Origin of the sequence: Pseudomonas sp. BF-RE-22 (assembly GCF_019956155.1) — a bacterium.
Taxonomy (GTDB): domain Bacteria; phylum Pseudomonadota; class Gammaproteobacteria; order Pseudomonadales; family Pseudomonadaceae; genus Aquipseudomonas; species Aquipseudomonas migulae.
The window spans coordinates 1-55434 of record NZ_JAHBDD010000087.1 but is presented as its reverse complement, the minus strand read 5'-3'; the positions used below and the strand labels follow the sequence as shown (position 1 = coordinate 55434).

The 55434-nt window shown below is 56.4% G+C and carries 62 protein-coding genes, 4 tRNA genes and 1 rRNA gene (1 of these 67 only partly in view); 12 read left to right on the top strand and 55 right to left on the bottom strand.

Features of this window, described 5'->3' with window-relative positions:
* Nucleotides 1-928, top strand: the 3' portion of a protein-coding gene (locus KGA82_RS28625) for a lysylphosphatidylglycerol synthase domain-containing protein (protein WP_008044045.1). Its footprint begins 59 nt before the window's first position; the window shows 928 of its 987 coding nt (coding positions 60-987); its start codon lies beyond the left edge, outside the window; the stop codon is at nucleotides 926-928.
* Between the two features lie 103 nt (nucleotides 929-1031).
* On the opposite strand, the gene KGA82_RS28620 is transcribed toward KGA82_RS28625, so the two are convergent.
* The 3 genes from KGA82_RS28620 to KGA82_RS28610 form a co-directional block, all read right to left on the bottom strand.
* On the bottom strand, nucleotides 1032-1790 hold the full coding sequence (locus KGA82_RS28620) for an alpha/beta hydrolase family protein (RefSeq protein WP_008044043.1): 759 nt from the start codon (nucleotides 1788-1790) through the stop codon (nucleotides 1032-1034).
* Nucleotides 1780-2889: a DUF3182 family protein gene (locus KGA82_RS28615; RefSeq protein WP_223453245.1), complete on the bottom strand. Its 1110-nt coding sequence runs from the start codon at nucleotides 2887-2889 to the stop codon at nucleotides 1780-1782. The genes KGA82_RS28620 and KGA82_RS28615 overlap by 11 nt, the downstream gene beginning before the upstream one ends.
* Nucleotides 2890-3192: 303 nt before the next feature.
* Entirely contained in the window at nucleotides 3193-4185 is a 993-nt protein-coding gene (locus tag KGA82_RS28610) for a GlxA family transcriptional regulator (RefSeq protein ID WP_223453244.1), read from the bottom strand.
* Nucleotides 4186-4286: 101 nt separating this feature from the next.
* On the opposite strand from KGA82_RS28610, the gene KGA82_RS28605 reads away from it, so the two are divergent.
* From KGA82_RS28605 to KGA82_RS28560, 10 genes are all read left to right on the top strand, one after another.
* Nucleotides 4287-4835, top strand: coding sequence for a cysteine hydrolase family protein (locus KGA82_RS28605; protein WP_008044039.1), 549 nt, complete (start codon nucleotides 4287-4289; stop codon nucleotides 4833-4835).
* 1126 nt (nucleotides 4836-5961) lie between these two features.
* The gene (locus KGA82_RS28600) at nucleotides 5962-6543 is read left to right on the top strand and encodes a YjfI family protein (protein WP_085988408.1); all 582 of its coding nucleotides are present in this window, start codon (nucleotides 5962-5964) and stop codon (nucleotides 6541-6543) included.
* A gap of 25 nt (nucleotides 6544-6568) precedes the next feature.
* A complete protein-coding gene (locus KGA82_RS28595; protein ID WP_008041320.1) occupies nucleotides 6569-7267 on the top strand; it encodes a PspA/IM30 family protein in 699 nt (232 codons plus the stop codon).
* A gap of 156 nt (nucleotides 7268-7423) precedes the next feature.
* Nucleotides 7424-7987 carry a rhomboid family intramembrane serine protease gene (locus KGA82_RS28590; RefSeq protein WP_008041319.1) on the top strand — a complete coding sequence of 188 codons (564 nt, stop codon included), beginning with the start codon at nucleotides 7424-7426 and terminating at the stop codon, nucleotides 7985-7987.
* A gap of 71 nt (nucleotides 7988-8058) precedes the next feature.
* Nucleotides 8059-9093, top strand: a complete 1035-nt coding sequence (locus tag KGA82_RS28585) for an ion channel (protein WP_192228085.1) — start codon at nucleotides 8059-8061, stop codon at nucleotides 9091-9093.
* Nucleotides 9080-9754, top strand: a complete 675-nt coding sequence (locus KGA82_RS28580; protein WP_192228086.1) for a DUF2491 family protein — start codon at nucleotides 9080-9082, stop codon at nucleotides 9752-9754. The genes KGA82_RS28585 and KGA82_RS28580 overlap by 14 nt, the downstream gene beginning before the upstream one ends.
* A 15-nt stretch (nucleotides 9755-9769) precedes the next feature.
* Nucleotides 9770-10198: a DUF350 domain-containing protein gene (locus KGA82_RS28575; RefSeq protein ID WP_008030949.1), complete on the top strand. Its 429-nt coding sequence runs from the start codon at nucleotides 9770-9772 to the stop codon at nucleotides 10196-10198.
* Between the two features lie 18 nt (nucleotides 10199-10216).
* Entirely contained in the window at nucleotides 10217-10930 is a 714-nt protein-coding gene (locus KGA82_RS28570) for a DUF1190 domain-containing protein (protein WP_008030948.1), read from the top strand.
* Nucleotides 10931-10942: 12 nt separating this feature from the next.
* Nucleotides 10943-12100 (top strand): glutathionylspermidine synthase family protein, encoded by a 1158-nt coding sequence (locus KGA82_RS28565; RefSeq protein WP_223453243.1) that lies wholly within the window; start codon nucleotides 10943-10945, stop codon nucleotides 12098-12100.
* Nucleotides 12101-12256: 156 nt separating this feature from the next.
* On the top strand, nucleotides 12257-14461 hold the full coding sequence (locus KGA82_RS28560) for an OsmC domain/YcaO domain-containing protein (RefSeq protein ID WP_207286520.1): 2205 nt from the start codon (nucleotides 12257-12259) through the stop codon (nucleotides 14459-14461).
* A 184-nt stretch (nucleotides 14462-14645) separates the two neighbouring features.
* Here KGA82_RS28560 and KGA82_RS28555 read toward each other — a convergent pair whose 3' ends face one another.
* The gene (locus KGA82_RS28555) at nucleotides 14646-15170 is read right to left on the bottom strand and encodes a single-stranded DNA-binding protein (protein ID WP_008041307.1); all 525 of its coding nucleotides are present in this window, start codon (nucleotides 15168-15170) and stop codon (nucleotides 14646-14648) included.
* A 9-nt stretch (nucleotides 15171-15179) separates the two neighbouring features.
* Nucleotides 15180-16577, bottom strand: coding sequence for an MFS transporter (locus tag KGA82_RS28550; RefSeq protein WP_008030907.1), 1398 nt, complete (start codon nucleotides 16575-16577; stop codon nucleotides 15180-15182).
* A 191-nt stretch (nucleotides 16578-16768) separates the two neighbouring features.
* Between KGA82_RS28550 and uvrA the strand changes: the two genes are divergently transcribed.
* Entirely contained in the window at nucleotides 16769-19603 is a 2835-nt protein-coding gene (gene uvrA, locus KGA82_RS28545; protein ID WP_223453242.1) for an excinuclease ABC subunit UvrA, read from the top strand.
* A 136-nt stretch (nucleotides 19604-19739) separates the two neighbouring features.
* On the opposite strand, the gene bfr is transcribed toward uvrA, so the two are convergent.
* From bfr to rrf, 50 genes are all read right to left on the bottom strand, one after another.
* The gene (bfr, locus tag KGA82_RS28540) at nucleotides 19740-20204 is read right to left on the bottom strand and encodes a bacterioferritin (protein ID WP_008030905.1); all 465 of its coding nucleotides are present in this window, start codon (nucleotides 20202-20204) and stop codon (nucleotides 19740-19742) included.
* A 149-nt stretch (nucleotides 20205-20353) separates the two neighbouring features.
* Nucleotides 20354-21808, bottom strand: a complete 1455-nt coding sequence (locus KGA82_RS28535) for a catalase (RefSeq protein ID WP_223453241.1) — start codon at nucleotides 21806-21808, stop codon at nucleotides 20354-20356.
* Nucleotides 21809-21997: 189 nt separating this feature from the next.
* Nucleotides 21998-22384, bottom strand: coding sequence for a 50S ribosomal protein L17 (gene rplQ / locus KGA82_RS28530; RefSeq protein ID WP_007943777.1), 387 nt, complete (start codon nucleotides 22382-22384; stop codon nucleotides 21998-22000).
* A gap of 42 nt (nucleotides 22385-22426) precedes the next feature.
* On the bottom strand, nucleotides 22427-23428 hold the full coding sequence (locus KGA82_RS28525) for a DNA-directed RNA polymerase subunit alpha (protein ID WP_003186012.1): 1002 nt from the start codon (nucleotides 23426-23428) through the stop codon (nucleotides 22427-22429).
* Between the two features lie 22 nt (nucleotides 23429-23450).
* Entirely contained in the window at nucleotides 23451-24071 is a 621-nt protein-coding gene (gene rpsD, locus KGA82_RS28520; protein ID WP_003210056.1) for a 30S ribosomal protein S4, read from the bottom strand.
* An 18-nt stretch (nucleotides 24072-24089) separates the two neighbouring features.
* Nucleotides 24090-24479 carry a 30S ribosomal protein S11 gene (gene rpsK / locus KGA82_RS28515; RefSeq protein WP_002555466.1) on the bottom strand — a complete coding sequence of 130 codons (390 nt, stop codon included), beginning with the start codon at nucleotides 24477-24479 and terminating at the stop codon, nucleotides 24090-24092.
* Nucleotides 24480-24509: 30 nt separating this feature from the next.
* Entirely contained in the window at nucleotides 24510-24866 is a 357-nt protein-coding gene (rpsM, locus tag KGA82_RS28510; protein ID WP_003186020.1) for a 30S ribosomal protein S13, read from the bottom strand.
* Between the two features lie 130 nt (nucleotides 24867-24996).
* Complete coding sequence (gene rpmJ, locus KGA82_RS28505) at nucleotides 24997-25113, bottom strand: 50S ribosomal protein L36 (protein WP_002555468.1); 117 nt, start codon at nucleotides 25111-25113, stop codon at nucleotides 24997-24999.
* Between the two features lie 27 nt (nucleotides 25114-25140).
* Complete coding sequence (gene secY / locus KGA82_RS28500) at nucleotides 25141-26469, bottom strand: preprotein translocase subunit SecY (RefSeq protein WP_003228718.1); 1329 nt, start codon at nucleotides 26467-26469, stop codon at nucleotides 25141-25143.
* On the bottom strand, nucleotides 26470-26907 hold the full coding sequence (gene rplO / locus KGA82_RS28495; RefSeq protein ID WP_007896782.1) for a 50S ribosomal protein L15: 438 nt from the start codon (nucleotides 26905-26907) through the stop codon (nucleotides 26470-26472).
* Nucleotides 26908-26910: 3 nt separating this feature from the next.
* The gene (gene rpmD / locus KGA82_RS28490; RefSeq protein WP_003186033.1) at nucleotides 26911-27087 is read right to left on the bottom strand and encodes a 50S ribosomal protein L30; all 177 of its coding nucleotides are present in this window, start codon (nucleotides 27085-27087) and stop codon (nucleotides 26911-26913) included.
* Nucleotides 27088-27089: 2 nt separating this feature from the next.
* A complete protein-coding gene (gene rpsE / locus KGA82_RS28485; RefSeq protein ID WP_007943782.1) occupies nucleotides 27090-27590 on the bottom strand; it encodes a 30S ribosomal protein S5 in 501 nt (166 codons plus the stop codon).
* Between the two features lie 3 nt (nucleotides 27591-27593).
* Complete coding sequence (rplR, locus tag KGA82_RS28480; RefSeq protein WP_003186037.1) at nucleotides 27594-27944, bottom strand: 50S ribosomal protein L18; 351 nt, start codon at nucleotides 27942-27944, stop codon at nucleotides 27594-27596.
* A gap of 10 nt (nucleotides 27945-27954) precedes the next feature.
* Complete coding sequence (rplF, locus tag KGA82_RS28475) at nucleotides 27955-28488, bottom strand: 50S ribosomal protein L6 (RefSeq protein ID WP_003176412.1); 534 nt, start codon at nucleotides 28486-28488, stop codon at nucleotides 27955-27957.
* A 12-nt stretch (nucleotides 28489-28500) separates the two neighbouring features.
* Entirely contained in the window at nucleotides 28501-28893 is a 393-nt protein-coding gene (rpsH, locus tag KGA82_RS28470) for a 30S ribosomal protein S8 (protein ID WP_003186040.1), read from the bottom strand.
* 210 nt (nucleotides 28894-29103) lie between these two features.
* Nucleotides 29104-29409, bottom strand: a complete 306-nt coding sequence (gene rpsN, locus KGA82_RS28465; RefSeq protein WP_003176414.1) for a 30S ribosomal protein S14 — start codon at nucleotides 29407-29409, stop codon at nucleotides 29104-29106.
* A 13-nt stretch (nucleotides 29410-29422) separates the two neighbouring features.
* Nucleotides 29423-29962, bottom strand: a complete 540-nt coding sequence (rplE, locus tag KGA82_RS28460; protein ID WP_003176415.1) for a 50S ribosomal protein L5 — start codon at nucleotides 29960-29962, stop codon at nucleotides 29423-29425.
* Nucleotides 29963-29984: 22 nt separating this feature from the next.
* Nucleotides 29985-30299, bottom strand: coding sequence for a 50S ribosomal protein L24 (gene rplX, locus KGA82_RS28455; RefSeq protein ID WP_003176416.1), 315 nt, complete (start codon nucleotides 30297-30299; stop codon nucleotides 29985-29987).
* Nucleotides 30300-30310: 11 nt separating this feature from the next.
* Nucleotides 30311-30679, bottom strand: coding sequence for a 50S ribosomal protein L14 (gene rplN, locus KGA82_RS28450; protein ID WP_002555479.1), 369 nt, complete (start codon nucleotides 30677-30679; stop codon nucleotides 30311-30313).
* A 23-nt stretch (nucleotides 30680-30702) separates the two neighbouring features.
* A complete protein-coding gene (gene rpsQ, locus KGA82_RS28445; protein WP_003176419.1) occupies nucleotides 30703-30969 on the bottom strand; it encodes a 30S ribosomal protein S17 in 267 nt (88 codons plus the stop codon).
* Nucleotides 30970-30971: 2 nt separating this feature from the next.
* Nucleotides 30972-31163 carry a 50S ribosomal protein L29 gene (gene rpmC, locus KGA82_RS28440; RefSeq protein ID WP_008030901.1) on the bottom strand — a complete coding sequence of 64 codons (192 nt, stop codon included), beginning with the start codon at nucleotides 31161-31163 and terminating at the stop codon, nucleotides 30972-30974.
* Nucleotides 31163-31576, bottom strand: a complete 414-nt coding sequence (gene rplP / locus KGA82_RS28435; protein ID WP_008030899.1) for a 50S ribosomal protein L16 — start codon at nucleotides 31574-31576, stop codon at nucleotides 31163-31165. Before rplP ends, rpmC begins: the two co-directional genes overlap by 1 nt.
* A gap of 12 nt (nucleotides 31577-31588) precedes the next feature.
* Nucleotides 31589-32275 carry a 30S ribosomal protein S3 gene (gene rpsC / locus KGA82_RS28430; protein ID WP_003176422.1) on the bottom strand — a complete coding sequence of 229 codons (687 nt, stop codon included), beginning with the start codon at nucleotides 32273-32275 and terminating at the stop codon, nucleotides 31589-31591.
* Between the two features lie 13 nt (nucleotides 32276-32288).
* Nucleotides 32289-32621 (bottom strand): 50S ribosomal protein L22, encoded by a 333-nt coding sequence (gene rplV, locus KGA82_RS28425; protein WP_003103908.1) that lies wholly within the window; start codon nucleotides 32619-32621, stop codon nucleotides 32289-32291.
* Between the two features lie 11 nt (nucleotides 32622-32632).
* A complete protein-coding gene (gene rpsS, locus KGA82_RS28420; protein ID WP_002555486.1) occupies nucleotides 32633-32908 on the bottom strand; it encodes a 30S ribosomal protein S19 in 276 nt (91 codons plus the stop codon).
* A 16-nt stretch (nucleotides 32909-32924) separates the two neighbouring features.
* Complete coding sequence (gene rplB, locus KGA82_RS28415; protein ID WP_008030897.1) at nucleotides 32925-33749, bottom strand: 50S ribosomal protein L2; 825 nt, start codon at nucleotides 33747-33749, stop codon at nucleotides 32925-32927.
* A 14-nt stretch (nucleotides 33750-33763) separates the two neighbouring features.
* Nucleotides 33764-34063, bottom strand: a complete 300-nt coding sequence (gene rplW, locus KGA82_RS28410) for a 50S ribosomal protein L23 (RefSeq protein WP_002555488.1) — start codon at nucleotides 34061-34063, stop codon at nucleotides 33764-33766.
* Complete coding sequence (gene rplD, locus KGA82_RS28405; RefSeq protein WP_003228735.1) at nucleotides 34060-34662, bottom strand: 50S ribosomal protein L4; 603 nt, start codon at nucleotides 34660-34662, stop codon at nucleotides 34060-34062. The genes rplW and rplD overlap by 4 nt, the downstream gene beginning before the upstream one ends.
* A 12-nt stretch (nucleotides 34663-34674) precedes the next feature.
* Complete coding sequence (gene rplC, locus KGA82_RS28400) at nucleotides 34675-35310, bottom strand: 50S ribosomal protein L3 (RefSeq protein ID WP_003186059.1); 636 nt, start codon at nucleotides 35308-35310, stop codon at nucleotides 34675-34677.
* An 80-nt stretch (nucleotides 35311-35390) separates the two neighbouring features.
* The gene (gene rpsJ / locus KGA82_RS28395; RefSeq protein ID WP_003186070.1) at nucleotides 35391-35702 is read right to left on the bottom strand and encodes a 30S ribosomal protein S10; all 312 of its coding nucleotides are present in this window, start codon (nucleotides 35700-35702) and stop codon (nucleotides 35391-35393) included.
* A gap of 156 nt (nucleotides 35703-35858) precedes the next feature.
* Nucleotides 35859-37052 (bottom strand): elongation factor Tu, encoded by a 1194-nt coding sequence (tuf, locus tag KGA82_RS28390; RefSeq protein ID WP_008030895.1) that lies wholly within the window; start codon nucleotides 37050-37052, stop codon nucleotides 35859-35861.
* A 30-nt stretch (nucleotides 37053-37082) separates the two neighbouring features.
* Complete coding sequence (fusA, locus tag KGA82_RS28385; protein ID WP_008030893.1) at nucleotides 37083-39188, bottom strand: elongation factor G; 2106 nt, start codon at nucleotides 39186-39188, stop codon at nucleotides 37083-37085.
* A 30-nt stretch (nucleotides 39189-39218) separates the two neighbouring features.
* Nucleotides 39219-39689, bottom strand: coding sequence for a 30S ribosomal protein S7 (rpsG, locus tag KGA82_RS28380; RefSeq protein WP_002555493.1), 471 nt, complete (start codon nucleotides 39687-39689; stop codon nucleotides 39219-39221).
* A gap of 119 nt (nucleotides 39690-39808) precedes the next feature.
* Nucleotides 39809-40180, bottom strand: coding sequence for a 30S ribosomal protein S12 (gene rpsL / locus KGA82_RS28375; RefSeq protein WP_002555494.1), 372 nt, complete (start codon nucleotides 40178-40180; stop codon nucleotides 39809-39811).
* 215 nt (nucleotides 40181-40395) lie between these two features.
* Nucleotides 40396-44595, bottom strand: a complete 4200-nt coding sequence (gene rpoC / locus KGA82_RS28370; protein WP_008030891.1) for a DNA-directed RNA polymerase subunit beta' — start codon at nucleotides 44593-44595, stop codon at nucleotides 40396-40398.
* A 64-nt stretch (nucleotides 44596-44659) separates the two neighbouring features.
* Nucleotides 44660-48733 carry a DNA-directed RNA polymerase subunit beta gene (gene rpoB, locus KGA82_RS28365; protein ID WP_008030889.1) on the bottom strand — a complete coding sequence of 1358 codons (4074 nt, stop codon included), beginning with the start codon at nucleotides 48731-48733 and terminating at the stop codon, nucleotides 44660-44662.
* A 220-nt stretch (nucleotides 48734-48953) separates the two neighbouring features.
* Entirely contained in the window at nucleotides 48954-49319 is a 366-nt protein-coding gene (gene rplL, locus KGA82_RS28360; RefSeq protein WP_008030886.1) for a 50S ribosomal protein L7/L12, read from the bottom strand.
* 75 nt (nucleotides 49320-49394) lie between these two features.
* Entirely contained in the window at nucleotides 49395-49895 is a 501-nt protein-coding gene (rplJ, locus tag KGA82_RS28355) for a 50S ribosomal protein L10 (protein ID WP_110755008.1), read from the bottom strand.
* A 198-nt stretch (nucleotides 49896-50093) separates the two neighbouring features.
* Nucleotides 50094-50789 (bottom strand): 50S ribosomal protein L1, encoded by a 696-nt coding sequence (rplA, locus tag KGA82_RS28350; RefSeq protein ID WP_008041297.1) that lies wholly within the window; start codon nucleotides 50787-50789, stop codon nucleotides 50094-50096.
* Nucleotides 50789-51220, bottom strand: a complete 432-nt coding sequence (gene rplK / locus KGA82_RS28345; protein ID WP_008030880.1) for a 50S ribosomal protein L11 — start codon at nucleotides 51218-51220, stop codon at nucleotides 50789-50791. The genes rplA and rplK overlap by 1 nt, the downstream gene beginning before the upstream one ends.
* A 117-nt stretch (nucleotides 51221-51337) precedes the next feature.
* Nucleotides 51338-51871, bottom strand: a complete 534-nt coding sequence (gene nusG / locus KGA82_RS28340; RefSeq protein ID WP_007896622.1) for a transcription termination/antitermination protein NusG — start codon at nucleotides 51869-51871, stop codon at nucleotides 51338-51340.
* Between the two features lie 9 nt (nucleotides 51872-51880).
* Nucleotides 51881-52249: a preprotein translocase subunit SecE gene (gene secE / locus KGA82_RS28335; RefSeq protein WP_007896620.1), complete on the bottom strand. Its 369-nt coding sequence runs from the start codon at nucleotides 52247-52249 to the stop codon at nucleotides 51881-51883.
* A gap of 45 nt (nucleotides 52250-52294) precedes the next feature.
* A tRNA-Trp gene (locus KGA82_RS28330) sits at nucleotides 52295-52370 on the bottom strand.
* Nucleotides 52371-52543: 173 nt separating this feature from the next.
* Nucleotides 52544-52619, bottom strand: a tRNA-Thr gene (locus KGA82_RS28325).
* A 26-nt stretch (nucleotides 52620-52645) separates the two neighbouring features.
* Nucleotides 52646-52719 (bottom strand) — tRNA-Gly (locus tag KGA82_RS28320).
* Nucleotides 52720-52743: 24 nt separating this feature from the next.
* Nucleotides 52744-52828: transfer RNA gene (locus KGA82_RS28315), tRNA-Tyr, on the bottom strand.
* Between the two features lie 142 nt (nucleotides 52829-52970).
* The gene (locus KGA82_RS28310) at nucleotides 52971-53411 is read right to left on the bottom strand and encodes a hypothetical protein (RefSeq protein ID WP_008041291.1); all 441 of its coding nucleotides are present in this window, start codon (nucleotides 53409-53411) and stop codon (nucleotides 52971-52973) included.
* A 7-nt stretch (nucleotides 53412-53418) separates the two neighbouring features.
* Nucleotides 53419-54168 carry a pantothenate kinase gene (locus tag KGA82_RS28305; protein WP_008030876.1) on the bottom strand — a complete coding sequence of 250 codons (750 nt, stop codon included), beginning with the start codon at nucleotides 54166-54168 and terminating at the stop codon, nucleotides 53419-53421.
* The gene (gene birA, locus KGA82_RS28300) at nucleotides 54158-55117 is read right to left on the bottom strand and encodes a bifunctional biotin--[acetyl-CoA-carboxylase] ligase/biotin operon repressor BirA (protein ID WP_223453240.1); all 960 of its coding nucleotides are present in this window, start codon (nucleotides 55115-55117) and stop codon (nucleotides 54158-54160) included. Before birA ends, KGA82_RS28305 begins: the two co-directional genes overlap by 11 nt.
* A gap of 134 nt (nucleotides 55118-55251) precedes the next feature.
* Nucleotides 55252-55367, bottom strand: a 5S ribosomal RNA gene (gene rrf / locus KGA82_RS28295).
* Nucleotides 55368-55434: the final 67 nt, after the last annotated feature.

Here is a 55434-nt window from a genome sequence, read left to right as displayed (position 1 = left end):
GAGTCGCTGGAAAAAACCGCTGACGATGCTGTTTTTCCTGGCGCTGATCGTCCTGTTCACGATGCTGGCCCAACGCATCGAATGGAACGAGGTGTTCGACACCCTCGCCGATTTCAAGGTGCGCACGCTGATCATCGCCTCCGGGCTGACGCTGGTGAGTTTTCTGGTGTACGCCTGTTTCGACCTGATTGGCCGCACCTATATTCGTCAGGACCTGACCTGGAAACAGATCCTGCCAGTGGGGATCATCAGCTACGCCTTCAACCTCAACCTGAGTGCCTGGGTCGGCGGCATTGCCATGCGCTATCGGCTTTACTCGCGGCTCGGCGTGAGCAAAAGCAACATCGCAAAAATCCTCGGCCTGAGCCTGGCGACCAACTGGTTCGGCTACATGGTGATTGCCGGCGCGATGTTCAGCAGCGGGCTGGTGCGCATGCCACCGGGCTGGAAACTCAGCAGTGGTGCGTTGCAGGGCGTGGGGGTTTTGTTGCTGTTGGTGAGTGCGGGTTACCTGGCGGCCTGTCAGTATTCCAAGCGGCGGGAGTGGGCGATTCGCGGCGTCGAAATCAACCTGCCGTCCCTGCGCATGGCGGTGCTGCAACTGGCGCTCGGGGCGCTGAACTGGTCGCTGATGGCGGCGGTGATCTTCACCCTTCTGCCGAGCAAGCTGGATTATCCGCTGGTGCTTGGCGTGTTGTTGATCAGCGCGATTGCCGGGGTGATCACGCACATTCCGGCGGGGCTCGGGGTGTTGGAGGCGGTGTTTGTGGCGTTGCTGCAGCATGAGGCTTCGCGGGGGAGCCTGGTGGCGGGGTTGCTGGCGTATCGGGCGATTTATTTCATCTTGCCGTTGTTGATTACGTTGGTGATGTATTTGATTGTCGAGGCCAAGGCCAAGTCGTTGCGGATTGCGAAGAAACCCAAGTAGTTTGGCGCTTGCAAAGACGCCTTCGCGGGCAAGCCTCGCTCCTACGGGGTTCGCGCGCTTCCTGTAGGAGCGAGGCTTGCCCGCGAAGAATCCACCGCCGCTCTTAGGTCGACTGGATAATGCTCAACCGCTCACCCACCACCATCTCGGTAATCCAGTCCACCAGGATCGACGTATACGCCTGCTGCGAAACCGGCTCGCTCAACGCGTGATCGGCGCCGTCGATGATCCGGTGGGTCAGCGAGTGCGTCTGCTGACACGCCGCCCGGTAACTCATGATGGTCGCGTGGGGCACATAGTCGTCAGTCTCGGACTCCACCAGCAGCACATCCCCGGTAAATTGCGAACAGGCATGCAACGCGCGATTGCTGTCGGCGCGCACCAGCGTGCTGCGGTAATCACGCAAATCGAGCTTGTCCAGTTCACGCTTGGGCGCGTGCCATTGCTCATCGCGATACAACGCCGGCACCCGCAGCGCCAGCCAGCGCACGGGGCGCAATGAGGTCAGAATCGCAGCCAGATAGCCGCCATAACTGGTGCCGACCACGGCGATCGCCGAGGTATCGAGCGCAGGGTGCGCGAGCAATCGGTCGTACGCCGCCAGCAGGTCTCGCAGATTGTCTTCGCGGGAAACCCGCGTCAGTGGAATGCCGGTGCCGCCGGTGTGCCCGCGCAAGTCGAACGTCAGGCACACGCAGCCCAGACCTGCGATGCCTTTGGCCCGTTCAAGATCACGCTCCTGACTGCCGCCCCAACCGTGCACGAAGAGCACGCCGGGGACCTTCGATTTGGGGCTGAGAAAAGTCCCGCTCATCTGTTCATCGTCGATGTCGATCTGAATGGTTTCGCTTCTAGCCGTCATAGGATTTGACCGTTACGTACTTGAGGAGAAATTCACTGTTGTGCGCCGGCCCGCGGTACACCTCGATGGCGTCCGCCGGCAGCGCTTGATCGATGTAGGTTTCCACCGAAGACACACGGATCGCGCTCATCTGCGGGTCGTTGACGAAGCTCTGCAACGCCGCCACTTCGGCGCTGCTGGCACCGCCCATGCGCCAGGACTGTTCAAGCACGCCGCTGCGCTGTATGCCGTTACTGTCCAGGCCTTGTGCGATGTCGTAGTTGCGCCGCGAGGCATAGAAACCGGGATAGGCCTCGTCCGCCGCACGGTCGAACACCTGCGCTTGGCGGATGGCCAGCCGCACGTCGTCGGGCAGTTGCAGTTCGAGCAGTTCGTCGTAACCGCCCTGTACCACGAGCAGATTGGAACCACCATAAACCTGCTCGCCATGACCGTCTGCGGTCAGGTACTGATCACCGCAGTAACTCAGCACTGTGCCGCCGATGAAGCTTTGGCCGACGCTGTGGGTCACCACCTCGGTCAGGTCTTGCTCCAACACCACACCTTCGGTGAATAGCGCCTTGGCATCGGGTCTGCCGAGGATCGCATCGAATTGGTCGAGACTCTGGATAACCTCCTGACCGCGCCCGGCGCAGGCATGGATCGGTTTCAGGCGAATTGGTCCGTTATCGAGCAAATGCTCCGCCGCAGGCCGCGAATCGTCGAGGGAGAACACGCTGAGTCCCTCGAGCACCACGTTGCGCACCCGTTCGCAAAACAACGGCGACCAGCCGTGCGGAGCAAAAGCGTTTTTGTTGCGCAAGCCGTGGCTGATGGCTTTGGTGCAGATGAAATCATGCTCGACATAGCCGCCCCACAAATCCTCCGGGCCTTTGACGCCCAACTGCCGCGCGGCAGCAGCGCCGACAATGGTTTGTGTCGGCAACAGATAAAGATCGCGACCGCTGTGGTGTTCGGGGTCGTAGCTGCCGCCGAATTTAAACCCGAGAACCTGCGCCAGCCAACGGGCCAATGCGTGATTGGTTTCGACTTCGTGCTGTGGTGCGTCGGGCCGCACCGAATGGGCGACCACCAGTTTCTTGCGGTTTGTTGGGGTCATGCGTCCCCCTTCAATCGGCGCTTGATGAGTGTAGTTGTAGGGGTGCAGAGATCAGGCCAACGGCAGCTGATTTGAAATAATCGGCAATTCAATCAGTTGCCGAATCGGTGATGGCACTGAGCCTGTCTCATTCTGCACGACGGCCACTTCGCTCCCGGCATTTTGCACGACCCAAGCCTTGCAAAGATCAAACTGTGGGAGCGAGCCTGCTCGCGAAAGCGACCTTTCAGGCGACATAGATGCTGACCGTCACGGCCTCTTCGCGAGCAGGCTCGCTCCCACAGGGGATTTCTGGCGTTGCGACTATCGGGCTGCGGCGGTCGGCGAAACCCCAAACCGCGTCCGATAATCACTCGGCGCCAGCCCGGTAATTTTCTTGAACGTCGCACGGAAGGCACTCGGGTCCTGATAACCGACGGTCCAGGCAATGTGGTCGATGGTGCCGTTGGTGAACTCCAACATTTCCCGGGCCTTGCCGACCCGCAGGTGCTGGCAGTACTCGGTGGGTTTGAGCCCGGTTGCAGCACGAAATCTGCGCAGGAAGGTGCGTTCTTCCAGCCCTGCCCGTTCAGCCATGGTCGCCAGCGACACATCGGTCGCGCCGGTGCTTTGCAGCCAATGCTGTACCTTGAGAATCGAGGCGTCGCCGTGGCTGAGAATCGGTGAAAAGTTGCTGCCACATTCACTCGCACTGTCGCTGTGTTCCACCACCAGAAACCGTGCAGTGCCGGTGGCGATGCTCGGCCCCAGCAATCGGTCGACCAGACGCAAACCCAGCTCGGACCAGGCCATCAACCCGGCGGTGGTGATCAAGTCGCCGTCATCGACGATCGGCGTATCGGCCTTGAGCTTGATCGCCGGATAACGCTCGGCGAACGCCTTGGCCGACGTCCAGTGGGTGGTGGCGCTGCGACCGTCGAGCAGGCCGCTTTCAGCCAATAAAATCGAGCCCACGCAAACGCCGCCAAGGGTTGCACCTTGTGCGTGCTGCTGACGAATCCAGCGCAGCAAGCCTTGCGGTGCCTGGCCTTCGGAAAAACCGCCAATCGACGGCGGGATCAACACCGCCACCAATGCGCCGTCCGGCGCGGGATGGCTGTCGTAGACGCGTTTGGGCGCCTGTTCGCCATCGACCTGCCAGTGGCTGACCCGCAACAACGGCAACTGCGCCGCCTGATAGTCGGCGGCAATCCGGTTCGCCACCCCGAACAAGTCGGTCAGCCCGTGCACCGCCGCCATCTGCGCGCCGGGATAAATCAGCACGCCCAGCTCGGCGATTGCCCTTTGTGCATCCATTGTCAGTTTTCCCCCTTCTATTGTCGGTGCGGCCAATCCTCGGACGGTCCGCCAGAGCCAATACTTCATTCCACACCCACACACACTTCGAGGAAACAGTCATGGCCAAGCAAGCACTCATCGTAGTTGATATCCAAAACGACTACTTCCCCCAGGGCAAGTGGCCGCTGGTCGGCGCGGACGCGGCTGCGGATAACGCCGTACGCCTGCTCAAAGCCTTTCGCGATGCCGGTGATTCGGTGGTGCACATTCGCCACGAGTTCACTTCCGACGAAGCGCCCTTCTTCACCCCGGGCTCCGAGGGCGCGAAGCTGCATCCCAAAGTCCTGAACCGCGCCGACGAGCCGGTGGTGCTCAAGCACTTCGTCAACTCGTTCCGCGAAACTGAACTGCAGTCAATTCTCGATGAGCAGGGTATCAAGGAGTTGGTGGTGGTTGGCAGCATGAGTCACATGTGCGTCGACGGCATTACCCGTGCGGCCGCCGACATGGGTTACGCCGTCACTGTCATTCATGACGCCTGTGCCTCGCGGGATCTGGAGTTCAACGGACTTACGGTTCCGGCGGCCCATGTTCATGCCGCGTTCATGTCGGCGTTGGGTTTTGCCTATGCTCGTGTGGTGTCTACTGGCGAGTTTCTGGCTGGGTGAGGTGAGTACATATCCGTTGCTGCGGTAACGGCTGCTATTGGTTTCGCTCTTACAGCGAGTCACTTTCGAAAAGCGCGAAAGTAACCAAAGCGCTTCTGCCCCTTTCGTTCGGTGCCTCGCTAAGGCTCGGCATACCCTCGCTCCGGTCCTGCTCCGTGGGCCCGCCGCCATCGGCCATCCCTGGCCGGGGGCGGCTAACCCGGCATCCATGCCGGGTTGCCCACTACGCAGAACCTCCACTCGGCCTCTCGAGGGGGCGACTACCGCCACAGCCGCCGAGGCGGCCTGAAAGCCGACCTGGCTCTTCAGTTGTCCGCGTTGTCCTTCTTTGATGCGTTCACTCATTCCGGACATGTGCACCACTCCCCTGTAGGAGCCGGCTTGCTGGCGATGGCATCCGTCCAGTCAATAAATGTGCCGGCTGACCCACCGCTATCGCCAGCAAGCCGGCTCCTACAATTGATCGTGTGCGTTCCGAATACATACGCATTTCCCCTGTAGGAGCCAGCTTGCTGGCGATAGCGTCTGTCCTGCCAATAGATAAGTTGACTGACCCTCCGCTATCGCCGGCAAGCCGGCTCCTACAGGGGGCCTGCGTACGCTTTTGCTTTTCACCACTCATCAGGCCGAGCGTTAGCTCGCCTTCAGCTTTTGATCTGGACGCACCGCCCCCTCGAGAGGCCGAGCGCAGGTTCTGCGCAGTGGGCAACCCGGCATGGATGCCGGGTTAGCCGCGCACGGCCAGGGATGGCCGATCGCGGCGGGCCCACGGAGCAGGACCGGAGCGAGGGCATGGCGAGCCTTAGCGAGCCACCGAACGAAAGGGGCAAAAGCCCTTGGTTACTTGGGGCTCTTCCAAGTGACTCGCCGTAAGGGCGAAACCAATATCCGCCATCACCCAAACAATGGATATACACCCCACTACCCATAAAAAAATCTCACGCGTGAGCTATTGAGCCCAGCAAAAATTGCCTGTAGTGTTTCTCACGCGTGAGTTTTTCACAACGAGGTCAGCACCATGAACAGCAGCTCTCCATCAGATCCGCCTTCCGGGTCTGTGAACGATTCAGCAAGCCGCAAGGGAGAGCGCTCGAAACCGTCCGCGAAAAAACCGTCGAGCTTCTACATGAAGCAGATGCGCGCGGGCCTGGGTGCCGCCGGTTATGTAAAACACGAGACTTGGGTGCTTCCCGAAAACCGAAGCCTGCTCAAGCAGATGGAGAAACAGCTACGCCAACCGATCCTGGCTGGCTCATTCATGTCGGAGAATTACATGAGCGCAGGTAACAACTGGAACATCGATCGCCTCTACAGCGCCCTTCAAGCCCTGGACGAAGTGGTCTCGAACGACATCACCCTCTCCCTCGTCCAAGGCTCCGAATCCAGCATCAAGCTGGAAATGAACGACTTCGGTGGCTTGCCGATTTACATCGCGGTAGTGGGCGACCAGATCATCGTCGATACCGTGCTGGTCGACGTCGAGTCGATCAAGGACGTGCCGGCCTTCAATGATGCCGTGCTGCGCAGCCGGGAAATGTTCCCGCTGTCGTCGATCGGCATCGAGTCCATGCCCAACGGGCAGGTCGTTTACAACATGTTTGGCGCACTCAGCTCCGACTCGAGCCTGACCAACGTCGTGACCGAGGTCAAAACCCTCGTCGACAACGTGCAGCGCGCCAGCGAAGCCTTCGAACGTTTTTTCAATTAATTATTCGGGAATCAGGGAAAATCCAATGACTCAGTCCATCTGGAGCAAATTGTTCACCGCACTGCGTGGCGGTGCCAATGAAGTCGGCGAATCGATCGTCGACCAACAGGCCCTGCGCATCCTCGACCAGGAAATCCGCGATGCCGACAGCGCGCTGGCCAACGCCAAGCGTGAGCTGGTCACCATCATGGCCAAGCACAAACTGTCCGCAGATCGCGTCAGCGAGTACAACGCCAAGATCAAGGACCTGGAATCCAAGGCGCTGGCCGCCATTCAGGCCAACCGTGAAGACCTGGCACTGGAAGTGGCCGAAGCCATTTCGACCCTGACCAACGAGCTGGATGTCGAGCAGAAGCAGGCCACCGAATTCGGCGGTTATGCGGACAACATGCGCAAAGACATCACCAAGGCTGAAAGCCGCATCAAGAGCCTGCGTCAGCAAGTGGACATGGCCAAGGCCCGTGAAAGCGTACAGAAAGCCCAGGTCAGCGCGTCCATCGCCAGCGGCGGCGCCAACGGCAAACTGGAAACCGCAGTCGGCACGCTGAACCGCTTGCAAGCCAAGCAGCAGCAACGCGCCGCTGAACTGGAAGCCCAGGACCAACTGGCCGATGCATCGACCGGCACCGACCTGGAGCGCAAACTGCGCGAAGCCGGCATCACGCCGGACGCAGGCAGCGCCAACGCGATCCTGGAGCGCCTGAAGCAGAAATCGGCTGAGTAACCCACTCAGTCGCAGATGCATAACCTGTGGGAGCTAGCCTGCTAGCGATTACGGTTTGTCAGGCGACATTAATGTTGACTGACACTCCCTCTTCGCGAGCAGGCTCGCTCCCACATTGGATATGCGTTTCAGTTTTTCGTTGAATCGAGGTCAAGGATGGATGCCCTGAAGGGTTTCAAGACAATCGCCAGCCTCGCCATTTTCATGGTGGCGCTGCAACTGCTCAACGTCGCGACCGGCTACAGCCTTGTGGCATTCGGCCTGGTGCCGAGAACGGCCCACGGACTGGTCGGCATCATCACCTCGCCTTTTTTGCACGCGTCCTTTGCGCACCTCAGCGCCAACCTGATTCCCTTCCTGATTCTGGGCACCCTGGTCATTGTCGACGGGCTCAACCGGTTCCTGGCCGTCAGCGCGATCATCATTCTGCTGGGCGGCGCACTGGTCTGGCTGTTCGGGTTTTCCGGCGTGCACATTGGCGCCAGCGGCTGGGTATTCGGGCTGTGGGCCTACCTCCTGTCCCGCGCCTGGTTTCACCGCAGCTGGGGCAACCTGATCACGGCCAGCGTCGTGGCGTTGCTCTATGGCGGTCTGGTCTTTGGCTTTCTTCCGCGTCAGGGTGTGTCCTTCGAAGGACATCTCTTTGGGGCGCTCGCCGGATTTATTGCAGCCAAGGTACTTTTCTCTGCGCCGCGCAGCAGGTTTAATGCCGCCGGTTAACCGCACTTGAGCATTCAGACGCCGAGGCGATAACGTCGCCAGGAATGAGTACCCACGGAGTCAGGGACGAAATGTCGATTTTCCTTTTATTGCGCATGTATGCCTCGTCCCTCTTCCACCGATTCGGTTGGGTGGGACTGGTCATCGCCTTGGCCGTGCACCTGACCACGGCGTATCTGGGCCTGGTGTTGCTGGGCGAACAGCACCTCACCGCCCCCGCCACGTTTACCTACTTCTATCTCACCACCACGCTTACCGTAGGCTATGGCGATCTCGCGCCACAGACATCGGCGGGGCGCATTTTCGTGGCCACCTGGGTCATGCTCGGCGGCATTGCGCTGCTGACGGCAGCCATCGGCAAAACCACCAGCAGCGTTATCGATGTATGGAGAAAAAGCATGAAGGGCAAAGGTGACTACACCGGCAATGTCGGGCATACGGTGCTCATCGGCTGGGAAGGTGCGTCCAGCGAACGGGTCGTTGAGTTGTTGCTTCAGGATGAAACCTCCAACGACAACCTGATCGTCATTTGCGATTGCACCCTTGAAGAAAACCCCATGCCTGGCCAGGCGTCCTTCATCAAGGGCGAAAGCCTGTCCTCGGTGGCGCTGCTACTGCGCGCTGGCGTTCCCGGTGCCGAACGCGTTCTGGTGCGAACCCATTCAGACGACCTGACCCTGGCCACCGTGCTGGCGGTCAATCAACTGAAGCCTGTCGGGCATGTGGTCGCCCACTTCAATGACAGTGAAATCGCCTCGCTCGCCAGCGCCTACGCCCCCAGCCTGGAATGCACATCAAGCATGGCCATCGAGATGCTTGTGCGCGCGTCTCAGGACCCCGGCTCGTCCGTGGTCATCAACGAATTGCTGTGCGTGGGCCAGGGCGCGACCCAATACCTGATGAAACTGCCCGAGACGTTTAACGCGACCTTCGGCGATCTGTACACGCAGATGAAAGAACGTCACAACGCCACCCTCATCGGCTACCGCGCCAAGGGCGCCCGACAACCATCGATCAACCCGCCTGGCGCCACACGCGTCGAGGGCGGCGAGCTCTTCTACATCGCCTCCACTCGCCTCAAGGAAATCTCCAATGGGATGGTTTAAACAGTTGTTGGGGCTTGAGGCCCCGAACGCGAATTCAGAATCGAAATGGACCGCCAGTGAAACCCAGCCGGCCGCCGGCCCGCTGGGTCTGGCACTGGGCAAAGGCGTGATGTTCGACAGCACGCTGCAATTGTTGCTCGACGAAAAAACCGCCGTGGCCATCCCCGGCTCGCAGCAGATCTGGAGCAACGGCACCATTGATCTCGGGCAGTCGACCTGGCTGTCGCGCTACTACATGAACGACGAAGACTACTGGCTGCAAGTGCACACCACCGGCGATATCGCCGGCCAGGTCGAGTCGGTGATCCTGTTCAACTACCTCAGCTACATCACCATCAGCAGCGAAGCGGAGCTGCGCCGTCTGGCCGGCCCGAATAGCCTGATCGGGCTGCCGACCTACACCCACAACGGCGTCGAATACACCCGCGAATGGGGCACCGAGAATGGCCAGACTGAACTGGTGGCGTTGAGCGAACAGCTGAAAAACCCGGATGAGTCCTACAGCGTCGAGCACCGTTCAATGCTGTACGCCCGCGAAACCGGCCTGACCGACCGCCGTGAATTCCTGCTGTTTTCTGTCGAAGAAGACGCCGAAGGCACGATCAGCTTGAGCACTTCGCTGGGCATTTCGCTGTACACCACCGACCTGAACACTTTTTAAAAAGGAAGAAACCCCATGCTAGAAGCGCTCTCCGTCTCCCTGAACAAAGCCGCCGTGCTCGGGTTTGTTGCGTACATCCTCGGCGCCGCCGTGCTGTTCGCGCTGTTCCAGTTCATCTACACCCGCATCACCCCGCACAAGGAATTCGAACTGATCCGTTCGGGCAACGTCGCGGCTGCAATCGCCCTGGGCGGTGCGGTCATCGGTTTCGCGATTCCGGCCAGCAACGTGATCGCCTACTCGGTCAGCCTCCTCGACTTCGTGGTCTGGGCAGTCATCGCCGCGTTCGTGCAATTGTTGGCGTTCCTGATGACCAGCCTGGTGCTCAAGGGCACCTCCGAGCGCATCAAGAAAGGTGAAATCGCCGCCGGTATCTACGTGGCAGCCGTGGCCATCAGCGTCGGCATGTTGAACGCCGCCTGCATGACCCCTTCCTCGAACTGATCGCGCACGGAGCTCCCGATGAAACGAAGCAAGTACGTTCAGCTGTCGCTGGCAGCCTCGGTCGCGATGGCGATTTCGGGCTGCGGGCCGACGGAAAAAACCTACTCGGTGCAGAAAAAGTACAACTTCCAGTCCGTGCAGCAATGCGCCGATGAAAAACTTCCGGTGGACGTCTGCTCGGACGCCTTCATGACCGCCATGGCCGAACATCGACGCATTGCACCGGTGTACGACAACCAGGCCGATTGCGAAGCCGACTTCGTCGCTGACTGGTGCCAGCAAGATTCCGCAGGCAAGTTCATCCCCAAACTCGGCGGCTTCGAACTGAGCGCCAATGGCGAGGTGACGCAATCCCAGGTGGACGCCGCCAAAGCGCAATTGCCTGCCTCGGAAGCGAACAGTGGTGGTTCGGGATTCTCCGGCACCAGCCTGCTGACCGGCCTGTTGATCGGCAACATGCTGAGCAACAACCGCAACAGCTACTATTCCGAGCCGGTGTACCGCTACCGCGATGACCGTGGCAGTTATTCGTCCTCGACACTCGGCCAGCGGATTTCGAAAGGTTCGACCTTTACCAAATCCAATCAGGCGCGATACGGCAGCAGCAACTACGCCGACTCGATTCGTTCCGCCAGCAAACCGGTGTCCGTTGCCTCGTCCACTTCCCGTGGCGGCTTCGGCAGCAAAGCCAGTGCGCGCAGCGGCTGGGGTGGCGGCGGGTCGAGCAGTTAAGGAAACAGGGCCATGAAAAAAATCCTCTGCGCAGAGCGTCATGACTGGAAACAGACCGCCGAAAACCTCGGCTTTCTGTTCCACACCATCGACGACGAACCCTATTGGGACGAGAGCGCGTACTACCAGTTCACGCTCAAGCAGATCGAGAACGATCTCGAAGACCCGACCACCGAGATCCATGAGATGTGCATGGACCTGGTGGCTCGCGTGGTGCAGAGCGAGGAACTGCTGGAGCGCCTGAGCATTCCGGCAGCGTTCTACGACCTGGTTCGTACGTCATGGCTCGAAGGTCATCCGCATCTGTACGGGCGCATGGACTTTTCCTACAACGGCAACGGCCCGGCCAAACTGCTGGAGCTCAACTACGATACGCCGACCAGCCTCTACGAAGCGGCGGCATTCCAGTGGGGCTGGCTGGAGCAGTGCATTGAGCGTGGTTTGTTGCCCAAAAACGCCGACCAGTTCAACAGCATCGACACCAAGCTGCATCAGGCCTTTGCTCAACTGCAGATCACGCAACCGTTCTATTTCGCCTCGATGAAAGACTCGGTCGAGGACAAGGGCACCACCGATTACCTGCGGCTGGTTGCGGAAAAAGTCGGCATCGAATCCCGCCACATCGACATCGAAGACATTGGCCTCACCAGTGACGGACGTTTCGTCGATCTTGAAGATCGCTGGATTCCTCACCTGTTCAAACTGCACGCCTGGGAGTTCATCTTCCACGAGCCCTTTGGTGCAGCGATTGCCCAGAGCGATACGCAGTTTTTCGAACCGGCCTGGAAATCCATCATCTCCAACAAAGGCATCCTGCCGCTGCTGTGGGAATTCAACAAAGGTCATCCGAACCTGCTCGCCGCCCACCTGGATACCGACCCGAACAAAGCGGTGCCCAAGGGTTGGGTGCGCAAGCCATTCTTCTCGCGGGAAGGCGCCAACATCGAGCTGCAAACAACGGACGGTCTGATAGTGAAAGAGGATGGGCCCTACACGGATGCGCCGTTTATCCTTCAGGAGTTCGCGCCGTTGCCACAGTTTGGAGATAGCTACACGCTGATCGGTTCCTGGGTGATCGGCGATCAAGCCGCGGGGATCGGTGTGCGCGAGGACAACAGCCTGATTACCAAGGATTCCAGCCGATTTTTGCCGCACCTGATACTCGACTGAACATTTACCGTCAGTGAAAAAGCCCGTTGCCATGCATCGGGCGTCGGGGTGAAACAGGTGTAAACCCGATCAGGGACCCGACAACCACAAGACTTACCGCTGAAAAGCCGGATAATGGCGGCCAAATCGTCTAGCCCGTTATTCTGGTACCCCCCCATGGAAATCAAGGTCAACTTTCTCGACAACCTTCGGCTTGAAGCCAAGTTCGACGACTTCACGGTGGTGGCCGACCAACCAATCCGCTACAAGGGCGATGGCTCGGCACCCGGTCCATTCGACTACTTCCTGGCTTCGTCGGCGCTGTGTGCGGCGTATTTCGTGAAGTTGTACTGCAGCACACGCAATATCCCCACGGATAACATCCGCCTGTCGCAGAACAACATTGTTGACCCGGAAAACCGCTACAACCAGATTTTCAAGATCCAGGTCGAGTTGCCCGCGGACATCTCCGACAAGGACCGCCAGGGCATCCTGCGTTCTATCGACCGTTGCACCGTGAAAAAAGTGGTGCAGGCCGGGCCTGAGTTTGTGATCGAAGAAGTGGAAAACCTCGACGCCGATGCCCAGGCGCTGTTGATGCCGGCTTCCAGTTCAGAGGCGAGTACTTACATTGCCGGCAAGGATCTGCCGCTGGAACAAACCATCGCCAACATGTCGGCCATCCTGGCGGACCTGGGCATGAAGATTGAAATCGCCTCGTGGCGCAATATCGTGCCCAATGTGTGGTCGCTGCATATCCGCGATGCGCACTCGCCGATGTGCTTCACCAACGGCAAGGGTGCGACCAAGGAAAGCGCACTGGCGTCGGCGTTGGGCGAGTTTATCGAGCGACTCAACTGCAACTTCTTCTACAACGACCAGTTCTGGGGCGAAGACATCGCCAACGCGGAATTTGTGCATTATCCGGACGAGCGCTGGTTCAAGCCTGGCCGCAAAGACGCGCTGCCGACCGAGATTCTCGACGAGTACTGCCTGAAGATTTACAACCGCGACGGCGAGCTGCGCGGCTCCCATCTGATCGACACCAACTCGGGCAATGAAGAGCGCGGTATCTGCTCGCTGCCGTACGTGCGCCAGTCGGACGGTGAGGTGGTGTATTTCCCGTCCAACCTGATTGAAAACCTGTACCTGAGCAACGGCATGAGTGCCGGCAACACGCTGGCCGAAGCGCAGGTGCAGTGCCTGTCGGAGATCTTCGAGCGCGCGGTAAAACGCGAAATCATCGAAGGTGAATTTGCACTGCCGGATGTGCCGGCCCACGTGCTGGCAAAGTACCCAGGAATCCTCGCCGGCATTCAGGCGCTGGAAGAACAGGGTTTCCCGGTGTTGGTGAAGGATGCGTCCCTGGGCGGTGAATTCCCGGTGATGTGCGTTACGTTGATGAACCCGCGTACCGGCGGTGTGTTCGCCTCGTTCGGCGCGCACCCAAGCCTTGAAGTGGCACTGGAACGCAGCCTCACCGAGTTGCTGCAAGGCCGCAGCTTCGAAGGCCTCAACGACCTGCCCCAGCCGACGTTTGAAGGTCATGCGGTGACCGAGCCGAACAACTTCGTCGAGCACTTCATCGACTCGAGCGGCGTTGTGTCGTGGCGCTTCTTCAGTTCGAAGTCGGATTACGAATTCGTGGAGTGGGACTTCTCCGGCCAGGGTGAAAACTCGAATACCGAGGAAGCCGCGACCTTGTTCGGCATTCTCGAAGGCATGGGCAAGGAAGTGTACATGGCGGTCTACGAGCATATCGGCGCGACGGCCTGCCGCATCCTGGTGCCGGACTATTCGGAAATTTATCCGGTAGACGATCTGATCTGGGATAACACCAACAAAGCGCTGTTCTTCCGCGAAGACATCCTGAACCTGCATCGCCTGGACGAAGAAGAACTGCGAGCGCTGGTCGAGCGCCTGGTGGAAAGTGAGCTGGACGACTACACCGACATCACCAGCTTGATCGGCATCGAATTTGACGACAATACCGCTTGGGGTCAGTTGACGATCCTAGAGTTGAAGCTGCTGATTTACCTCGCCCTGCAACAATTTGAAGAGGCGAAAGAAGCAGTGGAAATGTTCCTGCAGTACAACGACAACACGGTTGAGCGCGGCTTGTTCTACCAGGCTGTCAATGTGGTGCTGGAGATGAAACTGGACGAAGACTTGGAACTGGAAGACTACGAGGCCAATTTCCGCCGGATGTTTGGCAGCGAGCGGACGGACGCAGCAATCGGCTCGGTGGACGGGACCGTACGCTTCCATGGCTTGACGCCGACCAGCATGAAACTGGAGGGGCTCGACAGGCACCTGCGCCTGATCGACAGCTACAAAAAACTGCACACAGCGCGGGCCGCCGTAACCACATCATCCCGTTAACCACAAATCTGTAGGAGCCGGCTTGCTGGCGATGAACGATTACGCGGTTTACCTGGCTAACCGCGGTGCTTGAATCGCCAGCAAGCCGGCTCCTACAAATAGCGTGCAAAAGAAAACCCCCGACCAGTCCAGAGGACCGATCGGGGGTTTCGAGGCTAAACCTTACAAAGGCCTAAGCCATATCCTAGAACGGGATATCGTCATCAAAGCTGTCGAAATCCGGAGCCGGCTGAGGAGCGGCCTGCTGTGGCGCCGGACGCGACTGTTGCGGTGCCGACTGCTGCGGACGCGGCGCCTGCTGCTGGCGTGGAGCCGGAGCGGACTGCTGGTAGTTGTTGCCCCCGCCTTGTTGGTCGCCCTGCTGTGGACGGCCGCCCAGCAGTTGCATGGTGCCTTGCATGTCGACCACGATTTCAGTGGTGTAACGCTTGATACCGTCTTTTTCCCACTCGCGGGTCTGCAGCTTGCCTTCGATGTAGACCTGCGAACCTTTACGCAGGTATTCGCCGGCGATTTCCGCCACTTTGCCGAACATCGACACACGGTGCCATTCGGTCTTCTCGACCTTCTGACCGGTCTGTTTGTCGGTCCACTGTTCGCTGGTCGCCAGACTCAGGTTGGTCACGGCGTTACCGTTAGGCAAGTAGCGAACTTCGGGATCCTGGCCGCAAGTGCCGACCAATATGACTTTGTTAACCCCACGGGCCATAACGTTCTCCTAGGCTACGCACGCTGCCTCGGGCGGGTTGTTCACCAGACGCTCGAGGGTAGTGCGATCCAATAGTTCTGTGTCCAATTTGATGTAAATCGCTGCTTCATCAGCAACGATTACCGCATCTGTTACCCCTACGACGGCCTTCAGGCGCTCAACCAGACCCGCTTCGCGGATCGCCTCGGGCGACAACGGCAAGCGCAGGCTCGTGACATAAGGTGGTTCGCGCATGGTAACAGCAAAGGCCAGCCAGAGGGCAGCCAGGCCGGCGCATCCGAGGAAGACAACCGACAGACCGCCATGCTGGAACATCCAGCCGCCGAGGATCCCGCCCAGTGCCGATCCGAGGAACTGACTGGTGGAATAAACCCCCATCGCCGTGCCCTTGCCGCCCGCCGGTGAAACCTTGCTGATCAGCGATGGCAACGAAGCTTCCAGCAAGTTGAACGCGGTAAAGAACACCACCGTCCCGATCACCAGGGCCCGCAAGCTATCGCCGAACTGCCAGAAGAATAGCTCAGTGAGCATCAGCGTCAGCACTGCGCCCAATAAAACTCGTTTCATTTTGCGTTTCTTCTCGCCGTAGATAATGAACGGGATCATGGCGAAGAAGGAAATCAGCAGCGCGGTCAGGTAGACCCACCAGTGCTGCTCTTTGGGCAGCCCGGCTTTTTCGACCAGGGCCAGCGGCAATGCAACGAAGCTCGACATCAACATCGCGTGCAACACAAAAATACCCAGGTCCAGGCGCAGCAGGTCCGGGTGCTTGAGCGTCGGCATCAGTGCCTGACGCGCGACGCCGGATTCACGGTGCTGCAACGGCCCGGTGGAGCGCGGCACCATGAACATCACGATCACGATGCCCACCAGCGCCATGCCACCGGTGGCGAGGAACAACCCGGACAGGCCGAAGGCGCGAGTCAGCAAAGGCCCTACCACCATGGCGACCGCGAACGACAGACCAATCGTCATGCCGATCATGGCCATGGCTTTGGTCCGATGCTGTTCGCGGGTCAGGTCTGACAGCAACGCCATCACTGCTGCGGAAATCGCCCCGGCGCCTTGCAGGATTCGTCCGGCGATAACGCCCCAGATCGAATCAGCGTTGGCCGCCAGCACACTGCCGAGGGCGAACACGATCAGCCCCAGGTAAATCACCGGGCGGCGCCCGATGCGGTCGGAAATGAAGCCGAACGGAATCTGAAATATCGCCTGGGTCAGGCCGTAAGCGCCAATCGCCAGCCCGATGAGGGCCGGGGTCGCTCCTGCCAGATCCATCCCATAGGTCGCCAGTACCGGCAACACCATGAACATGCCAAGCATACGGAACGCGAACACGAGGGCCAGACCGCTTGCTGCGCGGGTCTCACTGCCACTCATGCGTTCGCTGTGGGGATCGTGCATGGAAAAACCTCATGTGAACCGGCGGCGATTCTACCAGTCCCATCGATTGACAGGGTATATCGCGACGCTTTGACGCGTTCCGCTGACAGACTCTTCATGTACGACAGTAAACCACTCGTTTGATAGTGTGCATCCATCCAGTATTTGGCCGTATACTCCTACGTTTTCGACGCCCGCCGAGCGAGGCCACTTTGGACAAGATCCTGATTCGTGGGGCCCGAACCCACAACCTGAAGAACATCGACCTGACCCTGCCACGGGACAAACTGATCGTCATCACCGGCTTGTCCGGATCCGGCAAATCGTCCCTGGCGTTCGACACGCTGTACGCCGAAGGCCAGCGCCGCTATGTCGAGTCGCTGTCGGCCTATGCCCGGCAGTTTTTGTCGATGATGGAAAAGCCTGACGTCGACACCATTGAAGGTTTGTCGCCAGCCATTTCCATCGAACAGAAGTCGACCTCGCACAACCCGCGTTCGACGGTCGGCACCATCACCGAAATCTACGACTACCTGCGCCTGCTCTATGCTCGCGTCGGTATTCCGCGCTGCCCGGATCACGACATTCCGCTGGAAGCGCAGACCGTCAGCCAGATGGTCGACCTGGTCCTCGCCCAACCGGAGGGCAGCAAACTGATGCTGCTGGCGCCGGTGATCCGCGAGCGCAAAGGCGAACACCTTTCGGTCTTCGAAGAACTGCGCGCCCAGGGCTTTGTCCGGGCCCGGGTCAACGGCAGGATCTGCGAACTGGACGAACTGCCGAAGCTGGACAAGCAGAAGAAGCATTCGATTGACGTCATCGTCGACCGCTTCAAGGTCCGCGCCGATCTGCAACAGCGTCTGGCCGAATCCTTCGAAACCGCGCTGAAACTGGCGGACGGCATTGCCCTGGTCGCACCGATGGACGACGAACCCGGCGAAGAGATGATCTTCTCCGCGCGGTTCGCCTGCCCGATCTGCGGTCACGCGATCAGCGAGCTGGAACCCAAGCTGTTCTCCTTCAACAACCCGGCCGGCGCCTGCCCGACGTGCGATGGTCTGGGCGTGAAACAATTCTTCGACATCAAGCGACTGGTCAATGGCGAACTGACTCTGGCCGAAGGTGCGATTCGCGGCTGGGACAGGCGTAACGTCTATTACTTCCAGATGCTCGGGTCGCTGGCGGCGCACTACAAGTTCAGCCTCGAAGTGCCGTTCAACGAACTGCCGGCCGAGCAGCAGAAATTCATCCTGCACGGCAGCGGCTCCCAGAATGTCGATTTCAAATACCTGAATGACCGTGGCGACATCGTCAAACGTTCGCACCCGTTCGAAGGCATCGTGCCAAACCTGGAACGTCGCTACCGCGAAACCGAATCGGCATCGGTGCGCGAAGAGCTGGCCAAGTTCCTCAGCACCCAGCATTGCCCGGACTGCCGTGGCACCCGCCTGCGTCGCGAGGCGCGGCATGTCTGGGTCGGCGAGAAGACGCTGCCGGCGGTGACCAATCTGCCGATTGGCGATGCATGCGAATACTTCGGCGTGCTGAAGCTGACCGGGCGTCGCGGTGAAATTGCCGACAAGATCCTCAAGGAGATCCGCGAGCGCCTGCAGTTCCTGGTCAACGTCGGCCTCGATTATCTGTCGCTGGATCGCAGTGCCGACACGTTGTCCGGTGGCGAGGCGCAGCGGATTCGCCTGGCCAGTCAGATTGGCGCCGGCCTGGTGGGCGTTCTATACATCCTCGATGAACCGTCGATTGGTCTGCACCAACGCGACAACGACCGTTTGCTCGGCACGCTCAAGCACCTGCGCGACATCGGCAACACGGTGATCGTGGTCGAACACGATGAAGATGCCATTCGCCTGGCTGACTATGTCGTGGATATCGGCCCGGGTGCCGGCGTGCACGGGGGGCATATCGTCGCCGAAGGTACGCCAGCGCAAGTCATGGCTCACCCTGACTCGCTGACCGGCAAGTACTTGTCGGGTCGGGTGAAGATTGCCGTCCCTGCCAAACGCACACCGCGTAACAAGAAATTGTCGCTGTCCCTCAAAGGCGCTCGCGGCAACAACTTGCGCAACGTCGATCTGGAGATTCCGATTGGCCTGCTGACCTGCGTTACCGGCGTCTCCGGTTCGGGCAAGTCGACGTTGATCAACAACACGCTGTTCCCTTTGAGTGCGACGGCACTCAACGGTGCGACGACGCTTGAGGCTGCGGCTCACGACAGCATCAAAGGGCTGGAGCATCTGGACAAGGTCGTCGACATCGACCAGAGCCCGATCGGCCGTACGCCACGCTCCAACCCGGCGACGTACACCGGGCTGTTCACGCCGATTCGCGAACTGTTCGCCGGCGTGCCGGAATCCCGTTCCCGCGGTTACGGGCCGGGGCGTTTCTCCTTCAACGTGAAGGGCGGACGCTGCGAGGCCTGCCAGGGCGATGGCCTGATCAAGGTTGAAATGCACTTCCTGCCGGACATCTATGTTCCGTGCGACGTCTGCAAGAGCAAGCGCTACAACCGCGAAACGCTGGAGATCAAGTACAAGGGCAAGAGCATCCACGAAACCCTCGAGATGACCATCGAGGAAGCCCGGGTGTTCTTCGACGCGGTGCCGGCACTGGCACGCAAGCTTCAGACGCTGATGGATGTCGGCCTGTCGTACATCAAGCTGGGGCAATCGGCGACCACCCTGTCTGGTGGTGAAGCGCAGCGGGTGAAGCTGTCCCGCGAGCTGTCCAAGCGCGATACCGGCAAGACGCTGTACATCCTCGATGAGCCAACCACTGGTTTGCACTTCGCGGATATTCAGCAACTGCTCGACGTGCTGCATCGACTGCGCGACCACGGCAACACCGTGGTGGTGATCGAGCACAACCTGGACGTGATCAAGACCGCTGACTGGTTGGTGGATCTGGGGCCGGAAGGTGGTTCCAAAGGCGGGCAGATCATTGCCGTCGGTACGCCGGAAGAAGTCTCCGAGATGAAGCAGTCTCATACCGGTTTCTATCTCAAACCGTTGCTGGCTCGCGACAGGGACTGAATCAGGCCCATGAAAAAGCCCCTGTCACTTTGTCGGTGACAGGGGCTTTTTCGTTGACACTGTAGGAGCACAGCTTGCTGGCGATGGCGATATCAAGGAAGCCTTCGCCAGCAAGCTGTGCTCCTACGGTTCAATGTCAGGTGTGAGATTGCAGGTAATTTTCCAGACCGATCAACTTGATCAGCCCCAACTGCTTCTCGAGCCAGTAGGTGTGGTCTTCTTCGGTATCGTTCAGTTGAATACGCAGCATCTCGCGGCTGACGTAGTCTTTGTGCTGCTCGCAGAGTTCGATGCCCTTGCAGAGCGCGGCGCGGACTTTGTATTCCAGTCGCAGGTCGGCAGCGAGCATGTCAGGAACCGTGGTGCCGACATCAAGATCGTCCGGACGCATGCGTGGCGTGCCTTCGAGCATCAGAATTCGGCGCATCAGCGCATCGGCGTGCCCCGCTTCCTCTTCCATCTCGTGGTTGATTCGTTCGTAGAGCTTGGTGAATCCCCAGTCCTCATACATCCGCGAGTGAACGAAATATTGATCACGCGCGGCCAGTTCGCCGGTCAGCAACGTGTTGAGGTAATCGATTACGTCTGGGTGGCCTTGCATCGCCCTACATCTCCCTGCTTGAAAGTCTGTAGTTTGAACCACAGCGACTGTTTGGTCACTTGGTTTGCGCGATAAAAGCGAAGATATTCTGAGAAAAGTAGTTTAAATAGCGCAAAAACCGCCCCAATGAGGGCGGTTCTGCTTCTCGTTTAGACTTCGTTAATCTGTACGTTGAGCGACTTTGCGATTGCGTCTCCATAAGCCGGGTCGGCCTTGAAGAAATGCTGCAATTGGCGATCCACTACATCAGCGGAGACCCCTGCCATCGCGCCCGCAATATTGTTGGTCAGCAGGTTTTTCTGCTCATCACTCATCAAACGGAACAACGCACCTGCGTGGCTGTAGTAGTCCGTGTCTTCGCGATGATCGTAACGATCAGCCGCACCGCTCAATGCCAAAGCAGGCTCAGCATAACGAGGCGCCTGTTTTGGCGACTCTACGTAACTGTTCGGCTCGTAGTTCGGCGCTGCACCGCCATTGCTGCCAAATGCCATGGAGCCATCACGCTGGTAGCTGTTGACCGGGCTGCGCGGCGCATTCACCGGCAGTTGCTGATGGTTGGTACCAACACGGTAGCGGTGCGCATCGGCGTAAGCGAACACTCGCCCTTGCAGCATGCGGTCTGGCGAGAGGCCGACACCTGGCACCATATTGCTCGGACCGAAAGCCGCTTGTTCAACTTCCGCGAAGTAGTTCAGCGGATTGCGATTGAGTTCGAGCTCACCCACTTCGATCAGTGGGAACTCTTTCTGCGACCAGGTCTTGGTCACATCGAAAGGGTTCTCGTAATGCGCCGCAGCCTGGGCCTCGGTCATGATCTGAATGCACACACGCCATTTTGGGAAGTCGCCGCGCTCAATCGCTTCGAACAAATCGCGCTGTGCGTAATCCGGATCGGTGCCCGCCAGGCGAGCAGCTTCTGCCGGCGCCAGGTTCTTGATCCCTTGCTGGGTCTTGTAATGCCACTTCACCCAGTGACGCTCGCCGCTGGCACTGATCAGGCTGTAAGTGTGGCTGCCGAAGCCGTGCATGTGACGGTAGCCGTCAGGGATGCCACGGTCCGAAAACAGGATGGTGACCTGGTGCAGCGCCTCAGGCGAGTGCGACCAGAAGTCCCACATCATCTGCGCACTTTTCAGGTTGCTTTGCGGCAGGCGTTTTTGGGTGTGGATAAAGTCCGGAAACTTGAGCGGATCGCGAATGAAGAACACTGGCGTGTTGTTGCCAACGATGTCCCAGTTACCTTCTTCGGTATAGAACTTCAGGGCAAAGCCACGTGGGTCGCGTTCCGTGTCAGCCGAGCCGCGCTCACCGCCCACGGTTGAAAACCGCAGAAAGGTTGGCGTTTGCTTACCGACGGATTCGAACAGTTTGGCGCTGGTGTACTCAGTGATGTCGCGCGTCACGGTGAACGTACCGTAAGCACCCGAGCCCTTGGCGTGTACGCGGCGCTCAGGAATGTTTTCACGGTTGAAGTGGGCAAGCTTCTCGATCAGGTGGAAGTCGTCGAGCAGCAATGGGCCACGAGGGCCGGCGGAGCGGGAATTCTGGTTGTCGGCGACAGGAGCGCCACTGGCGGTAGTAAGTATTTTATTTTGGCTCATGCGATCTCTTCCTCTGTCAGTCTTGAACTGCCGGCTAATCGGCTGAGAGGGAGTATTGATCACCAACGTTACACCTACAAATTCATTAACTTGTAAGTGTCGATAGAAAATTACTAACGAAGATCCTACTTTTCAGACGCCCACAAAAAACCGGGCACTAGGCCCGGTTCTTCGTTTCAGACTGACGTCTTACTCAGCGGATACAGCTTCACCGCCGGTAGCACGATCAACCAACTCGACGTACGCCATAGGCGCGTTGTCGCCAGTGCGGAAGCCGCACTTGAGGATGCGCAGGTAGCCACCCTCACGGGTAGCGTAACGCTTGCCCAGGTCGTTGAAGAGCTTACCAACGATAGCTTTCGAACGAGTACGGTCGAAAGCCAGACGGCGGTTAGCCAGGCTGTCTGTCTTGGCCAAAGTGATCAGCGGCTCAGCAACGCGACGCAGTTCTTTAGCTTTCGGCAGTGTAGTTTTGATCAGCTCGTGCTCGAACAGCGACACTGCCATGTTTTGAAACATGGCCTTGCGGTGCGAGCTAGTGCGGCTCAGGTGACGACCACTTTTACGATGACGCATGGTTCATTCCTTACCAAACACGACGTTCGGTGATTACGACGATCAGGCAGTCGCCTTGTCGTCCTTCTTAAGACTTGCAGGCGGCCAGTTGTCGAGGCGCATGCCGAGGGACAGACCGCGGGAGGCCAGAACGTCCTTGATTTCAGTCAAGGATTTCTTGCCAAGGTTCGGAGTCTTCAACAGCTCTACTTCGGTACGCTGAATCAGGTCACCGATGTAGTAGATGTTTTCCGCCTTAAGGCAGTTAGCCGAACGTACAGTCAGTTCCAGATCGTCAACCGGGCGAAGCAGGATCGGATCGATCTCGTCTTCCTGCTCGACAACCACTGGCTCACTGTCACCTTTGAGGTCGACGAACGCAGCCAACTGCTGTTGCAGAATGGTTGCAGCGCGACGGATAGCCTCTTCAGGATCCAGAGTACCGTTGGTTTCCAGATCAATAACCAGCTTGTCCAGGTTAGTACGCTGCTCGACACGGGCGTTTTCCACCACGTATGCGATACGGCGAACCGGGCTGAACGAAGAGTCAAGCTGCAAGCGACCGATGCTGCGGCTTTCGTCTTCATCGCTCTGACGCGAGTCTGCCGGTTCATAACCACGACCACGAGCTACGGTGAGCTTCATGTTCAGGGCGCCGTTAGACGCCAGGTTAGCGATTACGTGATCGGGGTTAACGATCTCGACATCATGATCCAGCTGAATATCGGCAGCGGTAACCACCCCCGAACCCTTCTTCGACAAGGTCAGCGTAACTTCGTCACGACCGTGCAGCTTGATAGCCAGACCTTTAAGGTTCAACAGGATTTCAATTACGTCTTCCTGTACGCCTTCGATTGCGCTGTACTCATGGAGTACACCGTCAATCTCGGCCTCGACTACTGCACAGCCGGGCATTGAGGACAACAGGATGCGGCGCAGCGCGTTGCCCAGGGTGTGGCCGAAACCACGCTCGAGAGGCTCGAGAGTGATCTTGGCGCGGGTTGGACTGACAACCTGCACATCAATATGGCGGGGTGTCAGGAACTCATTTACCGAAATCTGCATGGATGCACCTATTTTCTAGCCCTTACTTGGAGTAGAGCTCGACAATCAGGCTTTCGTTGATGTCGGCGGACAGATCACTGCGAGCTGGAACGTTCTTGAAAACGCCCGACTTCTTCTCAGTGTCTACTTCTACCCATTCTACGCGGCCACGTTGGGCACACAGATCGAGAGCTTGGACAATGCGAAGTTGGTTCTTTGCTTTCTCGCGAATCGCGACCACGTCACCAGCACGAACCTGGTAAGACGGTACGTTTACGGTCTGGCCGTTAACGCTGACGGATTTGTGCGATACCAGCTGACGGGATTCGGCACGAGTAGAGCCAAAACCCATACGGTATACAACGTTGTCCAGACGGCATTCGAGCAGTTGCAGCAGGTTTTCACCGGTTGCACCTTTCTTGCCAGCAGCTTCTTTGTAGTAGCCGCTGAATTGACGCTCGAGAACGCCGTAGATACGACGGACCTTCTGCTTTTCACGCAGTTGGGTGCCGTAATCGGACTGGCGACCGCGGCGTTGGCCGTGGATACCAGGTGCTGCTTCAATGTTGCACTTCGATTCGATCGCGCGCACGCCGCTCTTCAGAAAGAGATCGGTGCCTTCGCGACGAGCGAGTTTGCATTTTGGACCAATGTAACGAGCCATTCTTTACAATCTCCTGGATTACACGCGGCGCTTCTTCGGCGGACGGCACCCGTTGTGCGGGATTGGCGTCACGTCGGTGATGCTGGCGATCTTGTAGCCACAGCCGTTCAAAGCGCGGACTGCAGATTCACGACCTGGGCCTGGACCTTTGACGTTAACGTCGAGGTTTTTCAGACCGTATTCCAGCGCAGCTTGACCAGCACGTTCAGCAGCTACTTGAGCAGCAAACGGGGTGGACTTGCGGGAACCGCGGAAACCCGAACCACCGGAGGTAGCCCAGGAAAGAGCGTTGCCTTGACGGTCGGTGATGGTCACGATTGTGTTGTTAAAAGAAGCATGGATGTGGGCGATGCCATCAACCACTGTCTTTTTAACTTTTTTACGAGGACGAGCAGCAGGTTTAGCCATGATTAATTTCCTGTCGATTCGCTGGGGCGATTACTTGCGGATCGGCTTACGCGGACCTTTACGGGTACGCGCGTTAGTCTTGGTACGCTGACCGCGTACTGGAAGACCACGACGATGACGCAGACCGCGATAGCAACCGAGGTCCATCAAACGCTTGATTTTCATGTTGATTTCGCGACGCAGGTCACCTTCAGTGGTGAACTTCGCCACTTCGCCACGCAGCTGTTCAATCTGCTCGTCGCTCAGATCCTTGATCTTTGCGGCTGGGTTTACCCCAGTCACTGCACAGATCTTCTGTGCAGTAGTGCGACCAACACCATAGATGTAGGTCAGCGAGATAACAGTATGCTTGTTATCTGGAATGTTAACGCCTGCAATACGGGCCATTCAGTGGGACTCCAATTGACAGCTACCTACGCCCCGGAAGCCAAGAAATAGGGCGCGAGATAATATCGCTGTAATAACAAATAATCAACCCGGTAGCGCACTAGCTACCGGGCTTGAAGCACAATCACACTCAGCCTTGGCGCTGTTTGTGACGCGGTTCCGCGCTGCAAATTACTCGAACAACACCTTCGCGGCGAATAATCTTGCAGTTACGGCACAGCTTTTTCACCGATGCACGAACTTTCATCACCAACTCCTCGAACCTTATGGGTACTCAGCGCAACATGCCGCTGCCGTAACCCTTCAGGTTGGCTTTCTTCATCAGGGATTCGTACTGGTGCGAAACGAGGTGCGATTGTACTTGGGACATGAAGTCCATCACAACCACGACGACGATCAGCAACGAGGTCCCGCCAAGGTAGAACGGTACGTTTGCCGCAACCACCAGGAACTGGGGAAGCAGACACACGGCCGTCATGTAAAGAGCACCGAACATGGTCAAGCGAGTCAGAACGCCATCAATGTAGCGCGCAGACTGCTCACCTGGACGGATGCCCGGAATAAAGGCACCGGACTTCTTCAGGTTTTCCGCTACGTCTTTCGGATTGAACATCAACGCCGTATAGAAGAAGCAGAAGAAAATAATCCCTGCACTAAACAGCAGAATATTCAACGGCTGACCAGGAGCGATCGACTGCGAGATGTCCTGCAACCAGCCCATACCTTCAGACTGGCCGAACCAGGCACCCAACGAAGCCGGGAACAGCAAAATGCTGCTCGCGAAAATGGCCGGAATAACACCGGCCATGTTCACCTTCAGCGGCAAGTGGCTAGTCTGCGCAGCGAAGACCTTACGGCCCTGCTGACGCTTGGCGTAGTGAACAGCAATACGACGCTGACCACGCTCAATGAACACCACGAAACCGATAATCGCTACTGCCAGCAAACCGATGGCAACCAGGGCGAAGATGTTGATATCACCCTGACGTGCAGACTCGAAAGACTGCCCGATCGCTCTCGGAAGACCGGCGACGATACCCGAAAAAATCAACATCGAGATACCGTTGCCAACACCACGCTCAGTAATCTGCTCACCCAGCCACATCATGAACATCGCACCAGCCACAAATGTGGATACCGCGACGAAATGGAAGCCAAAGTCACCAGTGAACGCAACGCCCTGCCCTGCCAGACCAATGGACATGCCAATTGCCTGAACAAGAGCGAGGACGACAGTGCCGTAGCGGGTGTACTGGCTGATCTTGCGACGGCCAGCTTCACCTTCCTTCTTCAACTGCTCCAGCTGCGGGCTGACGGCGGTCATCAGCTGCATGATGATCGATGCCGAAATGTACGGCATGATCCCCAATGCAAAGATGCTCATCCGTTCCAGCGCGCCGCCGGAAAACATGTTGAACAAGCTAAGAATGGTCCCCTCATTCTGTCGAAACAGGTCCGCGAGTCGGTCCGGGTTGATACCTGGAACCGGGATGTGTGCGCCTATTCGGTAGACGATAATCGCCAGGAACAGAAAACGCAGACGAGCCCAGAGTTCAGACATACCGCCTTTGCCGAGCGCAGAGAGAGCACCTTGCTTAGCCATTTATTCCTCGAACTTGCCGCCAGCTGCTTCGATAGCCGCACGCGCACCTTTGGTGGCGCCGATTCCCTTTCCGATGGTAACAGCGCGAGTCACTTCACCGGACAGCATGATTTTCACACGCTGTACGTTGACGTTGATCACGTTGGCATCTTTCAAGGACTGCACGGTGACGATGTCGCCTTCCACTTTAGCCAGCTCGGACAAACGCACTTCTGCGCGATCCATGGCTTTCAGGGAAACGAAACCGAACTTCGGCAGGCGACGATGCAGCGGCTGTTGACCGCCTTCAAAGCCTGGAGCAATGGTGCCACCGGAGCGGGAGGACTGACCTTTGTGGCCACGGCCACCGGTCTTACCCAAACCACTACCGATACCACGGCCCGGACGATGCTTTTCGCGACGGGAACCCGGCGCTGGACTCAGATCATTGAGTTTCATCGATTAACCCTCGACACGCAGCATGTAGTAAGCCTTGTTGATCATCCCGCGATTCTCGGGAGTATCAAGTACTTCTACAGTGTGACCGATGCGACGCAGACCCAGACCCTTAACGCACAGTTTGTGGTTAGGGATGCGGCCGGTCATGCTTTTGATCAGCGTAACTTTAACGGTAGCCATGATCAGAAGATCTCCTTGACGCTTTTGCCACGCTTGGCGGCAATGGATTCAGGAGACTGCATAGCTTTCAAACCTTTGAAAGTGGCGTGAACCACGTTTACCGGGTTAGTCGAGCCGTAGCACTTGGCCAGAACGTTCTGAACGCCAGCAACTTCGAGGACAGCACGCATAGCGCCGCCAGCGATGATACCGGTACCTTCAGAAGCAGGCTGCATGTACACCTTCGAAGCGCCGTGACCGGACTTCATTGCGTACTGCAGAGTGGTGCCGTTCAGGTCAACTTGGATCATGTTGCGGCGAGCAGCTTCCATTGCCTTCTGGATCGCAGCAGGCACTTCACGTGACTTGCCACGGCCGAAGCCAACACGCCCTTTACCATCACCAACCACGGTCAACGCGGTGAAAGTGAAGATACGGCCGCCTTTAACGGTTTTGGCTACGCGGTTAACTTGAACCAGCTTCTCGATGTAGCCTTCGTCGCGCTTTTGGTCGTTATTTGACATAACTTAGAACTCCAGCCCAGCTTCACGAGCAGCATCAGCCAGCGCCTTGACGCGGCCGTGGTACTTGAAGCCAGAGCGGTCGAAAGCCACCTGCGAGACGCCAGCGGCTTTAGCACGCGTAGCGACCAGCTGGCCAACCTTAGTGGCCGCGTCGATGTTGCCAGTGGCGCCATCACGCAGTTCTTTATCCAAAGTCGAGGCAGATGCCAGGACTTTGTTGCCGTCGGCCGAAATGACCTGGGCGTAGATGTGCTGCGACGAGCGGAACACGCAGAGACGCACGACTTCGAGTTCGTGCATTTTCAGGCGTGCTTTGCGAGCGCGACGCAGTCGAGTAACTTTTTTGTCGGTCATTTGCTATGCCCTACTTCTTCTTGGCTTCTTTACGACGGACGACTTCGTCCGCGTAGCGCACACCTTTGCCTTTGTACGGCTCTGGTGGACGGAAGTCGCGGATCTCGGCGGCCACTTGACCTACCAGCTGCTTATCGATGCCCTTGATCAGGATATCGGTCTGGCTAGGAGTCTCAGCGGTGATGCCTTCCGGCAGTTCATAATCCACTGGGTGCGAGAAGCCAAGAGCCAGGTTCAGCACTGTGCCTTTTGCTTGCGCTTTGTAACCAACACCGACCAGCTGGAGCTTACGCTCGAAGCCTTGGCTTACGCCTTGGACCATGTTGTTTACCAACGCACGAGTGGTACCAGCCATTGCGCGAGTTTGTTGATCGCCATTGCGAGCAGCGAAACGCAGCTCACCAGCTTCTTCAACGATCTCAACGGACGAATGGATGTTCAGTTCGAGAGTGCCCTTGGCACCCTTCACCGAAAGCTGTTGGCCTGCGAATTTGACTTCGACGCCGGCTGGCAGCTTAACGGGGTTCTTAGCGACGCGTGACATGCTTATCCCCCCTTAGAACACAGTGCAAAGAACTTCGCCGCCGACACCGGCAGCGCGCGCAGCACGATCCGTCATCACACCTTTGTTGGTGGAGACGATAGACACACCGAGACCGCCACGAACTTTTGGCAGATCATCGACGGACTTGTACTGACGCAGGCCTGGACGGCTAACGCGCTTCACTTCCTCGATGACCGGACGGCCTTCGAAGTACTTCAGCTCGATGGACAGCAGTGGCTTGATTTCGCTGCTGATCTGATAACCCGCAATGTAACCTTCGTCCTTCAGGACTTTGGCAACAGCTACCTTCAAAGTAGAAGATGGCATGCTTACGACGGACTTTTCAGCCATCTGGGCATTACGGATTCGAGTTAGCATGTCCGCTAACGGGTCCTGCATACTCATGGGCTAGACGCTCCTAATACACAAAAAATTAGCCTTGCGGCTACTACGTGTCGCCGAGGACATCCATGCAAAAAAAGCACGGGCTCAGGCGAGCCGGGTATTCTAGACACACCCCACAAATGAATCAAGCCCCAAAAGGGGCTTGATTCAAGTTCAAGGTCACCGGCGGTCAGGATCTTGCGATCCCGAACACCGAGACTTTGATAGTGCTTACCAGCTGGCTTTAACCAGACCAGGTACGTCACCACGCATTGCAGCTTCACGCAGTTTGTTACGGCCAAGGCCGAACTTGCGGTAAACGCCGTGTGGACGACCGGTCAGGCGGCAGCGGTTACGCATGCGCGAAGCGCTTGCGTCACGTGGCTGCTTTTGCAGAGCTACTGTAGCTTCCCAACGCGCTTCTGGACTTGCGTTCAGATCAACGATGATTGCTTTCAGTGCTGCACGCTTTTTGGCGTACTTGGCAACCGTGAGCTGACGCTTCAGCTCGCGGTTTTTCATGCTCATCTTGGCCATTTTCCTACTCCAATCAGTTGCGGAACGGGAATTTGAAAGCACGCAACAGGGCGCGACCTTCATCATCGTTCTTGGCAGTGGTGGTCAGGGTAATGTCCAGACCGCGGAGAGCATCGATCTTGTCGTAGTCGATTTCCGGGAAGATGATCTGCTCTTTAACGCCCATGCTGTAGTTACCACGACCATCGAAGGACTTGGCATTCAGGCCGCGGAAGTCGCGAACCCGAGGCAGGGAGATCGACAGCAGACGATCCAGGAACTCGTACATACGCTCACGGCGCAGGGTCACTTTGACGCCGATCGGCCAACCTTCACGGACTTTAAAGCCAGCGATGGATTTCCGAGCGTAAGTCACAACGACTTTCTGGCCGGTGATCTTTTCCAGGTCAGCAACAGCGTGCTCGATGACTTTTTTGTCACCGACTGCTTCGCCCAGACCCATGTTCAGGGTGATTTTGGTAACGCGTGGAACTTCCATCACGTTCGAAAGCTTAAGTTCTTCCTTAAGCTTCGGTGCGATTTCTTTCCAGTAAATCTCTTTTAGTCGTGCCATGGTCTCATCTACCTAGCAGTGTTCAAGCATCAACCGCTTTTTGGGTCGACTTGAAGACACGAATTTTCTTGCCGTCTTCTACTTTGAAACCAACGCGATCAGCCTTGTTGGTTTCGCCGTTGAAAATGGCTACGTTAGAAGCGTCCAGTGGAGCTTCTTTCTCGACGATACCGCCTTGTACGCCCGACATCGGGTTAGGCTTGGTATGACGCTTGACCAGGTTCAGACCACCGATAACCAGACGGTTATTAGCGAGAACCTTAAGCACCTTACCGCGCTTACCTTTGTCTTTGCCGGCGATCACGATGATCTCGTCGTCACGACGAATCTTTTGCATGTCGGATCTCCTTACAGCACTTCTGGGGCGAGCGAGACGATCTTCATGAACTTCTCAGTACGAAGTTCACGGGTCACTGGCCCAAAGATACGGGTGCCGATCGGCTCTTGCTTGTTGTTCAGAAGAACAGCAGCGTTGCCATCAAAGCGGATAATGGAGCCATCAGCACGACGAACGCCGTGACGAGTGCGGACTACAACAGCAGTCATCACTTGGCCTTTTTTCACTTTACCGCGAGGAATTGCTTCCTTCACGGTAACTTTGATGATGTCACCGATACCAGCGTAACGACGATGGGAGCCACCCAGCACCTTGATGCACATAACGCGGCGAGCGCCGCTGTTATCGGCCACATCGAGCATGGATTGAGTCTGAATCATATAATTTCTCCGACCCCTAGTCCTTAGACTTCCACAGCGCGTTCGAGAACATCAACCAGCGCCCAAGACTTGGTCTTGGCCAAAGGACGAGTTTCACGAATAGTGACTTTGTCGCCGATGTGGCACTGATTGGTTTCGTCGTGCGCGTGCAGCTTAGTCGAACGCTTAACGTATTTACCGTAGATCGGGTGCTTAACGCGACGCTCGATCAGAACGGTGATGGTCTTGTCCATTTTGTCGCTGACAACACGGCCAGTCAGCGTACGGACGGTTTTTTCGGCTTCAGCCATGATTACTTACCTGCCTGCTGTTTGAGCACAGTCTTCACGCGAGCGATGTCACGCTTAACTTGCCGGAGCAGGTGAGACTGCCCCAACTGGCCAGTTGCTTTCTGCATGCGCAGATTGAACTGGTCGCGCAGCAGGCCGAGCAGTTGCTCGTTAAGCTGCGGCGCGTCTTTTTCACGAAGTTCGTTCGCTTTCATCACATCACCGTCCGTTTAACGAAGGCAGTGGCGAGCGGCAGCTTTGCAGCAGCCAGGGCAAATGCCTCACGCGCCAGCTCTTCAGAAACACCCTCGATTTCATACAGGACTTTGCCTGGCTGAATCTGGGCAACCCAGTATTCCACGCTACCTTTACCTTTACCCATCCGAACTTCGAGTGGCTTCTTGGAAATAGGCTTGTCCGGGAACACACGGATCCAGATCTTGCCGCCACGTTTAACGTGACGGGTCAGTGCACGACGCGCTGACTCGATCTGACGAGCGGTGAGACGACCACGAGCTACAGACTTCAGCGCGAACTCGCCGAAGCTGACTTTGCTACCGCGCAATGCCAGGCCACGGTTGTGACCAGTCATCTGCTTGCGGAACTTCGTACGCTTTGGTTGCAACATTTGGCGTACCCCTTACTTAGCAGCTTTTTTACGAGGCGCTGGTGCTTGTGGTTTCAGTTCTTCTTGGCGACCACCAATTACTTCGCCTTTGAAGATCCAAACCTTTACACCGATCACACCGTAAGTGGTGTGAGCTTCGTAGTTGGCATAGTCGATGTCGGCACGCAGGGTGTGCAGTGGCACACGACCTTCGCGATACCATTCAGTACGTGCGATTTCAGCACCGCCGAGACGACCGCTCACTTGGATTTTGATGCCTTTGGCACCAATGCGCATGGCGTTCTGTACAGCGCGCTTCATAGCGCGACGGAACATTACGCGACGCTCCAGCTGCTGAGCTACGCTCTGCGCAACCAACATACCGTCGAGTTCCGGCTTGCGGATTTCTTCGATATTGATGTGCACAGGCACACCCATTTGCTTGGTCAGGTCCTGACGCAGTTTCTCAACATCTTCACCTTTCTTCCCGATAACGATACCTGGACGAGCGGTGTGGATGGTGATACGTGCAGTTTGGGCCGGACGATGGATATCGATACGGCTTACGGACGCGCTTTTTAGTTTGTCTTGGAGATACTCACGCACCTTCAGATCAGCGAACAAATAGTCCGCATAAGTCCGACCGTCTGCGTACCAGACGGAGGTGTGCTCCTTGACGATTCCCAGGCGAATGCCAATGGGATGTACTTTCTGACCCATCTCTTCGACTCCGTTACTTGTCAGCAACCTTGACAGTGATATGGCAAGACCGCTTGACGATGCGATCAGCACGGCCTTTGGCACGTGGCATGATTCGCTTCAGCGAACGCCCTTCGTTGACGAAAACGGTGCTGACTTTAAGGTCATCAACGTCTGCGCCTTCGTTATGCTCGGCGTTGGCTACGGCCGACTCCAGCACTTTCTTCATGATCTCGGCGGCTTTCTTACTGCTGAAAGCCAACAAGTTGAGCGCTTCGCCCACCTTCTTCCCGCGGATCTGGTCGGCGACCAAGCGGGCTTTCTGGGCGGAGATTCGAGCGCCCGACAACTTAGCGGCTACTTCCATTTCCTAACCCCTTAACGCTTGGCTTTCTTGTCAGCCACGTGCCCACGATAAGTGCGGGTACCGGCGAACTCGCCCAGTTTGTGGCCGACCATGTCTTCGTTCACGAGAACTGGAACATGTTGACGACCGTTGTGTACTGCGATGGTCAGACCGACCATTTGTGGCAGGATCATCGAACGGCGCGACCAGGTTTTAACTGGTTTGCGATCGTTCTTTTCCGCCGCCACTTCGATCTTCTTCAGTAGGTGAAGATCGATAAAAGGACCTTTTTTCAGAGAACGTGGCACTGTCGTATCCCTCTATTTACTTGCGACGACGGACGATCATTTTGTCGGTACGCTTATTACCACGAGTCTTCGCGCCCTTAGTCGGGAAGCCCCATGGCGATACCGGATGACGACCACCAGAGGTACGACCTTCACCACCACCATGTGGGTGGTCAACCGGGTTCATGGCAACACCACGAACGGTTGGGCGAACGCCACGCCAGCGTTTGGCACCAGCTTTACCCAGCGAACGCAGGCTGTGCTCGGAGTTCGAGACTTCACCCAGGGTCGCGCGGCATTCAGCCAGCACTTTACGCATCTCACCAGAACGCAGACGCAGGGTCACATAGACACCTTCACGAGCGATCAGCTGAGCCGAAGCACCAGCGGAACGAGCGATTTGCGCGCCTTTACCTGGCTTCAATTCGATGCCGTGTACGGTACTACCAACTGGAATGCTGCGCAGTTGCAACTGGTTGCCCGGCTTGATCGGAGCCAAAGCACCCGAAATCAGCTGGTCACCAGCGTTCACGCCTTTAGGGGCGATGATGTAACGGCGTTCGCCGTCTGCGTACAACATAAGAGCAATGTGAGCAGTACGGTTTGGATCGTATTCGATACGCTCGACAGTGGCTGGAATGCCATCTTTGTCGTTGCGACGGAAATCGACCAGACGATAATGCTGCTTATGGCCACCACCGATGTGACGAGTGGTAATACGACCATTGTTGTTACGACCACCAGACTTCGATTTCTTCTCGAGCAGCGGTGCGTGAGGAGCGCCTTTATGCAGCTCCTGGTTGACCACCTTGACCACATGACGGCGGCCAGGGGAAGTCGGTTTGCATTTAACGATTGCCATGATGCACCCCTTCCTTACTCAGCACTGCTGCTGAAATCGAGATCTTGGCCTGGCTGAAGGGAGATAACTGCCTTCTTCCAGTCATTACGCTTGCCCAGACCGCGAGCAGTACGCTTGCTCTTACCCAGAACATTCAGGGTAGTAACACGCTCTACTTTCACGCTGAACAGGCTTTCGACGGCCTTCTTGATTTCCAGCTTGGTTGCATCAGTAGCAACCTTGAAAACGAACTGACCTTTCTTGTCTGCCAGAACCGTAGCCTTCTCGGAAACGTGCGGGCCAAGCAGAACTTTAAATACGCGTTCCTGGTTCATCCCAGCAGCTCCTCGAATTTCTTCACGGCCGACACGGTGATCAACACCTTGTCGTATGCGATCAGACTAACTGGATCGGAACCTTGCACATCACGTACATCTACGTGCGGCAGGTTGCGAGCAGCCAGGTACAGGTTCTGATCAACAGCGTCCGACACGATCAGAACGTCGGTCAGGCTCATGTTGTTCAGCTTGCCCAGCAGGTCTTTGGTTTTCGGAGTTTCAACTGCGAAATCCTGAACCACGACCAGACGATCAGTACGCACCAGCTCAGCAAGGATGGAACGCATTGCTGCGCGATACATCTTCTTGTTCAGCTTCTGGGAGTGATCCTGAGGACGAGCTGCGAAAGTGGTACCGCCGCCACGCCAGATTGGGCTACGGATAGTACCGGCACGAGCACGGCCAGTACCTTTCTGACGCCATGGGCGCTTACCGCCACCACGAACGTCGGAACGGGTCTTTTGCTGCTTGCTACCTTGACGGCCGCCGGCCATGTAGGCCACGACTGCTTGGTGAACCAGCGTCTCGTTGAATTCGCCGCCAAATGTCAGTTCGGAAACTTCGATCGCTTGAGCGTCATTTACATTTAATTGCATGTCAGCTTCCCCTTAACCGCGAGCCTTGGCTGCTGGACGTACAACCAAGTTGCCGCCAGTAGCGCCAGGAACAGCGCCCTTGACCAACAACAGATTGCGTTCAGCGTCCACGCGCACTACTTCGAGGGACTGCACGGTCACGCGCTCAGCGCCCATATGACCGGACATTTTTTTGCCCTTGAATACACGACCAGGAGTCTGGCACTGGCCGATAGAGCCTGGAACGCGGTGGGACACGGAGTTACCGTGGGTATTATCTTGCCCGCGGAAGTTCCAACGCTTGATCGTACCCTGGAAGCCTTTACCTTTGGACTGACCGGTTACATCAACCAGTTGACCAGCGGCGAAGATTTCAGCGTTGATCAGATCGCCGGCCTGGTACTCGCCTTCTTCAAGACGGAATTCCATTACGGTACGACCAGCGGCAACGTTCGCTTTAGCGAAGTGGCCAGCCTGAGCAGCTGTAACACGCGAAGCACGACGCTCGCCTACAGTGACTTGCACTGCACGATAGCCATCGGTCTCTTCAGTTTTGAACTGGGTGACGCGATTCGGCTCGATCTCAATGACCGTGACCGGAATGGAGACACCTTCTTCGGTGAAAATACGGGTCATACCGCATTTACGACCGACTACACCAATAGTCATGTTGTAAACCTCATGAGTGTACGGGGCTTTCACCCGCTATGGCCGCCCATTTCAGAGCGTTACACGACTAAGACCGAGTCTTAGCCGAGGCTGATCTGCACTTCCACACCGGCCGCAAGATCAAGCTTCATAAGAGCATCAACGGTTTTATCCGTTGGCTGGACGATGTCCAGAACGCGCTTATGAGTACGGATCTCGTACTGGTCACGCGCGTCTTTGTTGACGTGCGGGGAGACCAGAACGGTGAACCGCTCTTTACGGGTAGGCAGTGGAATTGGACCACGCACTTGAGCACCAGTACGTTTCGCGGTTTCCACGATTTCCTGGGTGGATTGGTCGATCAGGCGATGGTCAAAAGCCTTCAACCTGATACGGATTTGCTGATTTTGCATTGGATTTCAGACTCCGGCTGCTATTCCCACCGGGCGCAATACGCCCGTTAAAAGGAGGCGCAATTCTATAGACGCCCCAGATAGGTGTCAACCCAATAAAAAAGCCCCCGCTAAGCGGGGGCTTTTTCAACTCATCAAAGCTTACTCAAAAAGAGCTTACTCGATGATTTTGGCTACGACGCCAGCGCCGACGGTACGACCGCCTTCACGGATAGCGAAACGCAGACCGTCTTCCATTGCGATGGTTTTGATCAGGGTAACAGTCATCTGAATGTTGTCACCTGGCATTACCATTTCAACGCCTTCTGGCAGCTCGCAGTTACCAGTCACGTCAGTAGTACGGAAGTAGAACTGTGGACGGTAGCCTTTGAAGAACGGAGTATGACGACCGCCTTCTTCCTTGCTCAGAACGTAAACTTCTGCGGTGAACTTGGTGTGCGGCTTAACCGAACCCGGCTTAACCAGAACCTGGCCACGCTCAACGTCGTCACGCTTGGTACCACGCAGCAGAACGCCGCAGTTCTCGCCAGCACGACCTTCGTCGAGCAGCTTGCGGAACATTTCAACACCGGTGCAGGTGGTGACGGTGGTGTCACGCAGACCAACGATTTCCAGTGGATCCTGAACGCGAACGATACCGCGCTCGATACGACCAGTCACAACAGTACCACGACCCGAGATCGAGAATACGTCTTCGATTGGCATCAGGAACGGCTTGTCGGTCAGACGAACTGGCTCTGGGATGTAGCTGTCCAGAGTTTCAACCAGTTTACGAACGGCAGTGGTGCCCATTTCGTTTTCGTCGTTGCCTTCCAGAGCCATACGAGCAGAACCGATGATGATCGGAGTGTCGTCACCTGGGAAGTCGTAAGTGCTGAGCAGGTCGCGAACTTCCATCTCAACCAGTTCCAGCAGCTCTGCGTCGTCTACCAGGTCAGCCTTGTTCAGGAAAACCACGATGTACGGAACGCCTACCTGACGGGACAGCAGGATGTGCTCACGGGTTTGTGGCATCGGACCATCAGCGGCCGAGCAAACCAGGATAGCGCCGTCCATCTGAGCAGCACCGGTGATCATGTTCTTCACATAGTCAGCGTGACCTGGGCAGTCAACGTGAGCGTAGTGACGGATCAGCGAGTTGTATTCAACGTGCGCGGTGTTGATGGTGATACCACGAGCTTTCTCTTCTGGTGCGCTGTCGATCTTGTCGAAGTCAACACGAGCCGAACCGAAAACTTCGGAGCAGACGCGAGTCAGAGCAGCAGTCAGAGTGGTTTTACCGTGGTCAACGTGACCGATGGTGCCAACGTTGACGTGCGGAAGGGAACGATCAAATTTTTCTTTAGCCACGACAATTAACTCCTAGCCTAAAGGACTGAATCAGCCTTGTTTTTTGGTTACAGTTTCGACGATGTGCGACGGAGCTGTATTGTATTTTTTGAATTCCATAGAGTAGCTTGCGCGACCTTGGGACATGGAACGAACGTCGGTCGCATAACCGAACATCTCGCCCAACGGAACCTCGGCACGAATTACTTTACCGGAAACCGTATCTTCCATACCCAGGATCATGCCGCGACGACGGTTAAGGTCGCCCATCACGTCACCCATATAGTCTTCAGGTGTAACAACCTCTACAGCCATGATCGGCTCAAGCAACTCACCACCGCCCTTCTGGGCCAGTTGCTTGGTCGCCATGGAAGCAGCCACCTTAAACGCCATCTCGTTCGAGTCGACGTCATGGTAGGAACCATCAAACACGGTAGCCTTCAGGCCGATCAGCGGATAGCCGGCAACAACGCCGTTCTTCATCTGCTCTTCGATACCCTTCTGGATAGCCGGGATGTATTCCTTAGGAACCACACCACCCACTACTTCGTTCAGGAATTGCAGACCTTCCTGACCTTCGTCAGCAGGAGCAAAACGAATCCAGCAATGACCGAACTGGCCACGACCGCCGGACTGACGAACGAACTTGCCTTCAATTTCGCAGCTCTTCGTGATGCGCTCACGGTACGAAACTTGAGGCTTACCGATGTTGGCTTCGACGTTGAACTCACGGCGCATCCGGTCAACCAGGATGTCCAGGTGCAACTCGCCCATGCCGGAGATGATCGTTTGACCAGTCTCTTCATCAGTCTTGACGCGGAAAGACGGGTCTTCCTGAGCAAGTTTGCCCAGAGCGATACCCATTTTTTCCTGGTCGTCCTTGGTCTTAGGCTCTACGGCAACCGAAATAACCGGCTCCGGGAAGTCCATGCGAACCAGGATGATTGGCTTGTCAGCGTTGCACAAAGTCTCACCAGTGGTGACGTCCTTCATGCCGATCAAGGCCGCGATGTCACCAGCGCGAACTTCCTTGATCTCTTCGCGGGCGTTTGCGTGCATTTGCACCATACGACCCACACGCTCTTTCTTGCCTTTAACCGAGTTGATCACGCCGTCGCCGGAGGCCAACACGCCCGAGTAAACTCGAACAAAGGTCAAGGTACCCACGAATGGGTCGGTAGCGATCTTGAACGCCAGAGCCGAGAACGGCTCGCTGTCGTCTGCGTGACGCTCCATTTCCTTGGTCTCGTCATCCGGGTCAGTACCCTTGATGGCAGGAATGTCGGTAGGAGCAGGCAGGTAGTCGATAACGGCGTCGAGAACCAGGGGAACGCCCTTGTTCTTGAAGGAAGAACCGCAAACAGCCAGAACGATCTCGCCAGCAATAGTACGCTGACGCAGAGCGGCCTTGATTTCCGCGTTGGTGAGTTCTTCACCTTCGAGGTACTTGTTCATCAGCTCTTCGCTGGCTTCGGCCGCAGCTTCAATCATGTTGCTGCGCCACTCGTCAGCCAATTCCTGCAATTCAGCAGGGATAGGCTCGCGACGTGGAGTCATGCCTTTGTCAGCGTCATTCCAGTAAACAGCTTCCATGGACATCAGATCGATCTGACCCTGGAAGTTGTCTTCGGAACCGATAGCCAACTGGATTGGCACCGGAGTGTGACCCAGACGCTGCTTGATCTGACCGATCACGCGCAGGAAGTTTGCACCAGCACGGTCCATCTTGTTTACGTAAACAAGACGTGGAACGCCGTACTTGTTGGCCTGACGCCATACGGTTTCCGACTGAGGCTCAACACCCGAGGTACCGCAGAACACAACGACCGCGCCGTCGAGAACACGCAGGGAACGTTCAACTTCAATAGTGAAGTCAACGTGACCCGGGGTGTCGATGACGTTGAAGCGATACTGATCTTTGTGCTGCTTCTCGGAACCCTGCCAGAAGGCGGTAATAGCAGCAGAAGTAATGGTAATACCACGCTCCTGCTCCTGCACCATCCAGTCTGTGGTCGCGGCGCCGTCATGCACCTCGCCCATTTTGTGACTTTTGCCAGTGTAAAAAAGGACGCGCTCGGTGGTGGTGGTTTTACCAGCATCCACGTGAGCAACGATACCAATGTTACGGTAGCGATTAATCGGTGTAGTACGAGCCATAAAGCCCTCGCAAAATTAGTGACGCTAAAATTAGAAGCGGTAGTGCGAGAAAGCCTTGTTGGCTTCAGCCATACGGTGCACGTCTTCACGCTTCTTAACTGCAGCACCTTTGCCTTCAGCAGCGTCCAACAGTTCGCCAGCCAAACGCAGAGCCATAGACTTCTCGCCGCGCTTACGGGCGAAGTCTACCAACCAGCGCATTGCCAGAGCGTTACGACGGGACGGACGAACTTCGACCGGAACCTGGTAAGTAGCACCGCCTACACGGCGCGACTTTACTTCGACCAGCGGAGCGATGGCGTCGAGAGCTTTCTCGAAGATTTCCAGGGGGTCGCTGTTCTTGCGTTCTTTAACCTTCTCCAGCGCGCCATAAACGATACGCTCGGCAACGGCTTTCTTGCCGCTTTCCATCACGTGGTTCATGAACTTGGCCAGGATTTGGCTTCCGTATTTTGGATCGTCAAGCACTTCGCGCTTGGCTGCTACGCGTCTTCTTGGCATGGATAAGCCCTCAAACGGTCTTCAGGTTCGCTCGGAATCAGTGCCCTTTCGGGACGCCTCCGACCTTACTCTTATCGACTCAGAAAAATAGATGATTCAGTTTTTACAAAAAGCCACTACTACTTAGGCTTCTTGGTACCGTACTTCGAACGACCTTGGTTACGACCTTTAACGCCGGAAGTATCCAAAGAGCCGCGAACGGTGTGGTAACGAACACCTGGCAAGTCTTTTACACGACCGCCGCGGATCAGTACCACGCTGTGCTCTTGCAGGTTGTGGCCTTCACCGCCGATGTACGAGGAAACCTCGAAACCGTTGGTCAGACGCACACGGCATACTTTACGCAGTGCCGAGTTAGGTTTTTTCGGCGTGGTGGTATACACACGGGTGCATACGCCACGACGTTGCGGGCAGTTCTGCAGCGCAGGCACGTCGGATTTCTCGACGATACGCTTACGCGGCTGACGTACCAGCTGGTTGATAGTTGCCATCTACTAGCTCCACTGTTGTCTTGCGACGCTATTGTCTTGCAAGAAAAGCAAAATGGCAGGAACGAATTCCCGCCAAATTTAGGGGTACAAGAGTCTAAAGAGGATCTTGCCCCCAGTCAAGACAAGGCCCCGACCTTCCCGCTTATCCAACCTCGACAAAATGTCTTGATTCGATGAACGGAACGATCAGGGCCTTGGCTCATTTATCGCAGAACTCAGTTACCGCTCGAGTTCAGCGCTTCGGTCAGTGCAGCTTCCACTTCACTGGCGCTTACGCGCAACGGTTTGTCAGCATCACGACGGCGCTTACGCTCGCTGTGATAAGCCAGACCGGTACCAGCCGGGATCAGACGACCCACGACCACGTTTTCTTTCAGGCCGCGCAGGTAATCGCGCTTGCCGGTTACCGCCGCTTCGGTCAGTACGCGGGTGGTTTCCTGGAAGGAAGCCGCCGAGATGAACGATTCGGTGGACAACGACGCCTTGGTGATACCCAGCAGCACGCGAGTGAACTTGGAAACGAATTTCTCGTCGTTCGCCAGGCGCTCGTTCTCTACCAATACGTGAGTCAATTCCATCTGGTCGCCCTTGATGAAACTGGAATCGCCGGATTCAGCGATTTCAACTTTACGCAGCATCTGACGCAGGATGGTCTCGATGTGCTTGTCGTTGATCTTCACGCCTTGCAGACGGTAAACGTCCTGGATCTCGTTCACGATGTACTTGGCCAGCGCACTTACACCCAGCAGACGCAGGATGTCGTGTGGATCGCTCGGGCCGTCGGAGATAACTTCGCCGCGGTTTACCTGTTCGCCTTCGAAGACGTTCAGGTGACGCCACTTCGGAATCAGCTCTTCGTACGGATCGCTACCGTCGTTCGGAGTGATGACCAGACGGCGTTTGCCTTTGGTCTCTTTACCGAACGCGATGGTGCCGCTGACTTCAGCCAGAATCGAGGCTTCTTTCGGACGACGGGCTTCGAACAAGTCGGCAACACGCGGCAGACCACCGGTGATGTCACGGGTCTTCGAAGTCTCTTGCGGAATACGAGCGATAACATCACCGATCGCGATTTTCGCACCGTCCGCAACACCGACCAGGGCGTTGGCTGGCAGGAAGTACTGAGCGATAACGTCAGTGCCTGGCAGCAACAGATCCTTGCCGTTGTCATCAACCATCTTCACAGCAGGACGGATATCTTTACCGGCAGCTGGACGGTCTTTGGCGTCGAGAACTTCAATGTTGGTCATACCGGTCAATTCGTCAGTCTGACGCTTGATCGTGATGCCTTCTTCCATGCCCACGTAGGTCACGGTACCTTTCATTTCGGTAACGATTGGGTGAGTGTGCGGATCCCACTTGGCCACGATTGCGCCAGCGTCGACCTTGTCACCTTCTTTAACCGAAATCACAGCACCGTACGGCAGCTTGTAACGCTCGCGCTCACGACCGAAGTCATCAGCGATTGCCAGCTCACCGGAACGGGACACAGCAACCAGGCAACCATCCACTCGCTCAACGTGCTTCAGGTTGTGCAGACGGACGGTACCGCCATTCTTCACCTGAACGCTGTCAGCTGCGGAGGTCCGGCTTGCCGCACCACCGATGTGGAACGTACGCATGGTCAGCTGGGTACCCGGCTCACCGATGGACTGGGCAGCGATAACGCCGACCGCTTCACCGATGTTCACCTGGTGACCACGAGCCAAGTCACGGCCGTAGCACTTGGCGCAAATGCCATAGCGAGTTTCGCAGCTGATCGGCGAACGCACGATGACTTCGTCGATGCTGTTCAGCTCGATGAACTCGACCCACTTCTCGTCTACCAGAGTGCCGGCAGGAACGATAACTTCCTCGGTACCTGGCTTGAATACGTCACGGGCAATGACACGACCCAATACGCGCTCACCCAACGGCTCAACAACGTCACCGCCTTCAATGTGCGGAGTCATTACCAGGCCATGTTCGGTGCCGCAATCGATCTCGGTCACAACCAGATCCTGCGCCACGTCTACCAGACGACGAGTCAGGTAACCGGAGTTCGCAGTTTTCAACGCGGTATCCGCCAAACCTTTACGAGCACCGTGAGTCGAGATGAAGTACTGAAGTACGCTCAAACCTTCACGGAAGTTCGCAGTAATCGGCGTTTCGATGATGGAGCCGTCCGGCTTGGCCATCAGGCCACGCATACCGGCGAGCTGACGGATCTGCGCAGCAGAACCCCGTGCGCCCGAGTCGGCCATCATGTACATCGAGTTGAAGGACTCTTGGTCGACTTCGACGCCATGACGGTCGATGACTTTCTCTTTCGAGAGGTTGGCCATCATCGCCTTGGAAACTTCGTCGTTCGCCTTGGACCAAAGGTCGATCACTTTGTTGTACTTCTCGCCCTGGGTTACCAGGCCGGAGGCGTACTGACTTTCGATCTCTTTCACTTCGTCGGTAGCAGCACCGATGATGCGGGCTTTTTCATCCGGGATAACGAAGTCGTTAACACCGATGGAAACGCCGGAAATAGTCGAATAGGCAAAACCGGTGTACATCAACTGGTCAGCGAAGATCACGGTCTCTTTCAAACCAACCACGCGGTAGCACTGGTTGATCAGCTTGGAGATCGCCTTTTTCTTCATCGGCAGGTTGACGACGTCGTACGACAGACCTTTTGGTACAACCTGGAACAACAGCGCACGGCCGACAGTGGTGTCGACGATACGAGTGTTGGTCACGCTGCCGCCATCACGGTCATTGACGGTTTCGTTGATCCGCACTTTGACTTTTGCGTGCAGCGCGGCTTCGCCGGCACGGAACACACGGTCAACTTCCTGCAGATCCGCGAACACACGACCTTCGCCCTTGGCGTTGATCGCTTCACGAGTCATGTAGTACAGACCCAATACAACGTCCTGCGACGGAACGATGATTGGCTCACCGTTGGCTGGCGACAGAATGTTGTTGGTCGACATCATCAACGCACGCGCTTCCAACTGGGCTTCCAGTGTCAGCGGTACGTGCACGGCCATTTGGTCGCCGTCGAAGTCGGCGTTGTACGCAGCACAGACCAGAGGGTGCAGCTGGATAGCCTTACCTTCGATCAGAACTGGTTCAAACGCCTGGATACCCAGACGGTGAAGGGTCGGTGCACGGTTGAGAAGCACTGGGTGTTCGCGGATAACTTCAGCGAGAACGTCCCAAACTTCCGGCAGCTCGCGCTCAACCATCTTCTTCGCAGCTTTGATGGTGGTAGCGAGACCACGCATTTCCAGCTTGCCGAAAATGAACGGCTTGAACAGCTCGAGAGCCATTTTCTTCGGCAGACCGCACTGGTGCAGACGCAGGGTCGGACCTACGGTAATTACCGAACGACCCGAGTAGTCAACACGCTTACCGAGCAAGTTCTGACGGAAACGACCTTGCTTACCCTTGATCATGTCAGCCAGGGATTTCAGAGGACGCTTGTTGGAACCGGTGATAGCGCGACCACGACGACCGTTGTCGAGCAGTGCATCGACGGCTTCCTGCAACATACGCTTTTCGTTGCGCACGATGATGTCCGGAGCGGACAGATCGAGCAGACGCTTCAAGCGGTTGTTACGGTTGATCACTCGACGATACAGATCGTTGAGGTCGGAAGTCGCGAAGCGACCGCCATCCAGCGGGACCAGTGGACGCAGATCTGGCGGCAGAACCGGCAGAACGGTCAGCACCATCCATTCTGGAAGGTTGCCGGAACCCTGGAAGGCTTCCATCAACTTCAGACGCTTGGACAGCTTCTTGATTTTGGTTTCGGAGTTGGTTTGCGGAATTTCTTCACGCAGACGGCCAATCTCGTGTTCCAGGTCGATAGCGTGCAGCAGTTCGCGGACAGCTTCGGCACCCATGCGGGCATCGAAATCGTCGCCGAACTCTTCCAGCGCTTCAAAGTACTGCTCATCGTTCAGCAGCTGACCTTTTTCAAGGGTGGTCATGCCTGGATCGATAACGACATAGCTCTCGAAATAGAGAACGCGTTCGATATCACGCAGGGTCATGTCCATCAGCAAGCCGATACGCGACGGCAGCGATTTCAAGAACCAGATGTGGGCAACTGGCGAGGCCAGTTCGATGTGCGCCATGCGCTCACGACGAACTTTAGCCAGCGCGACTTCAACGCCGCACTTCTCGCAGATCACACCACGGTGCTTCAAGCGCTTGTACTTACCGCACAGGCACTCGTAATCCTTTACCGGGCCAAATATCTTGGCGCAGAACAGGCCGTCACGCTCAGGTTTGAACGTACGGTAGTTGATGGTTTCCGGCTTTTTAACTTCACCGAACGACCACGAACGGATCATCTCAGGCGATGCCAATCCAATACGGATGGCATCGAACTCTTCGACTTGACCCTGGTTTTTCAGCAAATTCAGTAGGTCTTTCAAGGCCTTTCCTCCTGGCGGAGCAGAGAGCGGGCAATCCTGCCCCGCTCTCGATTCGCGTCACGTGTTATTCGGTTTCCAGATCGATATCGATGCCGAGGGAACGAATTTCCTTGATCAACACGTTGAAGGACTCGGGCATGCCCGGCTCCATACGGTGATCGCCATCCACGATGTTTTTGTACATCTTGGTACGGCCGTTCACATCGTCCGACTTCACTGTGAGCATTTCTTGCAGAGTGTAAGCGGCACCGTATGCCTCCAGTGCCCAGACCTCCATCTCCCCGAAACGCTGACCACCGAACTGTGCCTTACCACCCAGCGGCTGCTGGGTAACCAGGCTGTACGAACCGGTAGAACGAGCGTGCATCTTGTCGTCTACCAAGTGGTTCAGCTTCAGCATGTACATGTAGCCAACAGTAACCGGGCGCTCGAACTTGTTGCCGGTACGGCCGTCGGTCAGCTGCATCTGGCCGCTTTCTGGCAGGTCTGCCAGTTTCAGCATGGCCTTGATTTCGCTTTCCTTGGCGCCGTCGAACACTGGAGTGGCCATTGGAACGCCGCCACGCAGGTTCTTCGCCAGATCCAGGATTTCCTGATCGGAGAAGCTATCCAGATCTTCGTTACGACCGCCGATCTCGTTGTAGATCTCGTGCAGGAACTTGCGAAGCTCGGCGACTTTGCGCTGCTCTTCGATCATCCGGTTGATCTTCTCGCCCAGACCTTTGGCCGCGAGGCCCAGGTGGGTTTCAAGGATCTGACCAACGTTCATACGCGAAGGTACGCCCAACGGGTTGAGGACGACGTCGACCGGGGTGCCATTGGCATCGTGCGGCATGTCTTCAACCGGCATGATCACGGAGACCACACCTTTGTTACCGTGACGACCGGCCATCTTGTCGCCCGGCTGGATGCGGCGACGGATTGCCAGGTAAACCTTGACGATTTTCAGCACGCCTGGAGCCAGGTCATCGCCCTGCTGCAGTTTGCGCTTCTTGTCTTCGAACTTGTCGTCCAGCAGACGGCGGCGATCAACGATGTAGGCCTGAGCCTTCTCGAGCTGCTCGTTCAGAGCATCTTCAGCCATGCGCAGTTTGAACCACTGACCATGCTCAAGACCGTCGAGAACTTCGTCGGTGATGTCCTGACCTTTCTTCAGACCAGCGCCGCCTTCGGCTTTATGGCCGACCAGAGCGGAACGCAGACGTTCGAAAGTGGCGCCTTCAACGATACGGAACTCTTCGTTCAGATCCTTGCGGATCTCGTCGAGCTGAGTCTTCTCGATCGACAGTGCACGAGCATCACGCTCAACGCCGTCGCGGGTGAAGACCTGTACGTCGATGACAGTACCCTTGGTACCGGTAGGTACACGCAGGGAGGTGTCTTTAACGTCGCTGGCTTTTTCACCGAAGATGGCACGCAGCAGCTTCTCTTCCGGAGTCAGTTGAGTCTCGCCTTTCGGAGTGACCTTACCGACCAGAATGTCGCCTGCGCCAACTTCAGCACCTACGTAAACGATACCGGCTTCGTCCAGTTTGTTCAGTGCAGCTTCACCCACGTTAGGGATGTCTGCAGTGATTTCCTCAGGCCCAAGCTTGGTGTCACGTGCCACACAGGTCAGTTCCTGAATGTGGATCGTGGTGAAGCGATCTTCCTGAACAACACGCTCGGACAGGCAGATGGAGTCTTCGAAGTTGAAGCCGTTCCATGCCATGAACGCGATGCGCATGTTCTGACCCAGAGCCAGCTCACCCATGTCGGTGGACGGGCCGTCGGCCATGATGTCGCTGCGCTGGACCCGATCACCTTTACGCACCAGCGGACGCTGGTTGATGCAGGTGTTCTGGTTAGAGCGGGTGTATTTGGTCAGGTTGTAGATGTCGACACCAGCTTCGCCGGTTTCAACTTCGTCATCAGCAACACGAACCACGATACGGCTGGCGTCCACGGAATCGATAACGCCACCACGACGAGCCACGACGCAAACGCCGGAGTCACGAGCTACGTTACGCTCCATGCCGGTACCGACCAGCGGCTTGTCAGCGCGCAGGGTTGGTACAGCTTGACGCTGCATGTTCGAACCCATCAACGCACGGTTGGCGTCGTCGTGCTCGAGGAACGGGATCAGCGACGCTGCAACCGAAACTACCTGCTTCGGCGATACGTCCATCAAGGTGACGTCTTCCGGCGCCTTGACGGTGAACTCGTTCAAGTGACGAACAGCTACCAGCTCGTCGATCAGGACTTTCTTGTCGTTCATCGTGGCCGAAGCCTGAGCGATCACATGATCAGCTTCTTCGATGGCGGACAGGAACACGATCTCGTCGGTGACCAGAGCGTCTTTCACCACACGGTACGGGCTCTCGAGGAAGCCGTACTGGTTGGTGCGCGCATAGGCGGCCAGGGAGTTGATCAGACCGATGTTCGGACCTTCCGGCGTTTCGATCGGGCATACACGACCGTAGTGAGTCGGGTGTACGTCACGAACTTCAAAGCCGGCACGCTCACGAGTCAAACCGCCAGGGCCGAGTGCTGACACACGACGCTTGTGGGTGATCTCGGACAGCGGGTTGTTCTGGTCCATGAACTGAGACAGCTGGCTGGAACCGAAGAACTCTTTCACCGCCGCAGCCACTGGCTTGGCGTTAATCAGGTCTTGCGGCATCAGGCCTTCGCTTTCAGCCATCGACAGACGCTCTTTGACCGCACGCTCAACACGTACCAGGCCAACGCGGAACTGGTTCTCGGCCATTTCGCCTACGCAGCGAACACGACGGTTACCCAAGTGGTCGATGTCATCGACGATGCCTTTACCGTTACGGATGTCGACCAGAGTCTTCAGAACCGCGACGATGTCTTCTTTGCACAACACGCCCGAACCTTCGATTTCGGTACGACCGATACGACGGTTGAACTTCATCCGGCCGACCGCAGACAGGTCATAGCGCTCAGGGCTGAAGAACAGGTTGTTGAACAGAGTCTCGGCAGCGTCTTTGGTTGGCGGCTCGCCTGGACGCATCATGCGATAGATCTCGACCAGCGCTTCCAATTGGTTGCTGGTGGAGTCGATCTTCAGGGTGTCGGAGACGAACGGACCGCAGTCGATATCGTTGGTGTACAGAGTTTCGATGCGGACAACTTGAGCCTTGGCGATTTTCGCCAGGATCTCGGTGTTCAGCTCGGTGTTGCACTCCGCCAGGATTTCGCCGGTTGCCGGATGCACGATGACCTTGGCGGTAGTGCGACCCAGGACGTAGTCCAGAGGCACTTGCAGCTCTTTGATCCCGGCTTTTTCCAGCTGGTTGATGTGGCGAGCGGTGATACGACGACCTTGCTCGACAATAACCTTGCCTTTGTCATCCAGGATATCCAGGACAGCAATTTCACCACGCAGGCGCTGAGGCACCAGTTCCAGGCTGAGGTTTTCACCTTGCACGTGGAAGACGTTGGTGGTGTAGAACGCGTCGAGCACTTCTTCAGTGGTATAGCCGAGCGCGCGCAGCAGTACCGATGCAGGCAGCTTGCGACGACGGTCGATACGCACGAACACGCAGTCTTTCGGATCGAACTCGAAGTCCAACCACGAACCGCGGTAAGGAATGATGCGCGCGGAGTACAGCAGTTTGCCGGAGCTGTGCGTCTTGCCACGGTCGTGGTCGAAGAACACGCCCGGGGAACGGTGCAGCTGGGAAACGATTACACGCTCGGTACCGTTGATTACGAAGGTACCGTTCTCAGTCATCAGGGGGATTTCACCCATGTAGACTTCTTGCTCTTTGATGTCCTTGATCGCTTTGTTCGACGATTCTTTGTCGAAAATGATCAGGCGCACTTTTACCCGCAAAGGTACGGCGTAAGTTACACCGCGCAATACGCATTCTTTGACATCAAATGCCGGTTCGCCCAGGCGATAACCGACGTACTCCAGCGCAGCATTGCCGGAGTAGCTGATGATCGGGAAAACGGATTTGAAGGCCGCATGCAGGCCCACGTCGCGGAACTGATCTTTAGTCGCTCCCGCTTGCAAGAATTCACGATACGAATCCAGCTGGATGGCCAGGAGGTACGGCACATCCATGACGTCCGGCAACTTGCTAAAGTCCTTGCGGATACGTTTTTTCTCAGTATATGAGTAAGCCATCAGCGTTCCCCAGCTTGGTCACCTGCTTGTTTGGCCCCTCCCGACGGGAGCAGCCAGAAAATCGTGCAAACCCCATGGTTTGCGCCACCGCATCGGGTGGTTACAACTCGTTATCAGCACCGACCCAGTCGGCTGCCAATAACGGAAAAAGGCCGGTGGCAAGAGCCACCAGCCATCAGCCTTTCGCTTAACGCTCGGGCTGGAGGAGCAAAGTCGATGCTTACTTCAGCTCGACTTTAGCGCCTGCTTCTTCCAGTACTGCTTTGGCTTTGTCAGCTGCGTCTTTGGCAACAGCTTCCAGAACCATGGCAGGAGCGCCGTCAACTACAGCCTTGGCTTCTTTCAGGCCCAGACCGGTCAGTTCACGTACAGCCTTGATCACGTTAACTTTCTTCTCGCCAGCTTCGGTCAGCATGACGTTGAATTCAGTTTGCTCTTCAACAACAGCGGCAGCAGCAGCTGGACCAGCCGATGCAGCAGCAGCGGTAACACCGAATTTTTCTTCGAAAGCTTTGATCAGCTCAACAACTTCCATTACGGACATGTTGCCAACTGCTTCAAGGATATCGTTCTGAGAGATAGACATGAATCTAATTCCTGATATTGGGGACGGCCTACGCGACCATCGAAAAAAACAAAAAACGCGAGAAGCTGACGAGCCTTAGGCTGCAGCGGCTTCTTTCTGGTCGCGAATTGCCGCCAGAGTACGAGCCAATTTGCTGGTAGCGCCTTGAATCACGCTCATCAGCTGAGAAATTGCTTCGTCACGGGTCGGCAGAGTTGCCAGTACGTCGATTTGGTTAGCTGCGAGGAACTTGCCCTCGAACGCAGCTGCCTTGATCTCGAACTTGTCCTGACCCTTTGCGAACTCTTTGAAGATCCGGGCAGCAGCGCCTGGATGTTCTTTGGAGAAGGCAATCAGGGTAGGGCCAGTGAACGTGTCGTTGAGAACACTGAATTCAGTGTCAGCAACGGCGCGCTTGAGCAGGGTGTTACGTACAACACGTACGTAAACGCCAGCTTCACGAGCCTCTTTACGGAGTCCGGTCATTGCGCCTACTGTTACGCCACGGGCATCAGCCACGACAGCGGACAGAGCGACTTTGGCAGCCTCGTTGACTTCAGCGACGATGGCCTTCTTGTCTTCGAGTTTAATTGCCACGGGTTTAACTCCTGCTTGTTACCGTTTCATCTGGTCGAAACCGGATGTCGTTTTGGTGTCTGATTCGGTAAGGAACCGGGAGCACCATCTGCGTAGGCTTGTGGTTTAAGACTTGCGTCGCCTACGGTCTTGGATAGCCCCCGCCAGGCAGGGACCCCAATCTTTCAATTGGCGTAATCGCTTACGCCAACTTTTGTCTTAAGCGTCGAGCGAGCTTTGGTCGATGACCAGACCTGGGCCCATAGTGGTGCTCAGGGTAACGCGCTTGACGTAAATGCCTTTCGAGGAAGCTGGCTTGATACGCTTCAGATCAGCGATCAGGGCTTCAACGTTTTCCTTCAGCTTGACGGCGTCGAAGCCGATCTTGCCAACGGAAGTGTGGATGATGCCGTTTTTGTCGGTGCGATAACGAACCTGACCAGCCTTGGCGTTTTTAACCGCGGTAGCTACGTCTGGAGTTACGGTGCCGACTTTAGGGTTAGGCATCAGGCCACGTGGACCGAGGATCTGACCCAACTGGCCTACAACGCGCATTGCATCCGGGGATGCGATAACTACGTCATAGTTCAGGTCGCCGCCTTTCATTTCGGCAGCCAGGTCGTCCATACCTACACGGTCAGCGCCGGCAGCCAGAGCGGCCTCAGCAGCTGGACCCTGGGTGAACACAGCAACGCGAACAGTCTTGCCAGTACCGTGCGGCAGCACAGTAGCGCTACGAACGACCTGGTCGGATTTACGCGGGTCAACACCCAGGTTCACAGCAACGTCGAACGACTCGCTGAACTTGACAGTTGACAGCTCAGCCAGCAGAGCAGCAGCGTCTACAAAGTTGTAGGACTTGCCTGCTTCGATTTTGCCGGCGATAGCCTTTTGACGCTTGGTCAACTTAGCCATTACACACCCTCCACGTTAAGGCCCATGCTACGAGCAGAACCGGCGATGGTACGCACGGCTGCTTCCATATCAGCTGCAGTCAGATCCGCGTTTTTAACTTTCGCGATTTCTTCCAGCTGAGCACGAGTCACAGTGCCAACCTTAACGGTGTTCGGACGAGCGGAACCGCTAGTCAGACCAGCCGCCTTCTTCAGCAGAACCGAAGCAGGGGTGGATTTGGTTTCGAAAGTGAAGCTACGGTCGCTGTAGACAGTGATGATCACTGGAGTCGGCAGACCCGGCTCAATACCCTGAGTACGGGCGTTGAAAGCCTTGCAGAATTCCATGATGTTCACGCCGTGCTGACCCAGAGCAGGACCAACAGGTGGGCTTGGGTTAGCCTGAGCGGCCTTCACTTGCAGCTTGATGTAAGCGGTAATCTTCTTGGCCATGAGGCACTCCAATTACGGGTTCGAACGCCTCGAAAGGCTCCCCGGTTACTTGCGCGTTTATCCCAGTGACGACAAAACCCCACAGCCTAGGGCTGCGGGGTTGGGATGCTTGCTCAGCTAGACTTTTTCGACCTGGCTGAACTCTAGCTCTACCGGAGTAGAGCGACCGAAAATGAGCACTGCCACTTGGATCCGGCTCTTTTCGTAGTTAACTTCTTCAACCGTGCCGGTAAAGTCGGCAAACGGCCCGTCATTGACACGCACCGACTCGCCAGGCTCGAACAACGTCTTCGGCTTCGGCTTATCGCTACCATCAGCGACACGACGCAGAATCGCTTCTGCCTCTTTGTCTGTGATTGGTGCTGGCTTATCAGCGGTACCGCCGATGAAACCCATCACCCGAGGAGTATCCTTGACCAAGTGCCAAGTACCCTCATTCATGTCCATCTGAACCAGCACATAACCTGGGAAGAACTTACGCTCGCTTTTGCGTTTCTGGCCATTACGCATTTCAACCACTTCTTCAGTGGGAACCAGAATTTCGCCAAAGCCATCTTCCATGCCAGCCAGCTTTACGCGCTCTACTAACGAGCGCATGACATGCTTCTCGTAACCGGAGTAAGCATGCACAACGTACCAACGCTTAGCCACGGGACACCCTTAGCCGACAATCAAGGAAACAAGCCAGCCGAGCAGGGAATCAAGACCCCACAACAGCAACGCCATAACCAACACAACAGCGACAACGATCAACGTGGTCTGCGTGGTTTCTTGGCGAGTTGGCCATACGACTTTACGAATCTCGGTGCGAGCTTCCTTAACCAGTACGAAGAAAGACTTGCCCTTGACTGTTTGCAGGCCTACGAAGGCAGCCACAGCGGCGATGACAAGCAATGCAAGTACGCGGTACAGGATCGGCGAAGCAGAGTAATACTGATTACCAACAACGCCAACAACCACCAAAGCGACTACTACTAGCCACTTGAGCAGATCGAAGCGAGAGCCTTGAGCTTCAGCTTTAGGAGTCATCTATGAAGATCCTGTGAAAAGAAAGCCAGACACACCAAGTGAATCTGGCAGGTCAGGAGGGAATCGAACCCCCAACCTACGGTTTTGGAGACCGTCGCTCTGCCAATTGAGCTACTGACCTAAAACAAAATCAGGCCGACCATTATGCCGACCCGAAAAAGACATTACAACACCTTACTCGACAGCCTCGACCCTAAGGCCAAAGCCACCCGCGCAACCAGCCAACAAAAAACAACAAGGCCTGATCGCAACCCTTAAAACAAAGGCAGATATTTTCATATCTGCCTTGTTATATGGAGCTCTTGAGCGGATTTGAACCGCTGACCTCACCCTTACCAAGGGTGTGCTCTACCAACTGAGCTACAAGAGCGTAACACTTTGCAGGACCTGCAAACTTGGAGCGGGTAGCGGGAATCGAACCCGCATCATCAGCTTGGAAGGCTGAGGTTCTACCACTAAACTATACCCGCGAGGCTTGCAGCTCTCGCTAAAAATGGTGGAGGGGGAAGGATTCGAACCTTCGAAGTCGTAGACGTCAGATTTACAGTCTGATCCCTTTGGCCGCTCGGGAACCCCTCCTAAGCGAGCCGGCATTCTATATCATGCCAGCCTTCTGTCAAGCATTTTCTCATTAAAAACCTGAGGTTAGCTGCGTTGACATCGCTTCGCTGCGTTTGCCGTTAAAGGCGTTCACTGCGAAGCGGGCGCCATTCTATTCAAACTATTCAGCCGGTGCAACCCCCTCACACGGCATTATTTTATGTTTTAACTCATTGAATTCTCTAGAAAGGTTTTGCAGCTGAACCTCACCCAGCCAACGCCGGCTTTCAGGGGCGATCCGAACCCAATAACCCGCGAATTCAAGATGATCCTTTGGCAGGAGCTGATACTTGATTTCCATGCCATTCAAGCGCCGTTCAACTGCCTGAACCGCTTCTTGACGAACAAAACCACCCAAGTACAAACAACTATTGTCCGGCAGAGCAGCCTTCCCCTTATCAAGGACCGGATCAGCCGCCTCGCTCAACAAGCGAATATCCTGCTGCCCTCCCCTATACAAACTGAGAGGAGTGACATCCTTCGCGCGCAGAGGAGCCTCTTGTTGGTGCCAGATGTAATAGAACACATTCAGAACAAGCAGCAGCAGAAACAACCAACGCATAAGAACCTCAGGACAAAGGACATGCCATAGCCAAACCCACAAATACCAGGTCCGGAACCACTCTAGCCTCTGGCACAATCTCAGAAACCAACCCGGCATCCCCACCGGTCAGAAACACGGAGAAATCCGCCCCCCAGTAGCTACGCGCAAGCTCCAGCTGGGTCAGAACAAAGCCTCTAAGCATCAACGAGCACCCCCGCTCAACCGCTTCGACGGTTGTGCGACCTGGAACGAGACTCTCCATGGCGCGCTCAGCTGCCAGATCCCCATAACGAATTTTACGGGTATGGGTGCGCAATTGATTTCGCATCAATGGCATTCCCGGACAAATAAACCCCCCGAGATGCTCTCCATCACCGGCGACGAAATCCGCAGTGACAGCAGTACCAAAATCAAGCACCAGACATGCACCCGACGCTAATTGGAACCCCCCAAGCATCGCCAGCCAGCGGTCGAGCCCCAGGCGTTCGAACTCTTCATAGCCATTGCGAACCCCCGACATTTCGCGAGCGGGCGCAGCGCAAACTACTGACACTCCAAAAGTGTCGGTGAGCAGAGTAATCAATGCACCGGTCTCTTCTGCCGTTCGGACACTGACCAATCGGCAAAACTTGAGGGCGAGCCCCTTGAGCGCACTCAAACTCTCCAGCAATGCAAGATTGGAGTCGACGACGCCCTCGCCAACCGTCTGGCGAGCATCAGCTTCAAGCACTCGCCACTTGATAAAACTGTTTCCGCAGTCGAGCTCAAGAATCATCACGCAACCTCAAGCTGAGCTCACCACCACTAAAGACTTTTTCCACACCACCCACCTTCAAGCGCAGAGCACCCTGACTATCAATACCCAGTACCTCGCCATCTATATGGTTAACTCCGGCGATCAACGAGACCGCCCGACCCTGCCACAGATGATTCTGCTCCCACTCAGCCTGGATAGCGGAAAATCCGCCGACTTGATGTCGACTCAAATAAACCTGGAGCATCTGCCCCAACTGCGCGACCAATTGATTGCGATCGAATGTCCGCCCTGACTCAAGCCGCAAGGACGTCCACTGCTGATCAACCTCGTCGGTCATCTGCATGTTCACATTGATCCCGACACCCAGAACTACATGGCACACATCAGCAGGATCGCCTACCAACTCAAGCAGTATCCCCGCGAGTTTTTTTTGACCAACCAGAACATCGTTGGGCCATTTCAAACCTGCATCTGATACGCCCAGCGCTCGCAAGGTTTGCAAGACAGCAAGTCCAACAACAAGGCTCAAGCCTTCCAACTGGCGCATGCCCCCCTCAATACGCAACACCAGACTGTAATAGATATTTTCCGCGAAAGGACTCGCCCACTTACGCCCACGGCGCCCACGGCCGGACGTCTGCCGCTCGGCGAGCACAAGAAATGGCGCTACCTGACCGCGCTCTATTGCACGCAGCGCCTCGGCGTTAGTGGAGTCAATTGAATCGAAAACCAGAATGGGCCAATCACAAGAAGGCGCCTGCTCTGCTATTGCGACAGAGTCGAGCAATGTCAACGGCGAGGCCAATTGATAACCACGCCCCCGCACCTTGTGGATGGACAAGCCAAGCTCAGCCTCGAGAAGCTGAAGCTGCTTCCACACAGCACTGCGACTGACACCTAAAGCGGTGCCCAGGGCCTGGCCTGAATGGAATCGGCCATCCTTAAGAAGCTTTAACAACGTCAGCATGCAAGTCCCGCCTCACAATGAGGCCCGCATGATAGCCATGCCTTGAGCCGTTGCATAGAAACCGTACTGGGCAGATTTTCTTGCGGACAAAACAAAACCCCAACTGCTTTCGCAATTGGGGTTTCGGAATTTAATCTTGACGATGACCTACTCTCACATGGGGAAACCCCACACTACCATCGGCGATGCATCGTTTCACTGCTGAGTTCGGGATGGGATCAGGTGGTTCCAATGCTCTATGGTCGTCAAGAAATTCTTGAGCTGACGCGTCTTGCGACGTTCCAGCGAATTGGGTATGCGATAGTTTGTGTGTTGCT

What these genes read in the sequence shown, in the direction of transcription:
- rplD (WP_003228735.1), bottom strand. Translation starts at nt 34,662, where the DNA reads ATGCAATTAAATGTAAATGACGCTCAAGCGATCGAAGTTTCCGAACTG.
- rpsK (WP_002555466.1), bottom strand. Translation starts at nt 24,479, where the DNA reads ATGGCTAAACCTGCTGCTCGTCCTCGTAAAAAAGTTAAAAAGACAGTG.
- rplC (WP_003186059.1), bottom strand. Translation starts at nt 35,310, where the DNA reads ATGACTATTGGTGTAGTCGGTCGTAAATGCGGTATGACCCGTATTTTC.
- KGA82_RS28615 (WP_223453245.1), bottom strand. Translation starts at nt 2,889, where the DNA reads ATGACCCCAACAAACCGCAAGAAACTGGTGGTCGCCCATTCGGTGCGG.
- rplO (WP_007896782.1), bottom strand. Translation starts at nt 26,907, where the DNA reads ATGAAACTCAATGATCTGAGTCCAGCGCCGGGTTCCCGTCGCGAAAAG.
- KGA82_RS28310 (WP_008041291.1), bottom strand. Translation starts at nt 53,411, where the DNA reads ATGCGTTGGTTGTTTCTGCTGCTGCTTGTTCTGAATGTGTTCTATTAC.
- KGA82_RS28555 (WP_008041307.1), bottom strand. Translation starts at nt 15,170, where the DNA reads ATGGCCCGTGGGGTTAACAAAGTCATATTGGTCGGCACTTGCGGCCAG.
- rplQ (WP_007943777.1), bottom strand. Translation starts at nt 22,384, where the DNA reads ATGCGTCATCGTAAAAGTGGTCGTCACCTGAGCCGCACTAGCTCGCAC.
- rplW (WP_002555488.1), bottom strand. Translation starts at nt 34,063, where the DNA reads ATGAACCAGGAACGCGTATTTAAAGTTCTGCTTGGCCCGCACGTTTCC.
- rpmC (WP_008030901.1), bottom strand. Translation starts at nt 31,163, where the DNA reads ATGAAAGCGAACGAACTTCGTGAAAAAGACGCGCCGCAGCTTAACGAG.
- bfr (WP_008030905.1), bottom strand. Translation starts at nt 20,204, where the DNA reads ATGCAAGGCCACCCAGACGTAATCGATTACCTCAACACGTTGCTGACC.
- KGA82_RS28610 (WP_223453244.1), bottom strand. Translation starts at nt 4,185, where the DNA reads ATGGATGCACAAAGGGCAATCGCCGAGCTGGGCGTGCTGATTTATCCC.
- rpmD (WP_003186033.1), bottom strand. Translation starts at nt 27,087, where the DNA reads ATGGCTACCGTTAAAGTTACGCTGATCAAAAGCATGACCGGCCGCATC.
- rpsD (WP_003210056.1), bottom strand. Translation starts at nt 24,071, where the DNA reads ATGGCTCGTTACATTGGTCCAAAATGCAAACTCGCTCGTCGCGAAGGC.
- KGA82_RS28525 (WP_003186012.1), bottom strand. Translation starts at nt 23,428, where the DNA reads ATGCAGATTTCGGTAAATGAGTTCCTGACACCCCGCCATATTGATGTG.
- rplP (WP_008030899.1), bottom strand. Translation starts at nt 31,576, where the DNA reads ATGTTGCAACCAAAGCGTACGAAGTTCCGCAAGCAGATGACTGGTCAC.
- KGA82_RS28535 (WP_223453241.1), bottom strand. Translation starts at nt 21,808, where the DNA reads ATGAGCCAAAATAAAATACTTACTACCGCCAGTGGCGCTCCTGTCGCC.
- rplX (WP_003176416.1), bottom strand. Translation starts at nt 30,299, where the DNA reads ATGCAAAAGATTCGTCGTGACGACGAGATCATCGTGATCGCCGGCAAA.
- fusA (WP_008030893.1), bottom strand. Translation starts at nt 39,188, where the DNA reads ATGGCTCGTACTACACCGATTAATCGCTACCGTAACATTGGTATCGTT.
- rplE (WP_003176415.1), bottom strand. Translation starts at nt 29,962, where the DNA reads ATGGCACGACTAAAAGAGATTTACTGGAAAGAAATCGCACCGAAGCTT.
- KGA82_RS28605 (WP_008044039.1), top strand. Translation starts at nt 4,287, where the DNA reads ATGGCCAAGCAAGCACTCATCGTAGTTGATATCCAAAACGACTACTTC.
- secE (WP_007896620.1), bottom strand. Translation starts at nt 52,249, where the DNA reads ATGACTCCTAAAGCTGAAGCTCAAGGCTCTCGCTTCGATCTGCTCAAG.
- KGA82_RS28560 (WP_207286520.1), top strand. Translation starts at nt 12,257, where the DNA reads ATGGAAATCAAGGTCAACTTTCTCGACAACCTTCGGCTTGAAGCCAAG.
- rpsC (WP_003176422.1), bottom strand. Translation starts at nt 32,275, where the DNA reads ATGGGTCAGAAAGTACATCCCATTGGCATTCGCCTGGGAATCGTCAAG.
- rpmJ (WP_002555468.1), bottom strand. Translation starts at nt 25,113, where the DNA reads ATGAAAGTTCGTGCATCGGTGAAAAAGCTGTGCCGTAACTGCAAGATT.
- birA (WP_223453240.1), bottom strand. Translation starts at nt 55,117, where the DNA reads ATGCTGACGTTGTTAAAGCTTCTTAAGGATGGCCGATTCCATTCAGGC.
- KGA82_RS28595 (WP_008041320.1), top strand. Translation starts at nt 6,569, where the DNA reads ATGACTCAGTCCATCTGGAGCAAATTGTTCACCGCACTGCGTGGCGGT.
- rpsN (WP_003176414.1), bottom strand. Translation starts at nt 29,409, where the DNA reads ATGGCCAAGATGAGCATGAAAAACCGCGAGCTGAAGCGTCAGCTCACG.
- KGA82_RS28550 (WP_008030907.1), bottom strand. Translation starts at nt 16,577, where the DNA reads ATGCACGATCCCCACAGCGAACGCATGAGTGGCAGTGAGACCCGCGCA.
- KGA82_RS28600 (WP_085988408.1), top strand. Translation starts at nt 5,962, where the DNA reads ATGAAGCAGATGCGCGCGGGCCTGGGTGCCGCCGGTTATGTAAAACAC.
- KGA82_RS28565 (WP_223453243.1), top strand. Translation starts at nt 10,943, where the DNA reads ATGAAAAAAATCCTCTGCGCAGAGCGTCATGACTGGAAACAGACCGCC.
- secY (WP_003228718.1), bottom strand. Translation starts at nt 26,469, where the DNA reads ATGGCTAAGCAAGGTGCTCTCTCTGCGCTCGGCAAAGGCGGTATGTCT.
- rpsL (WP_002555494.1), bottom strand. Translation starts at nt 40,180, where the DNA reads ATGGCAACTATCAACCAGCTGGTACGTCAGCCGCGTAAGCGTATCGTC.
- rplV (WP_003103908.1), bottom strand. Translation starts at nt 32,621, where the DNA reads ATGGAAGTAGCCGCTAAGTTGTCGGGCGCTCGAATCTCCGCCCAGAAA.
- rpsG (WP_002555493.1), bottom strand. Translation starts at nt 39,689, where the DNA reads ATGCCAAGAAGACGCGTAGCAGCCAAGCGCGAAGTGCTTGACGATCCA.
- rplR (WP_003186037.1), bottom strand. Translation starts at nt 27,944, where the DNA reads ATGACCGACAAAAAAGTTACTCGACTGCGTCGCGCTCGCAAAGCACGC.
- rplN (WP_002555479.1), bottom strand. Translation starts at nt 30,679, where the DNA reads ATGATTCAGACTCAATCCATGCTCGATGTGGCCGATAACAGCGGCGCT.
- rpsE (WP_007943782.1), bottom strand. Translation starts at nt 27,590, where the DNA reads ATGTCAAATAACGACCAAAAGCGCGACGAAGGCTACATCGAGAAGCTG.
- KGA82_RS28620 (WP_008044043.1), bottom strand. Translation starts at nt 1,790, where the DNA reads ATGACGGCTAGAAGCGAAACCATTCAGATCGACATCGACGATGAACAG.
- rplK (WP_008030880.1), bottom strand. Translation starts at nt 51,220, where the DNA reads ATGGCCAAGAAGATTACCGCTTACATCAAGCTGCAAGTGAAGGCCGCT.
- KGA82_RS28590 (WP_008041319.1), top strand. Translation starts at nt 7,424, where the DNA reads ATGGATGCCCTGAAGGGTTTCAAGACAATCGCCAGCCTCGCCATTTTC.
- KGA82_RS28585 (WP_192228085.1), top strand. Translation starts at nt 8,059, where the DNA reads ATGTCGATTTTCCTTTTATTGCGCATGTATGCCTCGTCCCTCTTCCAC.
- rpsJ (WP_003186070.1), bottom strand. Translation starts at nt 35,702, where the DNA reads ATGCAAAATCAGCAAATCCGTATCAGGTTGAAGGCTTTTGACCATCGC.
- KGA82_RS28580 (WP_192228086.1), top strand. Translation starts at nt 9,080, where the DNA reads ATGGGATGGTTTAAACAGTTGTTGGGGCTTGAGGCCCCGAACGCGAAT.
- rpsQ (WP_003176419.1), bottom strand. Translation starts at nt 30,969, where the DNA reads ATGGCTGAAGCCGAAAAAACCGTCCGTACGCTGACTGGCCGTGTTGTC.
- rpsM (WP_003186020.1), bottom strand. Translation starts at nt 24,866, where the DNA reads ATGGCCCGTATTGCAGGCGTTAACATTCCAGATAACAAGCATACTGTT.
- rplA (WP_008041297.1), bottom strand. Translation starts at nt 50,789, where the DNA reads ATGGCTAAGTTGACCAAGCGTCAAAAGGCTATCGCCGGCAAAATCGAA.
- KGA82_RS28570 (WP_008030948.1), top strand. Translation starts at nt 10,217, where the DNA reads ATGAAACGAAGCAAGTACGTTCAGCTGTCGCTGGCAGCCTCGGTCGCG.
- rpoB (WP_008030889.1), bottom strand. Translation starts at nt 48,733, where the DNA reads ATGGCTTACTCATATACTGAGAAAAAACGTATCCGCAAGGACTTTAGC.
- KGA82_RS28575 (WP_008030949.1), top strand. Translation starts at nt 9,770, where the DNA reads ATGCTAGAAGCGCTCTCCGTCTCCCTGAACAAAGCCGCCGTGCTCGGG.
- rplF (WP_003176412.1), bottom strand. Translation starts at nt 28,488, where the DNA reads ATGTCACGCGTCGCTAAGAACCCCGTTAAGCTGCCAGCCGGCGTCGAA.
- rplL (WP_008030886.1), bottom strand. Translation starts at nt 49,319, where the DNA reads ATGTCTATCTCTCAGAACGATATCCTTGAAGCAGTTGGCAACATGTCC.
- KGA82_RS28305 (WP_008030876.1), bottom strand. Translation starts at nt 54,168, where the DNA reads ATGATTCTTGAGCTCGACTGCGGAAACAGTTTTATCAAGTGGCGAGTG.
- rpsH (WP_003186040.1), bottom strand. Translation starts at nt 28,893, where the DNA reads ATGAGTATGCAGGACCCGTTAGCGGACATGCTAACTCGAATCCGTAAT.
- rplB (WP_008030897.1), bottom strand. Translation starts at nt 33,749, where the DNA reads ATGGCAATCGTTAAATGCAAACCGACTTCCCCTGGCCGCCGTCATGTG.